The sequence below is a fragment of the Sphingomonas sp. 2SG genome, assembly GCF_005503285.1.
Classification (GTDB): Bacteria; Pseudomonadota; Alphaproteobacteria; order Sphingomonadales; family Sphingomonadaceae; genus Sphingomonas; species Sphingomonas taxi.
The window spans coordinates 1-51078 of the sequence record NZ_SCMZ01000029.1 but is presented as its reverse complement, the minus strand read 5'-3'; the positions used below and the strand labels follow the sequence as shown (position 1 = coordinate 51078).

Genomic DNA, 51078 nt, shown 5'->3' with positions numbered 1-51078 from the left:
GCCGACGCCCCCCTCGCCGACCGGCTGCGCCCGCGGACGCTCGCCGACGTCGTCGGGCAGGAGCATCTCACCGGCCCCGACGGCGCGATCGGCCGGATGGTCGCGGCGGGGCGCCTGTCCTCGATGATCCTGTGGGGCCCGCCCGGCACCGGCAAGACGACGATCGCCCGGCTGCTCGCCGCCGCGGTCGACCTGCGCTTCGTCGCCATCTCGGCGGTCTTCTCGGGCGTCGCCGATCTCAAGAAAGCCTTCGCCGAGGCCCGCGAGCACGCCCGCATCGGCAAGCGCACCTTGCTGTTCGTCGACGAGATCCACCGCTTCAACCGCGCCCAGCAGGACGGCTTCCTGCCCTTCGTCGAGGACGGCACCGTCATCCTCGTCGGCGCGACCACCGAAAACCCGTCGTTCGAGCTTAACGCCGCGGTGCTCAGCCGCGCGCAGGTCCTCATCCTCCACCGCCTCGGCGCCACCGCGCTCGCCAAGCTGCTCGACCGCGCCGAGGCCGCCGGGGGTCGCCCGCTGCCCCTCACCCCGCCGGCGCGCGACGCCTTGCTCGCCAGCGCCGACGGCGACGGCCGCTTCCTGCTCAACCAGGCCGAGACCTTGTTCTCGGTCGCGATCGACGCGCCGCTCGACCCCGCCGGCCTGTCGAGCTTCCTCCAGCGCCGCGTCGCGGTCTACGACAAGGATCGCGAGGGCCATTACAACCTCATCAGCGCGCTCCACAAAAGCATCCGCGGCTCGGACCCGCAGGCGGCGCTTTATTATCTCGCGCGGATGCTCACCGCCGGCGAAGAGCCGCTCTACCTGCTCCGCCGCCTGACCCGCGCCGCGGTCGAGGACATCGGCCTCGCCGATCCGCAGGCTTTGGTCCAGTGTATCGCCGCCAAGGACACCTACGACTTCCTCGGCTCGCCCGAGGGCGAATTGGCGATCGCGCAGGCCTGCCTCTATCTCGCCACCGCCCCCAAATCGAACGCCGCCTATATGGCGCAGAAGAAGGCGTGGCGCAGCGCGAAGGAAACCGGCTCGCTGATGCCGCCCGCCAACATCCTCAACGCGCCGACCAAGTTGATGAAGCAGATCGGCTATGGCGCCGATTACGCCTACGACCACGACACCGACGACGCCTTTTCGGGCGCCAATTACTGGCCCGACGAGCTGCCGCCGCAGACCTATTACGAACCGAGCGGCCGCGGCTTCGAGGCGCGGCTGCAGGAACGGCTGGCGCATTGGGACGCGCTGCGCCGGCAACGGCAAAGCCCTCTGGACTAGCCGCATCGCTTGATCCATGGAGTGCGCCGATTGCCGGTTTAGCTCAGCTGGTAGAGCAGCGGTTTTGTAAACCGAAGGTCGCGGGTTCGATTCCTGCAACCGGCACCATCGTCATCCCCGCAGGATTTGCCGTCCGATGCGGCTCGGTACGTCGCGTCGCACGCCGAGGCGGCGATCCCGACGCGCGGGATCGCCATCCCAACGTTATTTCTCCGCGGGCGCCGGTGCCGCCGGGGAGACCTTGATCGGCGCCACCACCGCGGCCGGAGCCGCTGGTGCGACGACCATCGCCGCTGGCGCGCCACCGGCAAAGGCGACCGGCACGTCCTCATCGATGAACCCGGTCACCGGCGCGCCGAGCGGAATGTTGGCGCTCGTACCGGTGACGAAAAAGCCTGCGACCGGAATGACGGCGATCGCGCCGACCACACCCACCGTCCCGGTCGTGCCCTTGTCGTCCAACTGGCCCGACATGCGGATCTGGCGACCGTTCGCCCGTACGAACAGCACGCGGGCGTTGATCCGGCCGGACTTGCCCCACATGCCCTTGTTGCGAACCTCGGTGACCTCGCCGGTCACCGGGCTGCCCGCCGGGATGACGGTCATGCCGTTGATCGCGACCGGCTCGGCGGTCTGCAACTGAAAGCGCTGCCCGACTTTGAGCTTCTTGCCGTTGGTGGTCAACGCTTCCGCCATCTTCAGCGGCACGCTGGTTCCCGCGCGCAGAACCGCCGCGTCCGGTGCGCCGGCGATGATCGGCATCGCCGTCTGCGCCGTCGCAGGCGCGCAAACGAGAAGCGCGCCCGACAGCGCGCACATCAACATCTTCATGATCACTCCCCTCGATTCGACTTTCCCCAGTCGATCAACAAATTAGAGGATGGATGCAGCACGCCGTCAAGTCGGCCGTTATCGGTATGCGAACTATATGCGTGCCATTTGCAGACGGATCATCGTCTGTAGGACGCGCCATTAACTTGTGATCAATCAACCAAATTGGTTGCATATGCTTCGATGGCGCGCTCGACTGCGGCTCGGCGGAGAGCCATCGGCGAACAGGGATGTCGCTGCGATACGGGATCGTCGCCGGAAGATCCGATTGCCGCTTGCGTCCCGCCTCGCCCCGCGCCTAAGGGGGCCACGCGTCGGGGAGTGGCGCAGTCCGGTAGCGCGCCTGCTTTGGGAGCAGGATGTCGCAGGTTCGAATCCTGTCTCCCCGACCATTATCATAAAGTCGCGGAAAACCGTTGGTCTAGCGAGACGTGATGTAGCAGGCTCTGGTGCATGCGTTGTAGCAAATTCTGCTGCTTGTATGCCCCTTCCCGTTGTCACCTCAGAGCCAAAAGTGGATCGGTCGTCAGTGCAGCGGCCAAATCACCATCGTCATTTGCCTGACAACCAAAGCGTTCGCCGCCGCGCTGATCGGTTTTGTGCAGACGGGTCCGCCCCAACGTCACAGCGTTGCTCGGTGCCGCCCGGCAGGCGTATCCAGACGATCACGGGCCCATCTGGTGCTGCCCTGTTCCGCCGCGCCTCGGTAGTCTAGATTACCGTCGCGGTTCGACGGTGCTGGCGGCGGCTTGCTCGGCGCTCCGCGCGGCTGTTTGGTGGCGTCTGAACCGCAGGGAGCAGGCATGAAGGCGATTAGGCAGCTGCTCGGCTGGTTGGGGCGTAAGGCGGTGCTGTACATTGCGCTGGTGGTGGCGATCGGCTTGGCTACAACGGCCGCGCTGTGGGTCAGGCAGGTCGCAGCCGGGACGACACCGACCCAGGTTCGCGCGCAGGTGCTTGAAAACGCGAACGGCAGCTTCGCGGCCGTGAGGACCCATTTCCGGTCATCCACCGACATTTTGATCAACTCCGAAAGCAGACGCTTGTTCAGCGCAGTCTTCGACGCGGACGGTGCACGCTCCGGCACCTACATCGACGCTTGCTCGTCGAGTCTGGGGCATAGCAAACGCAGCAGTTCACAATGCATCACTCTGTGGTGCCGGTCCTCGTACGCCCTCCGTGAGAGCTTCAACCTAGGAGCGTCGAAGGAGGGCGCTCGACATGGATAGCGGATGGCGGACCCACACCGTCCGCTCGGTCAGCACCGGCGGTGAAGCACCGCGCTCCTCCAGCGAAAAGGAGTCGGCCTGGCTCCGTACTCGTCCGCTAGCAAGAGCAATGTCTTGCAAGCAATCTAGCTCGTGATGAACGGCGCCCGCCGGCAATGAGCTTGTGGCGAAAAGGCCTAGACGGCATAAGGTTAGGAAATGACGCGTGACGGGCGCGATACGGACACGTGCGGTAGGGCACCCACCCGAGACCATCGCACCATTTGAGGCCAGACCCGGGACGAATAGGGGGCGATGTCGACGGCAATTCGATCAATCGGCGTACCGATCAACGCAGACGTTAGTGGACTTGAATGGACGGTCACCGACCTAGACGCCCTAGCGGCATTGATTGCGCTGATAACACTCGGTCAAGTTGAGCATGCAGCTGAGATCATAGCAACGCTGGCTTTGAGCGTACCTGTCCCGACAGAGGCAGAGCTGTTTGCCGATGCTCGGTCGCAGATGCGCATCCGCGGGGACACAATCCCACGTCGAACCGCATCGCGGATCCAGCGGGACGGCTATCTGTTCGAGTGCATGTCGTGGATCGTAGCAAGGCAGAGCGGTGGCTCTAGAACCTTTCTCAAAGATCCGCACCTTGATGCTACCATGCATGGGCTCGACGGACTGATTCTTGAACTTGCGCCCACCGGAGCCTCAATCACACAGGCGACCATCTGCGAGGATAAGTGCACTAAAAACCCTCGCAAAAAATTTCGCGATGACGTGATGAAGACATTCGGAGAGCATCATCAGAATAAACGCGCCCGCGACTTGATCGCCAACGCCGCCGAGCTGATCAGGGACAGCGGCGTACGTGGAACAGCTGCCGTACAAGCTGCCGCCCTTGTCACTGATAAGAAACTCAGGACCTACCGAGCTGCGCTCACGACGGGGCCCCTCGACCAAGACGATCGTACGGCCCTGTTTGCAGGGTATGATGGTCTAGGTGATATCGTTCAAAGCCAGCGCATCGGCGCCGTCCTACCGCTCGACGAGCCGGTGCGGGACTGGTTCGATAGCCTGGCTCAGAAGGTCATCGATGCCTTGAATGGCTTCGAGGACTCAATGGAGAAAGCCGACAATGTTTGACGCGCGGACGGCCGCCCTCCTTCGGCAGGCGCCGAGTGTCCCCGGCCTTAGCGCAGAGGACCTCCCGCAGACACTGACGCGCCACTACGCGAGCCTCGTCTCGCGCCGGCTACGGGGCGATGACACCAATATCGTTGGAGCCGATCCATGGCCCGTCGATCGTATCGCAGACGTTTACGAAATCGTCGCCTCGCGCGAGGAAAATGCAGAGCTACGACGCGCATCCGCTTTCGTTGCGGGAACGGCACAGCAAATCATCGCCCGCCGACTGCAATCGGCTGACACCTTAGTCCGACAACCAGTCGACCGCGACGGTGTTGATGCCTCAGTCGCTGCGGCGCTCTTGTTCTTGGCGGCAGAGCAATATGCCGACGCAAACGAAGCCGGCTTGAAGATCGCTATTCCTCGTGAAGGCCTTCTGGAGGCTCGAGAGATCGGACGACATGTTCGGGATCTTGCCCTTGGGAACCTCAGTGCAATCCTAGACCGGGGAGCGAATCGCACCGGCGATGCTACGGCCGAGCGCCGTCGAGGCCACTTGCAGACTGTAGCTTTGAGGGTGCTGCTCGATACCCTTGCCCGAGGCATCGAGCAGCTCGCGGCTTTCCTACTCTCACCTGCCGATGCCTCCGATAGCGATCTCGAAGGTGCACGATCAACCTTCCGTCGAGTTATTGAGATCTCGTCGCAAACCAGTGTTCGCGAATCCGGCATAGCGGATGACAGGCGGACCTTCACGACGCGATATGCGGGACCGGCGCATCTGGCTTCGCTTCTGCTGTCCGCCGCAAACGGTATGACCGAAGCACCGTTAACCCGCATCCCGCCGCCAGACGGGGCCGATGCAAGCTTCTGGAATCGATGGCTGTCGTTTCGAGCGAATGCGGCGCCCTATGTCTGGAGGAATCACCGTGCAGCCATCGCGCGCGGCTTTCACCAGACTGGCAGCTCAGCCGTGCTAGTACTGCCAACGGGTGCTGGCAAAACCACCGTCAGTGTCCTCAAGATCGCTGGTACACTCGCCCGGGGTAAGAAGGTCGTATTCCTCGCACCGACACATGCGCTCGTCGATCAGCTTACCGACGACCTGCAGGCTCTATTCCCGCAGGATCAGTTCGCGCTCCAGGTCTCCGGTGATTTCGACTCCCTCCTGCTAGCCGACAATCAGCTCAACGATATCGAGGTTATGACACCGGAGCGATGTCTGGCGATGCTGTCCTTTGCTGCAGAGGCTTTCGAGAACGTCGGGCTGCTTGTATTTGACGAGTGTCACCTATTAAGCCCGTCGCCGCGCAAGATTGGCCGGGCGCTGGACAGCATGTTCTGTCTGCTTGCCTTCCAAGCCGCCGCTCCAGACGCTGATCTGCTGCTGCTATCAGCGATGCTCCAGAACGGCCGGGACCTGGCCGCGTGGCTCGAGGAGATCACGGGCCGGCCGGCGCAAGCGACCGAGCTCCTCTGGAAACCAAGCCGTCAGGCGCGGGGCGTTGTCGTTTATGATCAATCCGTCATCGCGGAGGCGGAAAACGCTGCCCGCGCCGAACAACGGCGCATCAACGTGGTCAAGGGCAAGCGCGCTAAATCTCTCCGCAAAGGCGCCGAGGCGAAGCTCGTCGCGCGACCTTGGGTGCTATGGGGTCTCCAACACAATTGGAAGGATGAGGATCGATCGCATGGCTTCAGCCGGGTGACGGACACCGACCTGCCCCTCGCCGGCGGGTACGAAGACGGCGAGATCTGGGCGACTCCAAACGCCAACAAGGTCGCCGCGGCGATCGCCAAGAATGCAAGCGGCACCGGTCTCAAATCGATCGTCTTTGTGAACACGAAAGCCGATGCGGTTCGAACCGCAGCCGACATAGCGGCATCCTTGGACCCGGTGCCGCTCGCCCCGGCCGAAGAGAAGCTACTCGAAGCCATCACGGTAGAACTCGGCGACCACCGGCATGCGATCTTCTCCGAAGGGGGCTTCGCTGCTGTCCCTCACAATTCAGCCATGCTTCGCCTGGAGCGTAAGTTATCGGAAAGTCTCTTCCGGCGTGCAGGCGGCGCACAGGTCATTGTGGCGACACCCACCCTCGCCCAAGGGCTTAACCTGCCCGCTGAATTGGCGATCCTGGCTGGCGACCGGCGAAGTGGCGATAACGGCAAGCGGGAGAATCTGGAATCCCACGAGTTGCTAAATGCAGCCGCTCGCGCGGGTCGCGCCGGACATCTCGCCAACGGGGTTGTGATCCTCATCCCCGAGCCCATCATCAAATTTTCAACGAAGAAGAAGCTGACGAAAGCGCTCCAGAAGGCGCTAGCATCGGTGTTGCCGGAAGATGATCGATGCATCACCGTGTCGGATCCGTTGGAGGTGGTTCTCGACCGCGTCATGCGGGGCGAACTCGACGACCGGGACGTGCGCTACACCATTAACCGGCTAGCCTCGCTCTCCGCGGCAGATGGCGCTTCCCTTAAACCCGGTAATTTGCTGCTCCGATCGCTCGCTGCGTTCAAAGCGCGGCAAGAGAAGGATGAGCCAGACTACCGGCGGAAGGTGAGCGCTCTGTGGATCGAGGCGTTACGTGTCGTGGATGGCGGTCCGAACGAGGCGGTCGTCCTACTCGCCTCGCAAAGTGGGCTGGGGCTTGCTCTCCTTGAGCGGCTTCGCAACCGCCTCCTCGGGAGAGCAGAGCCCCTCCCAACCTCCGTTTCAGCTTGGTTCGAGTGGATGCTCGACTGGTTGAAGGAAGACGCTGGCGCGCGCGCTGACCTGTTGGTCGATAGCTCCCGCTCTATCAACGCGGCGCTTGGCCGATCGGCCAAAACGCCGATCGATGCATCGAGCATCGAAGGACTTCGATCCGCTGGTTTGGCGTGGCTCGAAGGCAAGCCGTTGAATATAATCGAGACGCGGTTAGGAGGCGACCTCAGCAGTACGGTCCCAGCGCACATTCTGCTGCCTCGCGCCCGCGAATTTACCGGAATGGTGATCCCTCGAGCACTGTCATTTATCATCGGCGTGATCGCGCGCTTGGTGGAAGAACTCGATTTGACGAGCAAACAGCCAAACATATCACCGCAGCTGATTCAAAGCCTTGCCGCCTGTACGAGGCGCGGTTTTGACAGGCCAGCGAAGCTCGAGTTAGCTAATGCTAATCGCGAATTGGCGAGCAGGGTCGAAGTGCATCGAGCTTTTTTGGCGATGTGGACGCTCATTGCCGACGACGATGGCGAAGCGTCGGTCTAACGACCCACTTCCGGTCATTCAGAGCCATTCTTGCGGTTCCCTAAACCCGCCATTTGTTCATCTCGGCAGATTCAATCCAGAGTCAATCCATTAGCGCGCCGAAAGGCCAGAAGGCGATGGTCCGCGGCCGCATCCACTACATCCGCTGGACCGACCAGAAGGACATCGAGCGCTTGGCGTCGAGATCATCGCCGACGAGGTGACGTTCCTCTCCTACGGCAAGTCCCGCCAGCAGCAGCAGGGTCCGACGCAGGACAACGAGAACGACGACATCCCCTTTTGACGCTGGACAGGCAGCCCAGGAGCTTCGGCTCCCGGGCCTCTTTCGCGAGCGACAGGGGAAGGCGACCGCGGCACGTGAAAGCTCCCGTTACGTGCCGGAGAACCTCATTCGGCGGGCGCGAAACTCCTCCGAGCGAAGTCGGATCTCGTCTCTTGATCCTGCGAAGAAGACCCTTGGGATTGCCTATGATCGCTCGACCGCCCCAGGCGCACGCCGCCGGTCGCCGCTACGACGTGCACGGGACCACCCTGCAAGGAAACCCGCAGATCACGCAGCTTGGCATCGATCCGACGCTTCCGTGCGGACAGGACGTTCTCCGCCTCCGCGCTCCGCCCCTGCTTCAGAGCCTGCCTCAGCTTGGCAGTCCTGACAGGATTTTTGCTCCCAGTCCGCTTAACCCGAACGGCCATTTGTAAATGCCTCCTCCGGCAAGAACGCTTCTAACACGGATTCGATCTCATCGACCAGTGTCTCCAGGACCTCGTCCTGTCCAGCCACCCCGAGCAGCTCGCTCGCGTCGACGGCAAGCACGAGACTGTCGCCACTGGCAGCGTGGGTGAAGGGAACACATAGTGACCATTGCGCCCGGGACCAGCTCAGCTTTCGCGCCCAACGATCCTGCGGTCGCTGGAGATACGCGCCCCAGTTGGGGTCGTTGCGATCGCTGTAGAGCGGCTCGTCAACCTGCCAAGTTTGCCCAGCGAGCGACGACGCGATCGGAAGACGCAGTCCTTCATCGCTATGGTCCCGGTAGCCGGCGCTATAGCCCTGGATCAGACCTGTCTCCGTCTCGCCATCCGCGAACAGCATCGCCGCCCGCAACAGCCCTCGAAAATGGGGAAGGCGTTCGAGCTGGCGCTGCTCGTCGACGACGGTCCTGCAGGTTCTCACGATCTGCTCGCAGATCTCCGTCATCTGCCGCGGCAGCTGGTCGATCGCGACGACCAACTCCGCCTCGCAGGCCTGACGGGCCTTTTCGACAACCTTGCTCGCCGTGGCGCGGTCCACGTCGAACTGAGTGACGCCGAGCGTCACCTGCAGGGTCACGGATCGGAGCCGCTCGACGTTCCGCTTGTTGAGGATGCCGGCACCGAACAAGCCGGTTTCCACCAGCGCTTTGATAACGTCGAAGCCATATGGCCCGGGATGCCGTCGGAACCTGCGGATCAGACGTCGCCAGCGGTCTGCCAGGCCGCGCCAGGGACCGGCGAGCGCCGCGCGCAAATGCGGTCGGAGCAGCGGTGCGAGCCAGGCCAACGGATTGGCTGGCGACGCCTCCTCCACCACCTCGATCACCGCCGTCCAAGCGTCCCGATCGATCGCGCGCTCCGCGTCGAATGCCCAGGCCGGTAGATTGGAGACCAGCCCGCCATCATAGTGGCGGCTGCCATTCACCCGCCACGGAGCGAAGATGCCGGGCAGGCAAACCGACGCTGCCACCGCATCCGCGACGGTGATGTCGGGCGTCGTCGCATAGGAGAAGGTGGCGAGACGCCGCGCCGTGAGGTCGGTCGCGACAATCTTCAGCGGCCTACATCCGGCGTCGTGCAGATGCCGGAAGGTGACCGGGGCCGGCGCGCGATCGTTCCGCAGCTTGAGCGAGAGCGCCTGGTTCATGGCGTCGCGGAACGACGTCAGGCGCGCCGCTCCCCGGATCAGCAGCCACGGCACGCCGAGCAGCACACCGCAATAGCCCGCGCTGAGTACCAGCGCGGCCGCGAAGCCGCCGATCCCGGACGCACGGACGGCAACGATCGACGCGACTACGCCTCCGGCGATCAGCCAGCGAGCCCATCTGCCGGTCCAGCGCGCCACCCTGATCGCAAACCAGCCGCGGTGCCCGAACAGCCGCTCGGGCCGCACCATCGGATCAAACGCCTCGAAGCCGTAGCTGTGACTGCGATCGCGATCGATGCGGTCGAGGATCGATCCATCGTCAGAGAACAGGTCCGACGATCGATAGCCCGCCGCTGCCAGCGACGCGATGATCGCGCCTGCCGACGTGCCGGCAAATCCGATCAGGTCGAACTCTGCCCCCTCAAGAGCTGCCAACGCCCCGATATGCGCGATCCCTTTTGCACCACCACCCTCGAAGATGCAGTAACAACGCTCCGTCTCCGACACTTGCTCTCCATCAATCCCCTGACGATGCCCTGCCAGGTCGACGCTCCCGCCGGAGCAATCCTGTCGTGCTACGGTTTGCCCCTAATGTCGCTTCATGCCAATCGCTGGCGTCCCTTCTGAGGACGCCAGTCTTCGCCGACGAATGCGCCGAAGCCGCGCAGCACCGATCGCGCACCGAACGAGATGTCCTGAAGACCGGCATCGGCGCTGAGCACACCGTTGAAGAAGGTTGCCATCGCTGCGACCTGCATGTCGACCACGTCGTTGACCCGGCGGGCAGATGGCCTCGACGTTCTACCCTCCCTGACCCAGATCATGTAGTAGAGCAGGCAGCAGAGCGAATAGCGGAACGCGAACAGACCCATTATGTCGTCAGCGCTGCGCGGAACCATAGACCTGGGCGCGACGATCGAAGGCTTCGCGTGATCCCTCCAAGATTGCGCACGCCAGCTCGCAGGTCGGCGGATGATCGATCGACCCGCGGCTGACCACCAAGGCCTTGTCGTTCGTCGCCTTGAGCGCCAATATGAGCTCGGCATCGCCAAGCACTGCGATATTGGCATTGTGCGTGACCACGATCACCTGCCGCCGCTCCTTGGCGGCCCGGATCACCGGGACGAGCGTCTTGTAGATGAACTCGCTGTCGAGATTGTCTTCGGGCTGGTCGACGATTAGTGGCGCCCGGCTCTCGCTCGTGAGCATGAGGGCGAGCAGCACTGATTGTTGCTGTCCGAGGGACAGTCGCTTAAAATCGCGCGGGACATAAAGTGGGGCCCGTCCGGCGACTTCGAGGCGCTTGGTCACGCTTAAGCGGGGCAGATCGTGGACTGCTACAGCCTCGAGTTGCGAGAGCAGTTCAGGCTCGGCGATCCGCTCGAAGAGGACATCGATCTCGCCCTTGGTAAAGATGGCCATGTTCGCGTCGTTGCGAAGCGCGAGTAGCGCCTTGGCGTCCTTTCGCCGGGCCTGATCGAGCAGGGCCGGCAGCGTCACCGTTTTAATAAGTGCGCGGGCTTTCAGTTGCTGGAGCGTTCGCCACCCCATAGCGTCGATCAGGAGACGCTCCGCCTCGGGCGCCAGCGCGTTGCTTTCGAACTTCAGCGAGACGAACAGGTCGGACAGGGTCGCCTTGAGCGCGGCGGATGACCGCGCCGCGAACGCGGTACGTATCTTCGACACCTCAGCCCGAGCCGCCCAGCGCTGTTGCAACAGGCCGACATAATCTCTGCGCAGCCCTTCCAACGCTGGAGTCCAGGTCTTGAGCATCCGCACATTTTCCCTTGCGCGCGCTTCGTCCGACACAAGCTTCTGAATGAAGGGCATGTCGAGCCGAATGCCATGTTTGAGAAGCTCCTGCTTCTTCGTCTCGATCTGCGCGGCGGTCTGCGCCTCCTTGCCCTTCCAGGCTGCGACCTGTGCGCGGACGCCCGCGACATATTCGGTGGTAAGCTTACGGAGCGCCTCGGTCGAACCAGACACCGACCCCTCATAGGTCGTCGTCGCCGTCGCAATCGCATTGGCCTCGGGCGCCCCCACCTCGATGACCTCCTCGATGATCGAGGTTTTGATCTCCGCTGTAATCTCGGTGATGCTTGTACTGCTCACCGCGCCGGTCAGCTTCGCCAGTGAGCGCTAGATTGCGAGGCGGGCGCGTTTTTCCCCCTCGAGCTGCTGCTGCAGCTTGATGATCTCTTCGCCCTTGTCGTCCTTCAGCCGCTTCAGCTGCGCGGTTTTCAACGTCAGTTCACGCTCGCGCTCGGGAATGCGCGCGACCCGAGCCGCCGCGTCGGCGACTTTGGGATGAAGCTCAACGAGCTGCTGGCGAACATCGTCCTCGCGCTCGATCGCTGCTTCGATCGTCATCAGCCGATCGAGAAACGTCAAAAGCGCGAGCGGGTCGTCCTGGACGCGCTTGCTGATCTCGTTGGTGGCGCCCTGCCGATAGCTTTCGATCGGGAAGCTCGTGGAGCCTGTGGCGGGGTCATCGAGGTTCTCGACAAAGCTGTCCTTACTCCGCGCGAGGGTGTGGGTCTGGCCTGTCTCATCCCGATAGAAGAGCGACAGCAGATCCGGCCACACGTCGCTGTCGATGACCGTCACGTCCTCCGCCGATCCGCCCCCGATCAGGCAGAGGCTCTCGAAGACAGTCGACTTGCCGCTCCCTCGCCCGCCAATGATGCAGGTCAGGTTCGGGCTGAACCGGATCGACGCGCCGTCGAGAAACGCACCCTGAAATTCGACCCCCTCGACGGTCGGTACGATGGCGGGCAGCTCTTCCTCTATCCGCACGCGCGTGTCAGCGGTGCGCATCGCCAGCCGCAGTCCATCGAAGCTCGGCGCCTCCATCTTGTATCGCGTGACCCGCTGATCGCGATTGGCGTTTCGCCCTACGGCGTTCAGCGTATGAATCGCTGTTGAGAACGCGAGCAAGGTGTTGGGACGAACCTAGGCCGAGCCGTTTGATCCTCTGCTCGGCCGCGGCGCGGCGATCGGCATCGCCGTCCTGATCGGTATACAGGATCGGGCAGTCGGCCCGCGTGACCTCAATCCCCTCGAGCGCTGGATGGCACAGGATGTCGAGCTTCGCTGGAGTGAAACGCGGCATGTTGCTCTCGAACGCGCCTGCGAGCTCGAGATGGGCGATTACCGCGAAGCCACCCTCACTTGCCAGCAGGTTCAGGCACTGATGCATCCCGTTTTGGCAACGGCATGTGTCGGTGCGGCGATCCGCAATGTCGAGCCGATTGAAAAAGCGCTCCATAGCATCATAGGTCGGCGCGTAGCAGAGTAGGTGACCCTCAGGGGTCGAGAGCTCGACGCCTGGAACGACGAAGACACCATGCTCGGCGCCAGCCGCCTGGGCGGCCGGAATATTCGCCACCTCGTTATGGTCAGCAAGGGAAATAATGGCGATGCCTTCATCGGCCGCAGCCTTGACAATCTTGGCGGGCGTGGCCGCGCTATCCTTGACGTCGTGAGACGCACCGTAGCTATGAATGTGCAGATCAGCGCGGAAGAAGCGTGCGCCGTTGCTTAAGATCGAAAAGGGTTCGTCTGCCAATGTTCATCTTCCCCGAGCATATCTGACTACGTTGGATGATAACCGACGAGCCGAGCCTCGTTCATGTCTAACAAATCAGTCGACTCTACCAAGAATATGGTCAGACACAGGCTTTATACGAAAATCGGACAGTAGAGCCGTCCAATCGGTTGACCCAAAAGCATTTGGTGGCGAAGTCGGCGGTACGCACGCTGAAATTCTTGATGCCTGCCCCGATCTTATCGTCGGCCTCCGGATGCAGCGCGAGCGCGGCGGTCAGGACGACGCCGTCGGCGGCACTGACCCGGTCGCCCGGGTCGTAGCGGTTGAGCATAGCTTTGAGGTGAGCTCGCGCGGCGGTCTGCGTCTCGAAGTGCAGATCGCCGTAGCTTACGGACTTCTTCACACCCATGCGGTCATACCTTTCATGTCGTTGTCTGATTGGAGGGTTCCACGCCGTCATCGAGGATCAGCCTTTCCCGAAGCTCCCGCACGATCACCACAGGCAGGTCCATGCCGTCGAGACCATCCGAGCGATCGGCCATCCACTTAAGCGCCTGCATCTGATCGAGGTCGTCGCGGGCGATCTTCTCGTAGAGCGCGACCGCGGTCATGCGCGACAGGCCCAACTCCATCAGCGAGATCAGCGTACGTGACGACACGCCGAACTCGAGCTGGGTGCCGATGTCCATGTCGTGGTCGATTAGGTCCTCGCGACCGATCTCGAGGTAGTGGAGATGGAGCACGTCCACGTATGCCGACAGGTACTTTGGCGCGCGGAAACGGGCGACCTGCTCGACCAGCGCCATCGTGTCCCGGATGAGGGCCGACAGCTGGTAGTCCTTACCGACATCCTCGTGCCACGCGATGTTGCGGCGGATAATCCTCGCGAGAGACTTGCCCCCCAGCCACTGCAGCACGATGATTGCATAAAGCGGCACCCTCTTGTCCGGGGTAAAAGCCGGAAACAGGCTCGCGTTGATCCTGCGCATGATCGTGATGAAGCGGTCCATGCAGTCGTCGCTGGCAACGTCCACCGGCGCGAGGTTCTCTGGTTCGCCCGGATAGCGTCTGAAGGTCTCCAGCAGGCGCTGCATGCCTATCGGGCTCACGCCCGAGTGCCTCGACGCGAGCGCTGGTTCGATCTCAATGGCGGTGGCGATTGTCTCGAGCACCCCGTCCAGCTTCGCTATGAACGCGGGATCGTGACGCTTGGCGAAGTCAGCCTGCGCGATTGATCCCAGCCGCATGAACGTCGTCAGCAGATACGCTCCCACTTGCTCGAATTCCTCCACGCCGTCGAGCTCGCCGGGACTGCCTTCCAGGCGCGCGGTAAGATAGTTGATGAGGCCATGTCCTGTGTCGAGGACGGCATCGCTCTCGCGGCGGATCGGGTAGCGGGCGCGCAGCGGCACACGCTCGGCCATGCCGTTACGTTCTCCGGATCGAGACAGACGATGTTGCCCTGGAACTCGTCGCCCCACCGCCCAGCCCTACCGGCCAGGTTCCAGAAGTCGTGGAGCTCCATCGGGTTGCCCTTGCCCTTCCGGGGACCGCGTACCACGATCGTCCTGCACGATAGGTTCACGCCTTCGACGAGTGTGGATGTGCACACTAGGAAGCGGATCCTGCCGGACCTGAAGAGGCGTTCGATCTCGAGCCGCAGCAGCGAGGGCATGTTCCCGAAATGGAAGGCCACGCCCTGCTCGACCAGCGGAGCCAGACGGAACTGCGGGTGGAGCCCCTTCCGCGCGAGGTCGGCCAGCGCGGCGAGCTCCGGATGGACGTCCCCGGGATCCGCCTCGGGCTGCAGCTGGCTGATGAAGTCGGCGATGTCCTCGGCCTCGGCGGCGCCGTTGGCGTAGACGAGGGTTCCGCCCCGCGCACCCGTTGCCGCGGCGGCGACAAACGCCAATCGTTTCGAGAAAGTCGCGGGGGTGCTCGGAAGCTGGAGAACGCCGACCTCGACCTCCGCGTCGCCACGCCTGACGGCGAGTGCGTAGCGCCGCGGCTTCCCCTTCTCTTGCCTGGCGAGGATCAGGTTCTGCAGAACCGTCGGCGCGTCGCTGTCGACGGCGACGGTCTGGACGTTGGGCGGCGCGTCCGCGAGCAGTTCGCCGGGGTTCTGCGTCGCTGGACTTATGAAGATCAGCTTCAGGCGCGGATTGAGCCGCGTGGCGCGCTCCACGGCGTCCGGAGGATGACGCCCCGCCCGTCGTCGCCGATCTTGTGGGCTTCGTCGACAATCATCAGATCGACCGAGAAGTCGCCGCCGAGGACGTTCGCGAGCAGGTGCATGCGCTCCTGCGTGAGCACCAGGATGAGGCGCGAGCCTCCAGAGCGGGCGGCGTCAAACTTCGTCCTGAGCGGCAGTGACGACACCACGATGCCGGGGCGGCCCTTGAGCATGGTTTCGAGGTTCGACTCGATCTCCGAGACGAGCGCTCGGGTCGGCGCGAGGTAGACGGCGATCGTTGAACCGCCTGTCCCCATCTGGTCGACGAGCCACTGCAGGACGAGGAAGGTCTTGCCCGACGCCGTGGGGGCGGAGGCGGAGAGCCATGCCGAAGTCGATGCTCCGGTCCAGAAACGCTGCTGGAACTCGTTTACCTCGATCCATCGTCCGGTGGTCTCTACCAGCACCGACCGGTCCATCTCCCGGCGCTGCGCCTCGATGCGCAACGACACGCCGAGACGTTCGTCCAACCTCCCGGCGACGAGCCCGCGATCGACCGCGAGGTCGACCGATCGGAAGTTCGAGAGTTTGCCGAGAAGCACGGCGCCTCCGTCCCGGACCTGCGCGTCCTCGACCATGGAGACGGCGGACACGGCGATCCGGAGGGCAGCCTCCTGATCGCCCCGCCGTTCCGACCTTGCGAGGATGCTGCCGGCGAGTATCAACCTCTGCCAGTCGAAGTCTTCGGGACCGGGACCGTCGTCTACGGCGAGGCCGCTGAATTCGGATCGCACCGTCATCCGGGTCAGTGCCGCGATCTCGTCTCCGACCCCTTCATCGAGCAGCCAGGCCTGCAGATCGGCCAGGCTCACTTGGAAAGGCCCATCACTTCGAGGAAGATTTCTCGAAAGCCTTGGGACGATGGCAGCGGCACGCAGAAGAACTCGATCTCCAAGGTCTCGAGCTTGTTCTTGACCACCCCTTCACCGACCTTGCTGACCCATTCGACGAGCGCCGTCTTCGCCGCCTCAGCGATCTCGTCGGCCAGCGCGGACGCCCCCTCCGCCGGATAGAACGGCACGCCAAATCCGACTTGCGCGACGCCGCAGTACCGCACTCGGTTGGACATCGGCGATGAGCGGTCGAAGTACTTCCTGAGCGCACTGGTCAGGCGCTCGTCGGTGAGATCGGCCTTGTCGCTGAGGAGCAGGAGGTCGCGTTCGCGTTCCGACCCTTCGTGGTCGGGTTCGATGAGGTACGGCGCCAGGGAGTCGAGGCACGAAGAGATCGCCGCCGCCGCGGTCGCGTAGACCTTCGACTCCCCCCAGTAGAGCTTGAGCACGCCTTCCGACGTGATTCCGGCGTACACGCCGTCGGCACCGTGGTAGTGCACGCGACTATCGGTCTTGAGGTCCATCTTGCAGAGGATTTGCGGGAGCTTGAGGAAGCGCTCTGCGAGGAGATACAGGAGCATCTCTCCGCCCTCACCGGTCGTGGCGAGGTCCGTGAACGACCGCTTCGCCCGCTCCACCAGCTCGGCGACTGCCTCGGTGCTGTTGAACCGCGCATCGCGTGCTTTTGCCTCTGCAATCTTGGAGCGCGGCAGGGCGTAGATGGCCGCAGCATTCCGCATAAATTCGGCCAGCCGTCTCAGCTGGACCCGCCCGTTTCCGTCGATCGCCAGACAATGGCAGTGCACCTTCACCGACTGTCCGGTCACGATCACATCCCGCTCGATCAAAGTAAGATGGACGTCGAGCGCCTCCGGATCTCCCGTCAACGCCGCTTCGAGATCGGTCGCAGTGATCGTCGACAGATCGCTTCCCCCAGATGTACAACCCTGTTTAAGGATGACCAACTCGTTGTCTCTACACGATTAGCATAGCTAGTAGGCTAAGCAAGGTGACGAGCTTCCGTCGCGGGTGCAAGCCAAGACGTCGACATGGGCAGTTAGGCTGTTGACGTAGGATGCTGGTGGGCCGAATTAGGTGATCAGCAGGATGCTCTTGTACGGTGAAACGCCCCAGTCATTCCGGCTCTGTCGCATCGATAGTTGCGCGGCACTCGCTTCCGGCCGGCCGAGCCTGCCTATGACGCCTTCCTCGGTGATACTGCCGCCTCATAATGCACTTCGATGCAGTCGTAAGGCGTCCACTCCATTTCTAGCAACGGCGGTCAGGCTGACGCAACTCGGCCTGAACGAACGTCGGCTTAGCAGTCTCGCCGGCCAAAAACGGACAGGCCGGTTTCCACCAATTCGCGACGTTTAGGCGCGAATAGTGCGCCAGCTTTTCCCCCAAAGCCGACTTGCGGCTTCGGGCCGCTAAGCGGACAGACGGCTTCCGCCCACTTGCGGACGTCCCCACGCTCAGGAGGTAATCGGATGATTTCCGCGCTTCGTATATCGCTCGCGATTACCTTTGTGCCGATCAGTATGCTTGCGGCCTTCTTCGTCTGCTATGCAGCGCTCAATCCGTCATACTGGGTCGCAAATGTCCCTCCAGCAGGGAAGTCGTTCCAAGTGGGAGCCATGATCATCGCAACCGCGACAGGCTTTTTGATTTGGCGAAGAACGCGCTTGGAGCGCCATCCATGGTTCGCCGCCTCGCTGCTGGCTTTCGGCTTGATAGTCATCGCCTACGCAGTGACCGCGATCTTTGAAGGATTGGGACGCTTCTAAGGGCCAGCGCAAAGCCGCGAGCCGTCGTTCCGCTAACCACCACAATCGGATAGAGAAGCGACGGATACACCCTCCGGCGAGTCGACGGAAATTGCTCGATTCGTTGATGACGATACCCGACTTTTGTACCGGCGATACCCGCGCCCGTTACCTGGCGATCGCGAAAGCGAATGGGTCGCCGTAACAAAACGTAGACCTTAGAAAAGGCGCGAGCGTAAGGGCGAACCCTCCCGTCTGGCCCGATCGAAATTGAAACGAATATTTATTTTAGCGCCGAATTGGGGAACACCGTTGATTAAAGGAGGCACAATTCGAAATCTGGGGGCAGCGAGAATTAATCCCTGTCCATATTTTGTGCCCGGCGTGTTGTAATACTCTTCGCAATTTACAACACGATCAGGTTTAGCCGTCTCACAAATTATTACCGCGGAACCCGGCTTCTGAGAATCGATATGTGCTTTCCTCATAGCGTGATGCGCCGGCCCCTCAGCCGGCAATCGTTTCCATTTTGCTTGCACTACAACGTCGCTACTTTGCACGATGACAGGCGTCGGACTGGAGATCTCTTGAGAACCCGCAGCCAGTCCGACGAGCTCAGCGCAAAGCACGCCTAGCCAAACGTAATACACCTGCCGCCTCTCCCACGCGATCAAGCCTCCGCTGAGATAACATCAAATCTTTGTGAGCGGCCAGACTGTGCTCACGCCGCGAGCGGATAACAAACGGCGGAGGAGCCCTCCGCCGCGGCCGGGCCAATCTGCCTGGCCCGCCGCTGCCGATACCCAGCTCCCGCGGTGACGGTATTCGCGTCCGCTATCGAGCCAGAAGCGGTCATTCCGCTTTCGCCCAGAAGCGGCCTTTCCGCTTCCGCCCATTAGCAAACATTAACCCCAAAGCCGCCCGCATAGAAATATGGCAAGCCCCCTTGCATGCTGTCCCCAGTGGAAGTGATGAAGCCGAAAAGCGAAGTGAGCGTCATCAATGCTCACATGCTCTGCAAACCAAAGCACTTCGCGCATAGAGTGCGTAAGGTCGGCTAAATCATCGATGGCGTCCGCCGTCATGAGCGCGGCATCGAGTGATTTGGTCGGGTCCGCTACGGGATAATACCCGTATGCCGGGAAGCGTTCGGCCACTTCCTTGTAGAGCGAGGGGCAGTCCTGCCGCGGCGCATCAATCTCGGCGTCTGTTACATCGCCGTGTGGAGTCTCATGGTAGGCGGCGACTAGTCGATCCAACGCGCTGAGCAATGCTTCATCTTTCGGAGGTTTGTCAGCCCAGACAGTCGCCAGAAAATACTCGGCGGCAGCGATAGTTTGCGAACGGTCCATCCGAGCAACGTCGCACGTAGACGCAGTCTTCTCAACGTCCGCTTCCACTATAGCGGCCGTTCCGCTTACGCTCATTAGCGGACCTTCAGGCGCTCACCGTCCAACTCAAGCAGCGCTTCAACGTCGTTATGCCGCATGTGGTGCAAGGCCATTCTTCGACAACGCATATCCGTGTTGATCTGCTGATCTACCCACCGCCGCCATCGTGGGTCGGCGAGCGCGATCCGCTCGGCCGCGAGGATTGAAATGTTATGCTCGGCACGCAGCTCTTTGATGAGCAGTATCCATCGGTTCCGGTCCATTGAAACAGCTTAGAGGCGGATACCCAGTTGCCAACAGGATCAGACAATTCGCTCCGCCCAAATGCAGACATCAAGCGGCGGAGGAGCCCTCCGCCGCGGCCGGGCCAATCTGCCTGGCCCGCCGCTGCCGATACCCAGTTCCCGCGGTGACAGTACCCGCGTCCGCTATCGACCCAGGAGCGGTCATTCCGCTTTCGCCTAATAGCGGACATTGCCCCCTCGCCTGCTAGGCTGGGGCCGGTTTGCTCGAGGGGGCGCGGAGCGAGTGAATGGAACACGCCGTAAACGTACATTCCTGAAGGCTCGCGTCTGAGGGCGGAGCATCCGCTAATGCCCCAATTGCAGACATTCAACATGTCGGTCACATTGCGCGAATGACGGTCGCCCGAGCCTTTCTGGTCGAAGCCCTTGAACGGATCGCTGATGGCGGGGATGTCGCCGAATCTGAACTCGACACCGCGGTGCCTGATCCATTCGCGCTCGATCCAGCGGAGAAGACCGCATGGGAAGAATTGAGCCATTGGGCCGATGACGAGGACATACGTGAACGGGATGAACGCTACGCCGCTTCCAAGCGCGAGCGCATGCGCGATCACGTCGCCGCTCTCCGATCGCATGGCCGCTGACGCCCACGAACGAACGGACCGCTTACGTCTACGGCGTCCGGATAAGCTCAATCGATCAGAGGCTCTGCCACCCCAGCCAGATCAACAGCCCGCGGGCTAGGGGTAGAACGACCGAATATATCAGCAGCGTTGCAACGAGCGCGAGGACGCATGTTGCGGCGATTTCACGGTTGCTCATCGCGCCAGTATGACAGCGAGCGGGCGATCAGCAATGCAGGCTTCTAATCAGAAGCGGAAATTCCGCTTACGCCCAATAGCAGACGTATCCCGGCGATTGAGAGGAGCACCGTGAAAGGCTAGCTGCGTGCACGATGAAGCGAAGCGCTCTTTTATGGCTTATTGCGATGCTGGCGTTCTGGGGGTGGATGTTCGCCTCGAACTTTCGCTAAACCACTGTGGCGCTTCTTTTCTCGATTATCGTCGGTGTCGTTGTCACAATCGGGCTGCTTGGCTTCGGCATCGTCCGAGCGATGCTAGGTCGGTAGACCAGTGCTCCATTAATCGCTTCGAGGCGACGTCGAACGAGCGTCCGCTTTCCACCAATTTTGGCCATTCCGCTTCCGCCCATTCCTAGACATCCAGTATTCACTACTGCTTGCCTGATAGCCGACATTCGTTCAGCCTGAGCTGATGGACCCCCAGGGCAATATGCTTCGGAATATTTACCTAACCATGTCGTTGGTATGGCTGATGTTCGCAGCATTAGTGTGGCTCGGAAACGGTTTCGGCGGGCTGGAAGCGGTTACAAAACCCGATAATTTCTTAGCGAGGTTGTTCGTCGGCGGATTGGTAGATTTACCGATCCTCGTCCTGCTCCTTTGGATTGCTGATACGGTAAGGCGAAGAACACGGCGTTGATGCAGGTGTACTAAACGCCATCTGCCTCCCTTAAGCGGACAGGCCACTCTCCACCAGATCGGGTCGTTCGTGAGCGGCAGAGTGGTCTCAAAAATTATACGAGCCGCAGAGCCTTCAGTGCGGCACGCCCAAAAGACCGGAGTTGGTGCTCGCCTAACCGGGATCAAAATAGCGGTTGCCGTCGATAAGGTCGCCGGGCAGACCATAGATTAAGCTATTCGCATCAGTTGCGATGGATAGGCGGTGAGCATGGTCAACGCCTCCTCGACCGGTGCGGTCAGCCAGCGTTCCTGATCCTCGGCGAGCAGGATCACCGGCATCGCCTTGGGGTGTTTCGGCGCGACGAGCGGATTGGGCTCGGTGGTGCAGAAGGCATAGACGCGGTCGTGGTCGGCATCGACTTTCCACAAGCCGGCGAAGCACGGCACCGGCTGGTCCTCGACGGTGAACCACCAATTGGTGTCGCCCGGCCCCTGCCGGTCGGAGACAGCCTTGGGTTCGGCGAAGCGGGTGAAGGGCACGAGGCAGCGATGCTCGGTCCGCAGCAGCCAGGGCTTCCACAAATTGTTGTGCAGATTGCGGGCGTTGGTCCACCAGTCGTAGAGGAACGGCAGTTCCCCCTCGCGCGCGGCACGCTTGCGGGGTTTCCGCGTCGGGAAGCCCCAGCGCATCGTGCTCAGCACCCGCCGGCCCTCTTCGTAGCGCACGACATAGCCGGGCTTGCCGGGGGCGGCATAGTCCTTCTCTATCCCGAGCACGTTGGCCGCGTCGTCGACCGCGGCAAGCGCATCGAAATAGCCGCGCGGATCGACCTTCAAGTTATAGAGATTGCACATCTTCGTCTTCGATCACGAGCGATGGCGCGAGACAAGCTTCTTCCACGTCGCCTCGTCCGGATACGGCAGCGGCGCGCCGGTCGGCGATTCGCGGCCGACCGTGACGCGCGGTCGCGCCGTTGCTTTCTGCGCACGGCAGCAGGCGCAGCACAGGCGGGCTGCCACGGCGGGCAGGCCATCGTCCCAGCCACGGCGGTTGAACATCCACCACAGGCATACCGCATCCAGCACCCGGACATGACCGCAGCGCGGGCAGGTCAGGCGCAACGTCCGCTTGTACAGCGCGCATTGCTCGAGCGTGCGCAGGCGGCGGCCGACATGGTCGTAGTCCGCGCGCGCTGCCGCCGTCTGAGCTGCGGACCCGGCAGCATCGATCCCGTTTCGGTTCAGCGAATCTCTCCCGTAACGCCTTGACCCTTCGTCAACAATTCTGGAACATATAGCGAACAGATGAGTCGCAACAGCCATGTTAGCTAACCCCCAACCCGATGAGGCCCTGGCCCGCTTACGCGAGGAGCTGGGTGCCGTGCGTGGGCCGAAGCTGGCGGTTTTGCCCTTCGACATCGATGCGATCGACAGGCGACTCGTCGAGGGCGGACTCGTGCTGGGCGGCCTGCACGAGGTGTCGCCGGCGACGCCGACGCTCACCGACGATGCCGCGGCGACGCTGTTTTCGGTCGGCATCGCCGCACGCGCTGCGGCGCGGTCCGGCAAGCGCGTGCTCTGGGCGCTGACCCGCTTCGACCTCTATGCCCCCGGTCTGGAGCAGGCCGGGCTCGACCCGGCGACGCTGCTGTTCGTCGAGGCACGTGACGACAAACACGTGCTCGCCGTCATGGAGGATGGCCTGCGCCACGGCGGCCTCGCCGCGGTCGTCGGCGAGGTGAAGCGGGCCGACATGGTCGCGACACGGCGGCTGCAGCTTGCTGCGATGAGCGGCCACGCCCCGGCGCTGCTCGCGCGCCGCTGGCGCAAGGCGGGCGTCGAGCCCCTGTCCGACCTGTCCGCGGCGATGACGCGCTGGCGGATCGCCTGCGCGCCCTCCGAGCGGCTGCCGGCACCCGGCGTCGGCCGGGCGCGCTGGACCGTCGACCTCGCGCGCCAGCGCGGCGGTCCTCCCTTCACCCTGCAACTGGAGGCATGCGATGACACGGGTCGCCTCGCTCTACCTGCCGCACCTCGCCATCGAGCGACTGCGCCGGCTCGAGCGACCGCGCGCGCTGCCTGAACCGCAGCCTGCGCCATTGCTGCCGATCGACGACGACCCTGGTGCCTGTTCGGTGCCGCGGGGCGGCGGCTGGCGCCCGGGCGCACGCTGGGCGCGCGACGACGGCGCACGTGCAGCGATCGAAGATCAGACTGCGGCGCTGCCGCGCCACCAGCAGCCGACGATGCGCGAACTCGGTCGGCGCTCCGAGGCGGCGGATCATCCGTTCAAGCGACCGGTGCCGGCAGGCGGCACGCGCAGCCCCTTGCCGGTGGCCGTGCCGGTCGCGCACGCGGTGCCGCTGGTCCTCGCGGAGCAGGCCGGTCAACGCCACGTCATCACCGCCGCCTGTCCCGTCGCGCTTTCACTCGGCCTGATACCCGGCATGGCGGTAACGCAGGCGCGCGCGCTGGTGGCAGAGCTCGACGTGCGTGCTGCCGATCCGGCCGCCGATCGCGCGGTGCTCGACAGCCTTGCGCTGCACGCGGTGCGGCATTGGACGCCCACCGCCGCGGCGAGTGGCGCGGACGGGCTGTGGATCGAGCTGACCGGTACGGCGCACCTTCATGGCGGCGAGGCGCGCTTCTGCCGGCGGCTGGTCCGCTTCTGCCGGCGCTTCGGCTATACTGCACGCGTTGCGGTGGCGGGAACGCCGGGCGCCGCGCACGCGCTCGCACGGTTCGGGCGTGACGCGATCAGTGCCATCCCGAACGGCGGCGAGGCGCAGGCACTCGCCGGCCTGCCGCCCGCCGCACTGCGGCTGACGCCCGAGGCGCTGACCGCCGCGGCGCGTTTCGGACTCGACCGGATCGCCGATCTGCTGCCGCTGCCGCGCGGCCCCCTCGCGCGCCGGCTGGGGCTCGCCAGCGTGCGCCGTCTCGACGAGGCGCTCGGCCGGGTGGCGGAACCGATCGTGCCGGTCGTCCCGGAGGAGACGCCGCTGGCCCGCCGCCGCCTGCTCGAGCCGATCGGCACCGCCGAGGCGATCGAACACGTCATCCGCGATCTTCTCGCCGATATGATCGGGCTGCTGCAGGAGCGCGGCGCCGGCGCCCGCACGTTGCTGCTCGTCATCGAGCGGATCGACGGCAGCGAGCAGCGGCTCGTTATCGGTACGTCGCGACCGACGCGCGACGCGGGCCATCTCGCCCGTCTCTTCCACCTCAGAATCGAGACAATCGATCCGGGTGACGGGATCGAGACGATGCGGCTCGCCGCCACCCGTACCGATCCGCTCGGCGCGACCGCGCTCGCCGCCAGCCTCGCCGGCGACGATGCGCCGCCGGATGTCGCGACGCTTGTCGATCAGATCGCCGGCCGCGTGGGGGATGCGGCTCTGTTTACCGCAGCGCCGGTAGAGAGCGACGTGCCCGAGCGCGCCGTCCGTCGCACCGCGCCGCTCGCCGCCCCGACCGGCTGGCCCGCGTGGCGGCGGCCGGTGCGGCTCCTCAACCGGCCCGAACCCCTGGTCGGCGTGCTGGCGCTGCTGCCCGACGCACCGCCCCGGCGCTTCACATGGCGTGGCCAAGTCCATGCCGTCGTCGCCGGCGACGGCCCCGAGCGCATCCACGGCGAATGGTGGCGGCGCGACGGCGAGCTATGGGCGGTGCGCGACTATTTCCGCGTCGAGGACGATACCGGCGCACGCTTCTGGCTGTTCCGCCGCGGCGACGGTGTCGATGGCGCGACCGGCGACCTCAGCTGGTATCTGCACGGGCTGTTCGGCTGATGGCGACGCAGACGACCTATGTCGAACTCCAGGTTACCAGCCATTTCTCGTTCCTGCGTGGTGCCTCCAGCCCGGACGAACTATTCGCGGCCGCGGCGCTGCTCGGTCATGCCGCGCTCGGACTGACCGATCTCGGCAGCGTCGCCGGGCTGGTCCGTGGCTGGGAGGCGCAGAAAGCGACCGGCGTGCGGATGATCGCGGGCGCGCGGGTGCGGCTCGACGACGGGCGCATGCTGCTGCTCTACCCGACCGACAAGCCCGCCTGGTCGCGCCTCACCCGTCTGCTCACGCTCGGCAAGTCGCGCGCCGGCAAGGGCGGCTGCGCGCTGGCGTGGGAGGATGTCGTCACCTGGAACGCGGGGCTGATCGCCATCCTGCTTCCCGATCTGCCCGGTGACGCCACCCGCAGCGATCTCGGCGATCTGCACGAGGTGTTCGGGGACCGCGGCTATTGTGCGCTCACCTTCCGGCGACGGCCCGACGATGCGATGCGCCTCCACGACCTCGCCCGGCAGGCGGCCGACGCACGGGTCGCAACCGTCGCGGTCGGCGACATCCTCTATCATGCGCCCGACGCGCGGCTGCTGCAGGACGTCGTCACTGCGATCCGCGAGAAATGCACCGTCGACACGCTGGGTTACCGCCGCGAACGCCACGCCGACCGGCACCTCAAATCCCCGGAAGAGATGGAGCGTCGCTTCGTAGCCTTCCCCGACGCCATCCGCGCCACCGCCGAGATCGCGCGCCGCTGCACGTTCGACCTCGGCGAGCTGAGCTACCAATATCCCGACGAGCGCGTCGTCGACGGGCTGACCGCGCAAGAGGCGCTCGAACAGCTCACCGAGGCCGCCGTCGAGCGCCGGTTCCCCGACGGCGTGCCCGCCCAATACCGGACACAGATCGATCACGAACTGCGGCTGATCGCCGAACTCGCCTATGCGCCCTACTTCCTGACCGTGAACAGCATCGTCGCGGAGAGTCGGCGCCGCGGCATCCTGTGCCAGGGCCGCGGCTCCGCGGCAAACAGCTGCGTCTGCTTCATGCTCGGCATCACCTCGATCGACCCGATCAAGCACGAGCTGTTGTTCGAACGCTTCATCTCGGGCGAACGCCGCGAGCCGCCCGACATCGACGTCGACTTCGAGCATGAGCGCCGCGAGGAGATCATCCAGTGGATCTATGAGACCTATGGCCGCACCCATGCCGCACTGACCGCGGTCGTCACCCGTTATCGTGCCCGCGGCGCGGTGCGCGAGGTCGGCAAGGCGCTGGGCCTGCCCGAGGATCTCACCAAGGCGCTCGCCGGGCTGGTGTGGGGCTGGAGCCAGGAAGGCGTCGGCGAGAAACAGGTCCAGCAGCTCAACCTCAACATGGAGGATCGCCGGCTCAGGCTGGCGCTCGATCTCGCCCGCAAGCTGATCGGCACGCCGCGCCATTTGTCGCAGCATCCCGGCGGTTTCGTGCTGACGCACGACCGGCTCGACGATCTCGTGCCCATCGAACCCGCCGCGATGGTCGACCGGCAGGTTATCGAATGGGACAAGGACGACATCGACGCGCTGAAGTTCATGAAGGTCGACGTGCTCGGCCTCGGCATGCTCGGCTGCATGAACCGCGCCTTCGTTATGCTGGAGGAAGCCAAGGGCATCCGCGTCGGCATGGCCGACCTGCAGGACGACGATCCCGACGTCTATGCGATGATCCAGAAGGCCGACACGCTCGGCACCTTCCAGATCGAGTCCCGCGCGCAGATGAGCATGTTGCCGCGGATGAAGCCGGCGCGTTTCTACGATCTCGTCATCGAGGTGGCGATCGTCCGGCCGGGGCCGATCCAGGGCGACATGGTCCACCCCTATTTGCGTCGCCGCGAAGGGCGCGAGAAGCCGGACTATCCGCGGCCCGAGCTGCGTGCAGTGCTCGAGAAGACGCTCGGCGTACCGCTATTCCAGGAACAGGCGATGAAGGTCGCGATCGTCGGGGCGGGCTTCACCCCGGCCGAGGCGGATCAGCTCCGCCGTGCGATGGCGACGTTCAAGTTCACCGGCGGGGTCAGCCACTTCTTCGACAAGCTGGTCGGCGGGATGGTCGAGCGCGGTTACCCCCGCGACTTTGCCGAACGCACGTTCAAGCAGATCGAGGGGTTCGGCAGCTATGGCTTCCCCGAGAGCCACGCCGCCAGCTTCGCCAAGATCGCCTATGCGAGCTGCTGGATGAAGCACCATCATCCAGACGTGTTCTGCGCCGCGCTGCTCAATGCGCAGCCGATGGGGTTCTATGCGCCGGCACAGGTTGTCCGCGATGCCCGCGAGCACGGCGTCGAGGTTCTGCCGGCCTGCATCAACGCCAGCCGTTGGGACTGCACGTTGGAGCCGGGCCGTGGCCGCTATCTCGCCGTGCGCCTTGGGCTACGGCAGGTCCGCGGCCTCGCCAACGCACATGGCGCGGCGATCGTCACCGCACGTGGGCAGATGCCGTTCGGCTCGGTCGAGGAGGTCTGGCGCCGTGCCGGCGTTCCGCGTACCGCCATCGAGCGGCTGGCCGAGGCGGACGCCTTTCATGCGCTGGGCGAAAACCGGCGGCAGGGCCTGTGGAAGGTGAAGGGACTTGGGGACGCGCCCTTGCCCCTGTTCGCCGCCGCAGACGCGCGAGAGTCGCTGTTCAGCCCGGAAGGGCTTGAGCCGGACGTCAGCCTGCGGCCCCTGTCCGATGGCCGCGAGGTCGTCGAGGATTACCGCGCGCTTCAGTTGTCGCTGCGCGCGCACCCGCTGGCGTTCCTGCGGCAGGATCTGACCCGGCGTGGCATCACGCGCTGCGCCGATCTTGCGAACATCAAGGATGGCCGACACGTCGAGGTGGCCGGGATCATCCTCGTCCGCCAGAAGCCGGGATCGGCCAAGGGCGTGCTGTTCATCACCATCGAGGATGAGACGGGAATCGCCAACGGCATCCTGTGGCCCGATCGGTTCGAGGCGCAGCGCCGCACCGTGATGTCGGCGGCGATGATCGGGATGAAGGGGCGCGTGCAGAAGGAGGGACAGGTGATCCACGTCATCTGCGACCGGATCATCGACCATGGACCGCTGCTCGCACAGGTGGGACAGATGGATTTCCCGCATGCGACCGGGCGTGGTGACGGCGCGCGGCATGCGGGCTCGCCGGACCGCGGCGATGCCGGCTGGAAGCCCGGCCCACGCGACAGCTATTGGCCGCCGCATAGCACGGGCATGGATCCGGAGGACGTGGTGCGGGTGAAGTCGCGCGACTTCCACTGATCGGTGTCGCGCCATCAGCGGATCATCATCGACCTGTCGCTTCATATCCTCCGCGCCGCTGCCGCGCGGTCGGACAAAGGGAAAGTCGACACGATCGAGGTGCGGCTCGCGCTGCGCTGCCTCGTCACGCATTGCCCGGAACGCTGGCCACTCGACATGTTCTGGAATTCGGCCGGAACGGATCACGATATCGGCAGAGCACAAGGGTGTACGGCGGCGCTCAACGGCATCGTGCGGCAGATCGAAGGCGCGGCTCACACGAATTGACCCACAACCAGACATTGACGCCCCTACTCGCCCCAGCCACGAACATCGCGATTTCCAAATACCATGCGCCGGATGGCGAGCGACGCCAGCCCGGCGCTGAAGCCGGGCGGAGGAGCGCTTACCTCATCCAAGCGGGCCATCCGTTCGTGGTCGAGCGTCAGCGAGGCAGCGGCCAAGTTGCCGGTCAGTTGCTCGACGGTCCGCGCGCCGATCAGTGGCGCGGTGACGCCCGGCTTCGCCATTGTCCAGGCAAGCGCCACCTGCGCGGGGGTGCAGCCGACCTCCACCGCGATCGTCTTCACGACGTCGAGCACGTCCCAGTTGCGATCGGCGAACTTGCTGTCGCCGAACGGATTGGCACCGCTGAGCCTGCCCGTGCCGGCGGTGTCGCCGCGGCGGTACTTGCCCGACAGGAAACCGCCGGCGAGCGGGCTCCACGGCTGCACGCCCATGCCTGCATCCCGCGCTGCCGGAACGTGCTCGGCCTCGACATCGCGTGCGACCAGCGAATATTCGACCTGCATCGCGATCGGGCCGGGGATGCCGCGCGCCGCGGCGATCGTCGCCGCCTTCATCGCCAGCCAGGCCGGCATGTCCGAAAAGGCGTAGTAGCGGATCTTGCCGGCACGCACGAGCGCGCCGAGCGTCTCGACCAGTTCCTCGGCCGGCGTCACGCCGTCCCAGATGTGCATCCAGTAAAGATCGATATAGTCGGTACCGAGCCGCCGCAGCGACGCGTCGAGCGCACGGTGGATGTTCTTGGCACCCGCGCCGCCCGCATTGGGATTGCCGCCGCCGGCCTGCGTCGCCGTCAAAGGGCTGGCCGCGCCGTTGAAGCCGAACTTCGTCGCCAGTACCAGTTCGTCGCGTGCGCCGGTCTCCTTGATGAAGCGGCCGACCAGCGCTTCGCTCCCCCCGCCCGAGTAGATGTCGGCGGTGTCGATGAAATTGCCGCCGGCGTCGCGATAGGCGTCGAAGACGGCACGCGCGGTGGCGTCGTCCGCGTTCCACGCGCCAGGGCCGAAGGTCATCGTGCCGAGGGCCAGCGGACTGACGACGAGGCCGGAGCGGCCAAGCGTGCGATAATGGGTCAGGCTCAAGATGATGCTCCTTGCTTGAGCACCGCAAATGGCACCTCGATGCCACCCGGATTAGGCGTTGCCGCCGGCAAGGGCTTGTGAGCATGATGCAGCAATGCGACGCGGCGACCTCGATGATCTGGCAGCGTTCGCGACCGTCGCGCGCACGCGCAGCTTCACGCGCGCAGGCGCCGAGCTCGGGCTCTCGCCGTCAGCGCTGAGCCATGCGATGAAGGCATTGGAACTGCGGCTCGGCGTGCGCCTGCTGGCCCGGACGACACGCTCGGTCGCGCCGACGTCAGCCGGCGAGCAACTGCTCCGCTCGCTTGATCCCGCGCTGACCGAGGTTGCCCGCGGGCTTTCACGGCTGGCCGACTGGCGCGACACGCCGGCGGGCGCGGTCCGGCTGGCGACGTTCGGATGGGCCGCGCGCACGATCCTGGCGCCGCGCCTGCCCGCCTTCCTGCTCGACCATCCCGATATATCGGTCGAGGTGATCGTCGAGGATCGCCTGATCGACCTCGTCGCGGGCGGCTTCGACGCCGGGATCCGCCTCGCGCAGGCCGTGGAGGGCGACATGATCGCCGTGCCCGTCGGCCCCGACCTGCGCACGGTCGTGGTCGGCACGCCAGGCTATTTCGCGCGGCACGATCCGCCCGCGACCCCCGCCGCTCTCGAGCGCCACATCTGCGTCAACTACAGGCAGCTCGGCGGCGGCGGGCTTCTCCCGTGGGAGTTCGAGAAGGACGGACGCGACATCAAGGTCCGCGTTGCCGGGCAATTGATCGTCAACGACGAAGCGCTTTCTGCGGCAGCGGTGCGGGCGGGAGCGGGATTGGGCTACATGATGGAGGAGGACGTGGCGGACGAGATCCGGGACGGGCGTCTGGTCCAAGTCCTCGGCCCATGGTGTCCGGCCTATCCCGGCTGCAGGCTCTACTACCCGGATCGTCGGGTCAGTCCGGCGATGCGAGCGCTGGTCGATGCGCTTCGTTGGCAACCGAACTGAACCTTCGCTGGAGTTCAGGGTCGATTGTTGGACAAAGGTAAGACCCATTTCCGACCGTGTTCAGTATCTTGCTCTACGACCAAACTGACGTAAGCTCCGGCCTCTCGCGTTACCGTTGCCGCTCATAGGCCGTATGCCGAACGGCTTGACGATAGAGACAAAGGAAATCGAATGCGCGCCGGTGCCTGCCTGATTACCCTGCTTCTGACCACCACGGCCTACGCTCAGACGCTCAGCGGCAGTACCTATCACCGCGCACCCGATGCGATCGCGAAGGTATTGGAGACGCCGCCTACCCCCGGCGTCGCCGTCAGCCCCGATCACCGCACGCTGGCGATTTTTGGGCGGGAGAATTTGCCGTCGATCGCCAATCTGTCGAAACCGATTTTGCGGCTCGGCGGCTACCGCATCGACCCCGCCACTAACGGCCAAGCCGAGGTCCGCGTGCAATGGCTGAACGCGCTGAGCTTCAAGGACATCGGCTCGGGGCGGACCGTCCCGGTCAAACTGCCCGCGGGCTTGCGCTTCGCCGCCCCCGATTGGTCGCCCGACGGCACCCGCCTCGCCTTCTATGCGCAAGAGGCTGACCGACTGTCGCTATGGATCGCCGAGCGCAATGGCAGCGCTCGCATTGTCGCCCGGGGGCTGAACGGCACGTTCGGCACGCCCTTCGCCTGGATGCCGGACAGCAAGGCGCTCGTCGCCCTTACCGTGCCCGCCGGTCGGGGCGCAGCACCCGTTTCGAGCAGCACGCCCACCGGCCCGGTGGTCCAGGAAAGCGCCGGTCGCACCTCGGCAGCGCGGACCTATGAGGATCTGCTCGGCGATGCGCATGACGAGGCGCTGTTCGACCATTATTTCACCGGTCAATTGGTCCGGATCGACCTTGCTGGCACCGCGCAGCCGATCGGAACGCCGAGTCTGATCACCGAGTTCAACGTCTCCCCGGACGGTCGCTACCTGCTGACCGAGCGGCTCAAGCGGCCATATTCTTATCTGCTTCCTGCCAGATTCTTCCCGACCGAAATCGCCGTCTCGACGATTGATGGCCAACCGGTGAAGACACTGGCCGATCGCCCGCTCGCCGACGATCTCCCGGTCGATTTCGACGCCACCGTGAAGGGCCCGCGTGAGGCTGTCTGGCGGTCTGATGCGCCTGCGACGCTGGTCTGGGCCGAAGCGCTGGACGGCGGCAATCCGCGCGCCAAGATCGCGTTCCACGACAAGGTGATGATGCAGGCTGCACCGTTCGCTGCGGGACCGGTGGAACTGGCACAGACCCAAGCCCGCTATGCCACCACGATATGGGGGGACGATGGCTTCGCGATGGTCATCGACCGCGAATGGCGTACGCGGACCGAGCATCGCCAAGCCGTTTCACCATCGCGACCGGGCCTGACGCGGACGATAGCGACGCTCAACTATCAAGATCAATATGGTGATCCCGGCGAGCCGATGGTGGAGGAGAATGCCGCCGGGAAGCCGGTAATGCACTTCACGACTTCGCATGACGGCGTGTACGTCACCGGCGACGGCGCAACGAAAGCGGGGGCGTTCCCCTTCCTCGCCACGATGCCGCTGACCGGGGGTGAACAGACGCGGCTGTGGACCGCCAAAGCGCCCTATTACGAAACGGTGGTCGCACTGCTCGACGAGCGTGGCCAGCGCATCCTGACGCGGCGCGAGAGCGCGAAGCTTGCGCCCAACTACATGATCCGCGGCGTGAAGGGCGGCAGCGCGAAGGCCATTACCGCGTTCGCCGATCCCGCCCCGGTCTTTGCCGGTGTCACACACCGCACGATCACCTATCCGCGTGCCGACGGACTCCAGCTGTCAGGATCGCTGTATCTGCCCGCCGGTTACGACTCAAAACGCGACGGGCCGCTGCCGACGTTGCTCTGGGCGTATCCGGCGGAGTTCACCGACGCGAAGGTCGCAGGCCAGACGGTCGATCAGGGCAACCGGTTCGTCCGCCCGCGCGGCATCAGCCACCTGTTCCTGCTGACGCAGGGCTATGCGATCCTCGACAATCCATCGATGCCGATCATCGGCGAAGGCGCCGCCGAGGCCAACGACACCTACGTCAAGCAGCTGCAGCAGGACGCGCAGGCCGCAGTCGATGCGGTGGTCAAATCTGGCGTCGGCGACCGTGCCCGCATGGCCGTCGGCGGGCACAGCTATGGCGCGTTCATGACCGCTAACCTGCTTGCGCATACTGATCTGTTCCGCGCCGGCATCGCGCGGTCGGGCGCCTATAACCGCACGCTGACCCCGTTCGGCTTTCAGGCCGAACAGCGCACCTACTGGCAGGCGACACCGACCTATACCGAGATGAGCCCGTTCACCTACGCAGACCGCATCAAGGCGCCGATCCTGCTGATCCATGGCGGCGCGGACGACAATAGCGGCACCTTCCCGATCCAGTCCGAGCGCATGTACGCGGCGCTAAAGGGCAACGGGGCGACGGTACGCTATGTCGTCTTGCCGAACGAGCCACACGGCTATCGAGCGCTGGAATCGACCGAGGAAACGCTGTGGCAGATGACCGACTGGCTGGACCGCTACGTCAAGCCGAAGCAGACCGGATCGACGGTGGCGGCAATAGCCAGGTAAAAGTGATCTATGTACCGGTGACGGTCATGAACTAGGCGAAAGCGGATTTTCCCCTCCTGTGGGAATAGCGGACGCTCCCGCTTACGTCTCGCACCGGACTGCCGTATGTCCTCGATTTCCTTCGATGCGCATGGCGATTGCAAGTGCCCAGCGTGACAAGCCGCCGTCGACGTTCCTGCTCGATCTATTCTTAAAGCCGGACGAGGCAAAAGACGCCGCCGCCAATCTCAAGCATTACTATCCGGTGTGGGTGGCGAAGCACGGCGCGCACCGGGCCTCGCGCATCTTCCGTTTCCAGGCGGGTCGCATTATCGTCGGCTATTGGTGGGGCCGGATCATGACGCAGGCCGAGCGTGTCGTAACGACGGTCGGCGTTTTCATCCGGCCGGGCGGAAACTGACGAACGGACAGCAACCGGCAGGTACGGCATTGCCTTACTTGTCCCCTTGCCGTCTATACGGCATTGCCGTATAGATGCGACATGCAGGTGGTCATCGAACCACTGCCTACCTCCGCGCCGCGAAGCTGGCCGGGATCGATGCTGACGAACAAGCCGCGATCGGCGCGCTGATCGCGGCCAACCCCGGAAGCGGGCGAAATCATGCCTGGATGTGGCGGTGCGCGGAAGCTGCGCGTTGCCCGCCCCGGTGGCGGCAAGTCGGGCGGATACCGGGTCGTCACCTACTACGCTGGCGAGGCGTTCCCGGTGTTCCTGCTCACCGTCTTCCCAAAGAACGTGAAGACCAACCTGACCAAGGCGGAGCAGAATGCGTTTGCCGCCGCCTGCAAACAGCTGACCGATGGACTTGGAGGAGATAATGGCCCGCACGGCGTTTGACATGATGATGGAGGGCATCGGCGATGCCATCGCCTACGCGGAAGGCGACACGACGCGAGCACGGGTCATCGCGCCCGTCGACGCAAAAGCTGTCCGCGCTTGCACCAAGAAATCCCAGGCGGAGTTCGCCAAGACCTATCATCTCCCCCTCGGCACGGTTCGGGATTGGGAGCAAAAGAGGCGCACCCCGGATGCCCCCGCGCGCGTTCTACTCGCCATGATCGCCGCTGAACCGGAAACGGTTGAGCGGCTGGTCGCCAAGATCGAGGGCTAAGTCTCGAAGGATCTCGCCGTGACGCACTACTTGGCCGCCGACGTATTGAGCCAATGCAAACTCGGCACCCTCGGGTCGGGCGTGGTGGCCTACAGTCCGGACGAAGGGGGTCTGGCTGCCCACAGTCGCCACCGCCGACGAATAGCGATCAGGTGAGGATGATGGCATTCACGTCGGCCCAGGCTTGGGGCGCAGGTCGTGCGTTTGACGACCTGTTTCGCGAGCTTCCACGAGATACAGACAAATAGACGCCGTATTTCGAGCGACATTTTCAAGATGGCTTAGCACCCATGACATTGCGGGGTCGCCGGGGTCGATAGCGCAAGCCGGCGCTAACCAATACTACTGCGGTCGCCACACGGACTCTTCATGAACAGAAGTGACAATTTGCGACACCCCACTGAGATCGCTCGTTTGCAGCACGTGAACGCAACTAGTGCTCGACAAACGTTATAATATCGAACGACAACCGGCTCCGGTAAGCAGCGCACAACTAACAAATGCTTGCGACTTGGCTAAGCCTCTGGGCAGCCGCCGACGTGAGGACCCAATGTCGGTCATTGAAGCCTGCTGAACTTGCTCCAGAAGCGGACGCTCATTAATGCGAAGGCATGCAGCCCCGGCCGCTACGCCTTGTCCTGCGCTGAAGAGCCCATGACGACGCCCCGCATCGCTTGGAGCGTCGCATCGCTGACATGGTGCTCCATTCCCTCAGAGTCGATCGCGGCGATTTCCGGATCGATCCCCAGCGCGACCAGGAAGTCGACCACCACCTGATGCCGCTCCCGCGAGCGGGTGGCGAGGGCCTTGCCGGCGTCCGTGAGAAACAACGCGCGGTAGCGGCGGTTCTGCACCAGCCCGAGGCTCTTCAGCCGCTGGATGATCTTCGCGACCGTCGGCTGGGTCACCCCCATGTGCTGCGCTAGATCGATCACCCGAGCTTCGCCGCGCTCCTCGATCAGATCGCCGATCAGCTCGACATAATCCTCCGCCATCTCGCTGGCATGGGCCTCGCGGGTGGCGCGAAACGCCGCGGCACGGCGGACGGCGGTATCATCGGCCATTGGCGCACCTCCTGCTCCTGTTTGCGCTTCTGGCAGCAGAAGTGCTCGCTGACCAGCCAGCTTGACATATTAGCCCCGGCTAAGACATATAGGACTAGCTGTTTAGGGGTGACATCATGTCATGTGCACTCGTCTGTTCGTTGCTCCTTTTCGGCGCGAACACGCTGCCGATCGGTGAAGGCCGCTCATCCGATCCAGACCGGCATAAGGCAGCAACGCAGTCTACCGACGATCCGTCAAAAGACATCGTGGTGATCGGTCGCGGCGAGCGGCGGGTCGGGAGCGACCGCGCCGCCAGCGCCGGCGCAATATCGGGTGAGGACATCCGCACCCGTCCGCTGCTGCGCGCCAACGAACTGGCCGAGGCGGTGCCGGGACTGCTCGCCGTCCAGCACTCAGGCGGGGGCAAGGCGGCGCAATATTACATCCGCGGCTACAATCTCGACCACGGCACCGATTTCAGCATCTCACTCGACGGCGTGCCGATGAACCTGCCGAGCCACGCGCACGGCCAGGGCTACCTCGATCTCAACGGTCTTATCCCCGAGACGATCGACAGGGTCGAATACCGCAAGGGACCCTATTACGCGCAGGATGGCGACTTCTCGCTCGTCGCGGCGGCGTCGATGCGCACTCTCGATCGCGTCGAACGGCCGATGGTGGCGATACAGGGCGGCAGCTACGGCTATGGTCGCTTGGTCGCGGTCGGCTCAGAGCAGTTGGGGGGCGGTGACCTGCTGCTCGCGGGCGAGCTGACGATCAACAATGGCGTGTGGGCATTGCCCGAGCGGCTGCGCCACGCGTCAGCCTTCGCCAAATACACGATCGACACCGCGCTCGGCACCGTCCGCGCGAGCCTATTCGACTACAACGCGACCTGGCAGCCGACCGAGCAGATTCCGGTGCGCGCGATCGGCACACTGGTGCCCGACCGGTTCGGCACGCTCGATCCATACCTGCGCGGCGAGACGCAGCGGCAGATCTTGACGATCGGCCTCACGAGCGAGCGGACCGATGTGACGCTCTACGCGCAGCGCTACCTCTTCGACCTCGTCTCTAACTTCACCTTCTTCCTTGCCGACCCAGTTCGCGGCGACGAACTCGAGCAGGCGGAGCGCCGCTGGACCTTTGGTGGTCGGGTGCAGCACCGCATACCGCTCGGTACGGCGTGGCAGATCACCGTCGGCGCCGATGCTCGCGCCGACCGGATCGATGACCTGGGTCTCTACCATACCGAACGTGGCCACCGGATCGGCACCACCAGCCTTGCCGACGTCAGCGAAACTGCGTTCGCCGGCTATGCAGATTTGCGGTGGCGACCGATCGAGCGGCTGACGCTGTCCGGCGGAGGTCGGATCGATCGCTACCGCTTCCGCTCGCGTGCGCTTGCGGGAGCGGCGACCACCGGCGCACGGAGTGAAACAGTCGTCACGCCCAAGACCAGCGCGGCGCTGACGCTGGCGCGGGGCGTCGCAATCTATGCCAATTACGGCCAAGGCTTTCACTCGAACGACGCGCGCGGGGTGCTCGCCGCGACTGATCCGGTGCCGGGTCTCGTGCGCGGCACGGGGTATGAGATCGGCACCCGTATCGAGCGTGGGCCGGTGGTGCTCACCGTCGATCGCTGGTGGACCCGCTCGGCGGGCGAATTGGTCTACTCGGGCGACGACGGCACGGTAGAGCCGTCAGGTGCGAGCCGCCGCCGCGGCTGGGAGACGACGCTGTTCGTGCGGCCGTTCCGATGGCTGTCGCTCGACGCGGTCTACGCGACCAACCACGCCCGGTTCATCGGGGTAACGGACGCCGACCGCATTCCCAACTCGTTGGAGGCCGCGGGATCGCTGGGCGTAACCGCTGATGCGCATGGCTGGCTCGGCGCGTTGCGCCTCCGCTACATCGGCGTTCGTCCGCTGATCGAGGATGACAGCGTACGCGGGCCTGCGACGACGATCGTCAACCTGAGGCTCGCCAAGACGATCGGCCACGTCGAGATCGCGGCCGATTTTCTCAACTTGTTCGATACGCAACGCGCCGACGCCGACTACTTTTACGCCTCGCGACTTCCTGGCGAACCGCTAGACGGTGTCGAGGGCATTCACAGCCGAGCCGCGGAACCCCGGCAAGTGCGCGTTGGAGTCAAGATAACGCTCTGAATCAGATGCGGTCACTCGAACCTCGTTTCCTCGTTTCCTTGCTCCGTCTTACCACCCTCACCCCCTGCACTATTCCGCGGTCATCAGACTTGCGGATCGTGCTGCCGCGACCTCGCGCTCGGCTTGGGTGAAGCCATAGGCAGGAACGACCTCTCCGACACGATCGGTGATCTCCGGCCAATGCGCCAGGATTTGCTCGCCCGCGTCCTCGGCAGGACCGACGTAATGCCCCTGCGTCAACGTCACGTTCGCCGTGGCGACATGGCCCGCACCTGCGCAGACGATCGTCCTCGTCGGTGCGTCATCCCCGAGCAGCGGGAGCAGCGCGGGCGAGACGCGGTCCGGTGCCAGCATCGTCAGGCTCTCCGCATCGAGGACGCCCTCGGTCATCTGGGTCGCGGCGGTCGGGGCGAGGCAGTTGACCCGGATGCCGTATTTCTCTCCTTCGATCGCGAGCGTCTGCATCAGCCCGACCAGCGCCATCTTGGCTGCGCCGTAATTCGCCTGCCCGAAATTGCCGTACAATCCGGACGACGAGGTCGTCATGACGATCCGGCCGAATGTCTGGGCGCGCATCGGCTCCCAAACCGCCTTGCTGCAGATCGCCGCGCCGATCAGGTGAACGTCGACGACCGTGCGGAAATCGGCGATCGTCATCTTCGCGAAGCTCTTGTCGCGGAGGATGCCCGCATTGTTGACGAGGATGTCGATCCGGCCCCATGCGGAGCACGCTGCATCGACCATCGCGGCGACCGCGGCCTCGTCGGTCACAGACGCCGCGATCGGCATGGCGGTGCCGCCCGCCGTGCTGATCTCGTGCGCGACCCGTTCGGCGGCATCGACCGAGACATCGTTGACCACGACCTTGACGCCCCTGCCCGCCAGATGAAGCGCATGCGCACGTCCGAGCCCGCCGCCGGCGCCGGTGATGATCGCTGTCCTGCCTGCCAAAGCCATTCCATCTCTCCTTTAGTTCGTTCACGTAATAGTGAATGAAATGTAGGGCGCAATGGCGCCCCCTCTTTTCCGCAAAATACGTACGTTCATTCATACGTGAGTGTCCATTGACACACTGCGCCGGGTGCCGCATCGTCTGGGCACAAGCCACGATACAGTGGGAGAGGTGATGACTGTTCCGATCAGCGCGCTCGCGCCCGATCCGCTTATCGACGGCCGTCATCGAGGGCGCGCCGCACGGCACCCCGGAATCGTGTTGGCGATGCTGACCTTCGTCTACGTCCTCAACTTCCTCGACCGCCAATTGCTCGGCATCCTCGCCAAGCCGATCCAGGACACGCTGCACATCACCGACGGCCAGCTCGGGCTGATCGGCGGGCTATATTTCGCGATGTTCTATTGCTTCATCGCGATCCCGGTCAGCTGGCTGGCCGACCGGACCAGCCGGGTCGGCGTGCTGACGCTCGCCTGTGCGGTGTGGAGTGCCGCGACCATCGCCTGCGGCATGGCGCGGACCTATCCGCAACTCGTCGCGGCGCGGATGGTGGTCGGCTTCGGCGAAGCCGGCGGCGTGCCGCCGTCCTATGCCCTGATCACCGACACGTTCGCACCGGGGCGGCGCGGCGTGGCCTTCGGCATTTACAATCTCGGGCCGCCGATCGGTGCGGCGCTGGGGATCGCACTGGGGGCGACGATCGCGACGCTGTTCGACTGGCGCGATGCGTTCGTGGCGATCGGTCTGGTAGGCCTCGTAGCCGCCGCCGCGCTGCCGTTCGTCGTGCCGGAACCCGCGCGCGGCGCCGCCGATCCCGGCGCGACCGGCATCCTCGACAAGGCGCCGTTCTGGGCGACGCTGCGCGCCTTCTTCGCCAATCCGGTGATGACGCTGGCGGCTTTCGGCAGCGGCGCGACACAATTCGTCACTTATGGCCTCGGCAATTTCGCGGTGCTGTTCCTGATCCGCGAGAAGGGCATGACGCTGCCGGAGATCGCGCTGTTCTACGCGCTGGCGATCGTCTTCGGCATGGGCGGCGGGATGGTCGCGTCGGGCCGGATCATCGATCGCTTCAGCCGGGGCTCGCGGCGGGTCTTCGCCATCGCGCCGGCGGTGTCGCTGGCCGTCGCTTTGCCCTTCTACCTCGGCTTCGTCTGGGCGCCGACCTGGCCGCTTGCCTTGGCGCTGCTGACCGTCGTGATGTTTTTCAACTACTTTTATCTGTCCTGCTCGGTGACGCTGGTGCAGGAAGAAGCGGCTCCCAACCAGCGCGTGCTGGCCGGCGCGCTTCTGCTGCTGGTGATGAACTTCATCGGCCTCGGCCTCGGCCCGACCTGGGTCGGCGCCGCCAGCGACCATTTCGCCGCGCGCGGCGCGACCAATCCGCTGCAACTGGCGCTCTACACGCTTGCCCCCTTCTACGTCGTCGCGATCGGCCTGTTCCTCCGGCTCACGCGCACGCTCGATCGTCAGGAGTCCAGGATATGAAGATCGTCATCGCCGCTCTGGCGTTCGCCTCGGCCGTCCCGGCGCTCGCCGCAGACCCGATCGTCGATGCGCCCGCCGGCAAGGTCAGCGGCACGAGCGAAGCCGGGCTGCGGGTCTTCAAGGGCATTCCCTATGCCATGCCGCCGGTCGGCGCGAAGCGCTGGACGGCACCGGTGGCGCAGCCGCGCTGGACCGGCACGCATAGGGCGACGGACTTCGGCCCGGCCTGCGTCCAGCCGCAGGCGCCCAATGCGACGGTCTATTCGGGCGTGCCGATGCCGGTCAGCGAGGATTGTCTGACGCTCAACATCTGGACTCCGGCCAAGGCGAAGAACGCGCCGGTCATGGTGTGGATACACGGGGGCGCGCTGGTCACCGGATCGAGCCGCGAGCCGATGTACGACGGACGCAAGCTTGCCGCGCGCGGCATCGTCGTCGTGTCAATCAACTATCGGCTGGGCGTGCTGGGCTGGCTCGCCCATCCGTGGCTCAGCGGCGAGACGCCGCGGCGCGTGTCGGGCAATTACGGGCTGCTCGATCAGATCGCCGCCCTTCGGTGGGTGCGCGACAATATCGCGGCATTCGGGGGAAATGCCGGCAACGTCACGATCGCCGGCGAGTCGGCGGGCGGGCTGAGCACGCTGTACCTGATGACCGCGCCCGCGGCGCATGGCCTGTTCGCCCAGGTCATCGCCCAGAGCGCCTATATGATCTCGATGCCCGAGTTGCGGAAGGCCGCGTTCGGCATGCCGGCGTGGGAGAGCGGCGGCGCCTTGCTGACCACGGCGCTGAAGACGCCGGACCTCGCCGGCCTGCGCGCGATGGACGCGCAGACGCTGACCGACACCGCGGCGAAATTGGGCTTTGCGCCGTTTGGCGTGGTCGATGGCGCGGTGCTGCCGCAGCAGATGGTCGATGCGTTCGATCAGCGGCGGCAGGCGCCGGTGCCGGTGCTCGCCGGCTTCAACCAGGGCGAGATCCGGTCGTTGCGCATGCTCTCGCCCAAGCCGCCGGCGGATGCCGCGACCTATGCAACGGAGATCCGCGCCCGGTACCGCGACCTCGCCGATCCGTTCCTGCAGCAATATCCGGCCGCGACCTATCGGGAGAGCATCCTCGCCACGACGCGCGACGCGCTCTACAGCTGGACGGCCGAGCGGCTTGTCCGCAACCAGGTCGAACTGGGCAAGCCCGCCTATTTCTATATGTTCGATCATGGCTATCCGGCGATGGATGAGGCCGATTTGCACGCCTTCCATGCCAGCGAACTGCCTTACGTATTCGGTACGTTGGCGGCGACGCCGCCGCGCTGGCCGACGATCCCCGATACGGCGGCGGAGCGTACGCTATCCGCTGCGATGCTGGACTATTGGACGAGCTTCGTCCGCGACGGCCGGCCGGTCGCGACTGGTTCCGCAGCCTGGCCGGCCTATGAAACGAAGCGGAGCTACATGCATTTCGCCGCGGTGCCCGAAGCGGGCCGCGATCTGTTGCCGGGCATGTTCGCACTCAACGAGCAGGTGATGTGCCGACGCCGGGCGACCGGGACGATCGGCTGGAACTGGAACGTCGGGCTCGCCGCACCGGTGATGCCGCCGGCGGTGGCGGCGTGCGAATGATCGCACGGCAAGTAAACCACGCCCGCTGAGGATTCGTATGCGTCCGCCGTGTTCCGTTCCACCCCGTCACCCCGGACTCGTTCCGGGGTCTAAGCCTGCGGCGGGGAGAAAGACTTGAGCCGACACCCTTCCCTTGCCGCCCGGTGAACTCCGGGCCGAGTCCGGGGTGACGAACTGGTAAGGCACCGGGCGACGGCGTCGGCGCATCGTCGCCCGGACACGCGACAACCCGAACGGCGACCCGACCGATGGCGATCGGTCCTAACGCCCCCGCGCCTCGCACGTCGCGAGGAAGCCCGCCGCCATGAACCGTGCCATCCGCGCCTTGATCGCCGCGAAATCCTCCGACCGGCATAGGCCGCCCGACAGTTTGTCGATCCGCCCGGTCCGGCCCAGCGACAGCATCAGCGCCCCGGTGACGAAATGATAGCCCCAGAACAGATCCTCCTCGGCACAGCCGGGCAGAGCCTGTTTGAGGATCTCGATCAGGCGCAGCACGACCGCGTCGAAATGTGTGTCCATGAGGTCCGCGCCCCATTCGGCGGTGTTGCTCATCTGCGCCCCGAGCATGCCGAAATTTCGCCACCCGATGTCGCCATTGCCGTAGAGGTCGAGGTCGGCATCGAGATAGGCGTGGAGCGCGCCCTCGACGGTCGGCTTGCCCGCGGCGTCGCGTTCATAGGCGTCCAGCGTCGCCAGCCGGCGCTCGATCGTCACCGCCGCACGCCGGGCGATGACCGCATCGAAAAGGTCCTTCTTGTCCTTGAAATAATAATGCAACAGCGACTGGTGGACGCCGACTTGTAGCGCCACCTCCTTCAGCGTGACGCCGTACAGGCCACGCTGGGCGAATAGGGCCTCGGCGGCATCGAAGATCTGCTCCATCGTCGCCGCGCGCTGGTCGGCCTTTTTCGTCGGGCGGCGTTTGGGGCCAGTGGCTGGATCGGTCATGATGCCCACACCCATGGCCTCAGCCATGCTCTTCCCGCAAGCGCATCTTGTCGATCTTGCCGGTCAATGCCAGTGGCATGGCGGCGACGCGTACGATCGCATCGGGCAGCCACCAGCTCGCGATCCGCCCGCGCAGCGCGTCGAGCAGGGCATCGTCACTCAGCATCGCGCCCTTCCGTTCCTCGACGACCAGCACGGGGCGCTCACCCCAGCGCGGATGCGCGCGACCGACGACGGCGACCAGCGCGACGCCGGGCAAGGCACCGACGATCGCTTCAATCTCGCCGGGGTTGATCCATTCGCCCCCCGATTTGATCAGATCCTTGGCGCGTCCGGTGATGCTGAGGTTGCCGGCCGCATCGATTTGCGCGAGATCGCCGGTATCGAACCAGCCATCGGCGTCGGTCGCAGCCTCCTCCCTGCCGAAATAGCGTTCCACGACGCTCGCCCCCCTGACCCACAGGCGCCCTTCCCCGTCGCGCTGGTCGGGCAGCGGCACGCCGGCCTCGTCCGTAAGACGCAGGTCGACGCCCATCGGCGGACGGCCCGACTTGGCCGATGCGCGGATGGTGGCGTTGGATGGCGTCACAGTCCCGACCGGTGACAGTTCGGTCATCCCCCAACTGGTCTGGATGGTGACGTCCAGCCGCGCTTCGAGTCGATCCATCAGCGCCTGCGGCACCGAGGAGCCGCCGAGCAGGATACGCCGGAGCGACGGCACCTCGCCGCCGGTCTTCTCGAGATGATCGACTAGTCCGAGCCAAACCGTGGCGACCCCCGCGGCGATGGTCACCCGCTCGTCGTTGATCAGCCGGGCGAGGCTCGCGCCGTCCTGGTTGCGGCCGGGCAGCACCAGTTTCGCGCCCGCGGCGGGTCCGGCGAAGGCGAAACCCCATCCGTTGGCATGGAACATCGGCACCGCGACCAGCACGGCATCGCGCGCGGTGACGCCGACGACGTCGGCGGCGAGCAGATGCATGGTATGAAGATAGTTCGACCGGTGGGTATAGGTGACGCCCTTGGGCGCACCCGTGGTGCCGGAGGTGAAGCAAAGGCCGGCCGGCGCATGCTCGTCGAAGCCGCCCCACGGCATGGCCGCGCCATGTTCGGCGAGCAGCTCGTCCATCCGCCAGATACGCGCACGGTCCGAGGCCGGTGCGGCCATGGTCGAACCGGGCTCGTCGAACAGGATGACATGGGCGATCCCCGGACAGCGTTGCAGCAGGTCCTCGACCAACGGCGCGAGCCCCGGACTCACCGCCAGGACGCGGTCCGACGCCTGATCGATCATCGCGGCAAGATGTGCGGGCGCGAGGCGGGGGTTGAGCGTGTGGCAGACGATCCCCGTCCCCATCGCCGCGTACCAGCATTCGACATGCGCCTGGCTGTTCCACGCCAGCGTTGCCAGATTGTCGCCGGCCTTCAGGCCCAAGGCGGCGAACGCACCCGACAGCAGGCTGGCACGCGTGCGCAGCGCGGCATAGCCGATGCGCGCGCTGCCGCCGTCGCCGCCGGTCACCACCTCGGTCGACGCATGCCATTTGGCCGCATGGTCGAGAAATTTGTCGAGCGTCAGCGCATAAGGCTGCATCGATCCGGGGGTCATGACGAGGCCTTCAAAGAGGAGCGGCTGGCAAAGAGGAGCGGCTGGCGCGCCGCGGCGTGGAAAAATCCGATCGTCGCCGGACGCCAGGATCCTTGCACAAGCGCATCGCGGGAAATCAGAATTTGGTGCTGACGCGCACGCCATATTGGCGCGGCGCCGCCGCCAGTCGGCGGATACCGTTGAGCGAACCGATGTAATGCTGGTCGGTGAGGTTGGTGCTGAACCCGGCGATCGACCACGTGCCGTTGTCGAGCGTCAGCTGCGCGTTCACGATATTGCGCGCCTTCAGATAGTCCCCCAGTTGCGCCGTCTGGAACAGCGTTCCCCATACCGCGCCGATATGCGCATAATCGACCCGCGGCGTCAGCGAGACGCCGTCGGCCACCGTGATCGCATATTGCGCACCGGCGCTGAGCGTGAACGTCGGCGCATAGGGCTGCCGCCGCCCGCCGAGATTGATGCAGCCCGACGCCGAGGCTGGCCCCGTCACGGGATCGCAGGTTCCCGTCGTTCCCTTGCGCGGGTCGCGCGCGAAGAACTCGCCGAGTTCCGATTTGGAGATCGACGTCGAAGCATCGAACAGAAGGTTGCCGAACGATCCCTGCGCCGACGCCTCGAAGCCGTACAATTTGGTGGCGTTCGGCACGTTGAAGATCGACGTGAAATTGGGGGTGGCCGGATCGACGATCAGCACCTGGAACTTGCGGTAGCTGTTATAATAGCCCCCGATCTGCGTGCGCAGATGCCCGTCGAGCAGCGTCCCCTTCCAGCCGATTTCATAATCGGTGACCTTCTCCGGCACGAAGCCGCGCGGCGTCGTACCGAACAGGTTGGCGCCGTTGAGGCCGCCCGCCTTCGTCCCCGTCGCGACGAACGCGTAGAGGAAATTGTTGGAATCGACCGTCCAGTTGAGTGCCAGCTTGCCGTCGACATTCTTGTTGGCGTTGAAGTCGTGCTGCACCAGCACCGTCTTGAACGTTGGCAAGGCACCGAGAAACAGCTCGATCGGATAATTGACGTCGTTGCGCGACGTCGTCCGCGACCAGCGGCCGCCCAGCGTGACCTGAAGGCCGTCGGTCAGCTGGTAGCCGATCTGGCCGAATGCGGCGGTGGCGGTGTGCGGGTTGGTCCCCTCGATCCGCAGCGAGCGCACGACACCGGCCGGGGCGAGCGCGACATAGCCGTTGCCGACCGGAAATTCGTATTTGTCGAATTGGTAGAAGCCGCCGATCAGCCAGGTGAAGCGCCCGGTATCGGGGGAGACGATGTTCAGCTCCTGCGACCAGACGTGTTCGTTGACGAAATCCTGGAACGTATTGTTCTGCGCGGCGGTGCCGTCGGCATCGATCGTCTCCTGCAGCGTGCCCTTCTGGAAGCCGCTGATCGACCGGATCATCAGACCGCTGTCGAACGTGTAGCTGAGATTGGCGGAGATGCGGCCGAACTCGTCCTGACCCGACAGATAGGTATTGCTGGAGACCGTAAAGGGGTCGCTGGTATTGAGGACCGGCGCGGCGGCGCTGCCGAAATAGGCCGGGCTGTTGGGAAAGCCGCCGGTGTTGATCCGGTTGTAGTCGCCCTTGACCAGCAGGCGCAGATGACTGTCGGGTTGCCACAACAGGCTGGCGCGACCGCTGATCGCGTTGAGATCGCCGGGATTGCCGGTCCATGGCCCCGTCACGGTGAAGAAGCTGTCGCGCTTCTCGAGATTGGCGGCAAGGCGGATCGCGAGCGTGTCGCTCAGCGGCAGGTTGATCGCGCCCTGTGCCTTCACCTGATTGTAATTGCCGTATTGCGCGGTGGCGAAGCCCTTGACCTTGTCGAGCGTCGGGTTGGTCTCGGTGATGAACACCGCGCCGCCTGTCGCATTGCCACCCGCGAACGTCCCCTGCGGTCCGCGCAGCACCTCGACCGACTGGATGTCGTAATAAGGCTCGCTCTGGAAATAGCCGGGGAAAGTCGGCACGCCGTCGCGATAGGTGACGACCCCAACGCCGACCGAGCTGGAGATTTCTGACTTGCCGATACCGCGGATATTGAAGCTGTTCGCCTGACCGGAGGTGTTGACGGTCAGCGACGGGGTCGAGAATTGCAGCTGCTCGACGGTGTTGACGCTCTTGCGGACGAGGTCCTCGCCGGTCAGCACTGACGCCGCGACGCCGGTGCGCTGCAGGCTGGTCGAGCGGCGCTCGGCGGTGATGACGATGTCGTCGCCGGTATCACCCGGCATGGCGGCCGGGTCCGTCGCATCAACTGGGTTCTGCGATGACTGCGGCGTTTTCTGAATCGGGGCGGCAGGGGCCTCGGCCGGACCAACCTGGGCGTTCGCAATGGTCGAGCTCATCACGGCAATCACAGACGCCGACAACAGGAACGTGCGCATCAATCATCCTCTCTGCATGTCGCGTTCTGTGACGCGTCATGAGCAGAATGGCATCGCGAAGCTTAGATTGGCAATGTTCATTAAATAGCGAGTTAACGACGGTTGCATATGTGTTCCGGTGGGCGTCGATCCGAGCGGGACCGCCTGCTCCGGATGATAGCGCCTGTGCACGATTGCGCCGGCTGTTCGACGGGAAGATCAACCACACGGTCTACATCTGGCTTTCGTCCGCCCATGGTTTGAGCAATGTCACCTATGCCCACAAGTGGACATTCAGCCCACCCTTCCCGCTCCCACAACTTCGGACGATTGTTCGTCGTCGCGAACGACCAGCTTGCTACCCCGGCCATCCACCGACGGATGTCGTGATCCGGAGGTTCGCAGCCTGACCGCTTCCGACGCGGGGCACACACCAGCGGGCACGCCTAAGCCAGCTACGCCACGTTGGATACGGTTCCACAACGCGCCGTGGAGCTAACCTCCTCTGCCAGCGAAAAGGCTGGACGGTTATCGCGGCCGTTGTTCTTCCGTGATCCTTGGGTCGAATTGCGGAACGTCATTCCTCAATTCAGGCTGGAGACGGACTGATCGATCGGACGTTTGGAAACGTCTCGCCAGTTCGCGAGAGACCTAGCCGAACGTAATGCACCCTTGGTCGGACCAAATCGGTATCTACAGGTGCGATGTAATCCAATGCCAAACGTGGCGTTTGACGGAAGACTTGATCTTATTCCAGCCCTTCATCACCGCCCAACCAAGCGACCTAAAGATCAGCCAGCCGATACCGAGCAAGACCCACTCCATCACCCAGTCATAAGCTCGTGCAAAAGGCCCGATAGACCGCCGATGTCCATTTCCCTTACCCCAAGCTCTGATAAGATAGCGTTTCGAAGGCTCTTCTTCGGGAACAAAAAGCCCATAGACCCGGTATCGAAAACGAACAAAGCGCACTAACCAAGGATAGATGTCACCCTCGACAGCTTCTGAATAGATTCTCGCTTCAGCCTCGGATATGGTTTTGGGAGCAGACTCTGCCGCCTTTAGTCTCTTTGCCTCCTTCGCGGCTTCAGTCTTGTTTTTGAGGTGTATTAACCACGGCAAGAAGCCCAATGCCGCAAGGAAAACTAGCATCACCAGGACCGTGGTCCCTCGCCCCTCCGCCGGTGCATCGGGCGTCACAGGCGCGGTAGCGAAGACAAAGGCTATTAAAAGCCATGCGACGACCAGCAGTCCGATCCAGACTTTGTAGAGGAGGCGGAGTCTCCGCTCCTTGACGGTCATCGTTCTGAAAGGCCGGGGATATTGTCCGTCGAGATTGAAGTATCTCACTATGCGGTGCGGCCAGTAAAGGGAGGCGAATGCAATCGTGAGTGCGAGCGCTGCCGATTTCATGGGCAGCGTGTGCCAGTTGATGCCTGACGAAAATGCTGTGATCAGCCCGACCCCAAGCACCAGCACGCTTAGAGGCCAGATTATCGCAGCGGCGTGGCCATATGGCGCCAAGCGTGGATTGACCGCGCCGAGAAGCGCCTGCCAATCTTCACGGAAGGTCGTCTTCTTGTTAACGGCGTTGTAGTCGTCCTGCCACTCTGAGACCCGATCGAGCCCCGCATCTCCCAATTGCGCCGCGTCCGCCGTTGTCGATTGAGCCATGACAGTCCCCCACCAAGAGACTGCCAAATAATCGAATGTAGATCAACAATTTGGGCGAGACTTTAGAATGCGCCGATGTTCAGATTGAGAATGGGCCATCCACGCGTCCACACCCACGGCCCGCCCGTCGCCTCCTACTTAATTCTCTCGCCCGCTGGTCGCGAAGTCCATTGGTTCAAGTCAAAAACAATAGCTAATTTACGAATCTATGCGATTTGATCAGCTCAACGAGTTCGGCGTTTAATGCGATAAGCAAATGGCAAAAGCCGATAGCCGCAAGGCCTACGCTGAACATCCGATTGTGGGCAAAAACAGACGACAAGCTGAACAAAGTTCGTGCTTTTGAGTATCACATCTCCGAAACGCGCCGTGGCTTCCACAACCCAAGCGCAGCCATTCGGACCTGCTTTCCCCCTTCCCAACTATTGCCATTCGTTAATAATCGTAGCGCATGTCAGCGATTTTATAAGCGCCAGTAGCTATTTACAACAGTTTGCTAAGTAGCAGGGCTTGTTCGGTTACCGCGGCCCATGATACAAACTTCCTTAGAACGTCCTGGCTTTTAATGAGAATTAGCCTAAATAACAAACTGCAGATCGTGTTCCGGCCATGTCGCGCTATCTGCGTCGAGCCCGACTCAAGATCATGCCTGCGAACCTAAGGCACTGGCACGGGTTGCTCCCTGCTTCAACGGATTCCTTACAATCTACTACTCCGCCGTCGCCCCCGCTGCCAGCGTCATTCGCGCTTTATGATCATTGCGTCTTGACCTTCGATTGAGGATCCGGAAGTTCTCTTGAATAGCGGTTCATGAATCGCGTGATCGTCGCGATCGACAGTTGGTTGGTAATGCTGTTGAAGGTCGTGTTGAAATTGTGCCCCGAATAAGGGAGCATGAGCAGATCCACGGCATTGCCTGCCGCCATCGACCGGCGTGCAAAATCCTCAACGCTGGCTGCCGGCAGCAGCGGATCGTTCTTCCCCGCCAGGATCAACGTCGGCGGATTGCCGCGTGTGCTCAGCCGCCGCAGGTCCAGCGCGGCGTAACGTTCGGGATAGCGCTCGGGTGGACCACCGATGTAGCGGCTCATGTACAAGCGCTGCTGCCCCTGCAATTCGCCCTCGCGTTGCCAGGAGGCGAGCGGCGAGATCAGCGGCGCCTTGACGATGACCGCGGCGATCGATGGCGTGCGCGACCCGCAGCGCGCGTCGTCCGCACCATCGTCGTTGGTATAAGCGGCCGCCATCGCCAGATTGCCGCCGGCCGAGACGCCGAACAGCGTAACCCGGTCCGCATCGGCATGGAGCCCGCGCGCATGCGCCGCGACCCAACGCAGGGCGCACCGGACGTCGCGCGTGGCGAGGTTCCAGGTCGGTCGGTCCGGCCTTGCCAGTCGATAGTCGATGCTCACCACGATCCAGCCGCTATCGGCGTAGCGGCGCATGTTGGCGGCGCCGACCCGGCGGCTGCCCTCGATGAAACCACCGCCATGAACGACGACCAGGACGGGGCGACGCGGGCCGGCCTGCACGTCGGCCGGCTGATAGACGTCGAGCCACAGCGCCTCGCGCGGCCGTCGCGCATAGACGAGGCTACGATCCGGGCTGGCGGCCTCGCTGAATTGACGCACCGACAGGGTACTGAGCAGGTCTACCCTCGCGCCATTCGCCCAGGCCACTTGCAGCAAATGGAGCATGACGATCGCGGCCGCCAGAGCCGTTACGGCCGCGGCTGCGATCAGCGCGAGTGTGACCCGCGTCGCTCGCGCCCGATGCGCCAGCACGCCCAGCGCGCCGATGATCAGCGCCCCCAACAGAAACCAGGACACCCAATTGGGCACGAGATCGCTCGCGAAGATGCGTAGCCACGGCACGATCGGCACCATCGCACCGAGCAGCATGGCGAGGATCGGCAGCACCGCGAGCCAGGCCAAGGTCAACATTCCGGTGCGTGCTAGTACCTTTGCCGATGTCATGCGTTGCGCTCCCGCAACGGAATCGGCTCGAAAGCCATGGCCTCGACCGGAGGCCGGTGCCTGCGGCGAGTAATGCCGAAGACGCGGGATGCGGCGTCGCTGCGCGCGAGCAAGGCGCAGCCCGCGAACAAGGTGGCGATCGAGAGCAGCAGCATCGACATGCCGATCACGCCCGAACTCGACCAGAGCGCAAAGACCATGGGATGCCATAGGTAGAAGAACAGGCTCTGCCGCCCGATGCCGCCGATCAGGGGAAGGACCAGCGACGCACTGCGGATGCCGGGCAGCAGGCAGATCAGCGACAAAGAGGTTATGAGGCTTGCCGCCACTTCGCCGGGGATCGAGGGGTGGACGTACAGCGTGCACCACCACAGCAGGCCGATCGGCGCCAACGCCAGCGCCGCATACAGCTTCGTGCGATCCAGCCGGCGCTGGGCGACCCACAGGCCGTAGAAGAAATAGATGGGATAGATGAAGAATCGGCGATCGGGCAGCCAGGCTGCATAGCCCTGCTGGATGACGTGCTGGACACCGAGCATGTACATGGCGGCGATACTGATCGGGATCGCGACGCCGAGCATGGCGAGCGGCGAGCGCCGGCTCAGCGCGGCGATGAGGATGAAGGTCATCATCACCGGCACGAACCAGAAGTGGAAGGGCGGCCGCAACGGCACGGTCAGCAGCGACAGCGGCGTGAGCTGCGTTGCGCTCGTCAGATACACCGCGCACGCGACTGCCCAGGGGATGATCAGCCGCTGCCCGTATTTGCGCAGCGTGCTCGTCAGCGGCCGGGTGCGGGCACTCTTGAGATTGAACAGATAGCCGGCAAGACCGATGAACAGCGGCATCCGGACGCCGGCGCCGAGCCATGCCAGGAAACCATGCCGGTCGCTCAGCTCGTAATAATGGCCGGCGATGACGGCCAGTACGAGCAACCCACGCAGACTGTCGATTGCCTGGTTCCGCCGGCCGGTTTCCCCTTCCC

38 protein-coding genes, 2 tRNA genes and 2 pseudogenes are annotated in these 51078 nt (G+C 64.2%); 21 read left to right on the top strand and 21 right to left on the bottom strand.

Annotation, left to right across the window (positions count from 1 at the left end; genetic code table 11):
• Together FFS23_RS12865 and FFS23_RS12860 are read left to right on the top strand one after the other, a co-directional pair.
• The coding region (locus FFS23_RS12865) for a replication-associated recombination protein A (RefSeq protein WP_137898913.1) at window positions 1-1275 on the top strand (1275 nt) is incomplete at its 5' end.
• Window positions 1276-1307: 32 nt separating this feature from the next.
• Window positions 1308-1383, top strand: a tRNA-Thr gene (locus FFS23_RS12860).
• 96 nt (window positions 1384-1479) lie between these two features.
• Here the strand turns inward: FFS23_RS12860 and FFS23_RS12855 are convergent.
• Complete coding sequence (locus FFS23_RS12855; protein WP_137898912.1) at window positions 1480-2106, bottom strand: hypothetical protein; 627 nt, start codon at window positions 2104-2106, stop codon at window positions 1480-1482.
• Between the two features lie 315 nt (window positions 2107-2421).
• On the opposite strand from FFS23_RS12855, the gene FFS23_RS12850 reads away from it, so the two are divergent.
• The 5 genes and pseudogenes from FFS23_RS12850 to FFS23_RS20500 all read left to right on the top strand — a co-directional run.
• Window positions 2422-2498, top strand: a tRNA-Pro gene (locus FFS23_RS12850).
• A gap of 411 nt (window positions 2499-2909) precedes the next feature.
• The gene (locus tag FFS23_RS12845) at window positions 2910-3335 is read left to right on the top strand and encodes a hypothetical protein (RefSeq protein WP_137898911.1); all 426 of its coding nucleotides are present in this window, start codon (window positions 2910-2912) and stop codon (window positions 3333-3335) included.
• Window positions 3336-3629: 294 nt separating this feature from the next.
• Window positions 3630-4469 carry a hypothetical protein gene (locus FFS23_RS12840; protein ID WP_137898910.1) on the top strand — a complete coding sequence of 280 codons (840 nt, stop codon included), beginning with the start codon at window positions 3630-3632 and terminating at the stop codon, window positions 4467-4469.
• On the top strand, window positions 4462-7704 hold the full coding sequence (locus FFS23_RS12835; protein ID WP_171009479.1) for a DEAD/DEAH box helicase: 3243 nt from the start codon (window positions 4462-4464) through the stop codon (window positions 7702-7704). Before FFS23_RS12840 ends, FFS23_RS12835 begins: the two co-directional genes overlap by 8 nt.
• 101 nt (window positions 7705-7805) lie before the next feature.
• A pseudogene (locus FFS23_RS20500) lies at window positions 7806-7987 on the top strand (single-stranded DNA-binding protein); the annotation flags it as partial.
• Window positions 7988-8380: 393 nt separating this feature from the next.
• Here the strand turns inward: FFS23_RS20500 and FFS23_RS12825 are convergent.
• The 7 genes and pseudogenes from FFS23_RS12825 to FFS23_RS12800 form a co-directional block, all read right to left on the bottom strand.
• Window positions 8381-10111 carry a patatin-like phospholipase family protein gene (locus FFS23_RS12825; RefSeq protein ID WP_171009478.1) on the bottom strand — a complete coding sequence of 577 codons (1731 nt, stop codon included), beginning with the start codon at window positions 10109-10111 and terminating at the stop codon, window positions 8381-8383.
• A 92-nt stretch (window positions 10112-10203) separates the two neighbouring features.
• The gene (locus tag FFS23_RS12820; protein WP_137898907.1) at window positions 10204-10476 is read right to left on the bottom strand and encodes a hypothetical protein; all 273 of its coding nucleotides are present in this window, start codon (window positions 10474-10476) and stop codon (window positions 10204-10206) included.
• Between the two features lie 7 nt (window positions 10477-10483).
• A pseudogene (locus tag FFS23_RS20660) lies at window positions 10484-13172 on the bottom strand (TrlF family AAA-like ATPase).
• Between the two features lie 100 nt (window positions 13173-13272).
• Window positions 13273-13563 (bottom strand): DCL family protein, encoded by a 291-nt coding sequence (locus FFS23_RS12810; protein ID WP_137898906.1) that lies wholly within the window; start codon window positions 13561-13563, stop codon window positions 13273-13275.
• An 846-nt stretch (window positions 13564-14409) separates the two neighbouring features.
• Window positions 14410-15339, bottom strand: coding sequence for a helicase-related protein (locus FFS23_RS20310; protein ID WP_212742970.1), 930 nt, complete (start codon window positions 15337-15339; stop codon window positions 14410-14412).
• Window positions 15306-16199, bottom strand: a complete 894-nt coding sequence (locus FFS23_RS20305) for a DEAD/DEAH box helicase (RefSeq protein ID WP_212742969.1) — start codon at window positions 16197-16199, stop codon at window positions 15306-15308. Before FFS23_RS20305 ends, FFS23_RS20310 begins: the two co-directional genes overlap by 34 nt.
• Complete coding sequence (locus FFS23_RS12800) at window positions 16196-17185, bottom strand: HamA C-terminal domain-containing protein (RefSeq protein ID WP_212742968.1); 990 nt, start codon at window positions 17183-17185, stop codon at window positions 16196-16198. The genes FFS23_RS20305 and FFS23_RS12800 overlap by 4 nt, the downstream gene beginning before the upstream one ends.
• 525 nt (window positions 17186-17710) lie before the next feature.
• Between FFS23_RS12800 and FFS23_RS12795 the strand changes: the two genes are divergently transcribed.
• Window positions 17711-18007 carry a hypothetical protein gene (locus FFS23_RS12795; RefSeq protein WP_137898905.1) on the top strand — a complete coding sequence of 99 codons (297 nt, stop codon included), beginning with the start codon at window positions 17711-17713 and terminating at the stop codon, window positions 18005-18007.
• Between the two features lie 884 nt (window positions 18008-18891).
• Here FFS23_RS12795 and FFS23_RS12790 read toward each other — a convergent pair.
• On the bottom strand, window positions 18892-19338 hold the full coding sequence (locus tag FFS23_RS12790; RefSeq protein WP_137898904.1) for a hypothetical protein: 447 nt from the start codon (window positions 19336-19338) through the stop codon (window positions 18892-18894).
• Between the two features lie 74 nt (window positions 19339-19412).
• A complete protein-coding gene (locus tag FFS23_RS12785) occupies window positions 19413-19640 on the bottom strand; it encodes a hypothetical protein (protein ID WP_137898903.1) in 228 nt (75 codons plus the stop codon).
• Between the two features lie 374 nt (window positions 19641-20014).
• On the opposite strand from FFS23_RS12785, the gene FFS23_RS12780 reads away from it, so the two are divergent.
• Window positions 20015-20266: a hypothetical protein gene (locus FFS23_RS12780; protein WP_137898902.1), complete on the top strand. Its 252-nt coding sequence runs from the start codon at window positions 20015-20017 to the stop codon at window positions 20264-20266.
• Between the two features lie 1067 nt (window positions 20267-21333).
• On the opposite strand, the gene FFS23_RS12775 is transcribed toward FFS23_RS12780, so the two are convergent.
• On the bottom strand, window positions 21334-21960 hold the full coding sequence (locus tag FFS23_RS12775) for an SOS response-associated peptidase family protein (protein WP_137898901.1): 627 nt from the start codon (window positions 21958-21960) through the stop codon (window positions 21334-21336).
• A gap of 12 nt (window positions 21961-21972) precedes the next feature.
• The gene (locus tag FFS23_RS12770; RefSeq protein ID WP_137898900.1) at window positions 21973-22428 is read right to left on the bottom strand and encodes a hypothetical protein; all 456 of its coding nucleotides are present in this window, start codon (window positions 22426-22428) and stop codon (window positions 21973-21975) included.
• Window positions 22429-22486: 58 nt separating this feature from the next.
• Here FFS23_RS12770 and FFS23_RS12765 point away from each other — a divergent pair, with 58 nt between their 5' ends.
• The 4 genes from FFS23_RS12765 to FFS23_RS12750 are packed head-to-tail and all read left to right on the top strand — an operon-like array spanning window position 22487 to window position 28435.
• Entirely contained in the window at window positions 22487-23188 is a 702-nt protein-coding gene (locus tag FFS23_RS12765; protein ID WP_249340671.1) for an ImuA family protein, read from the top strand.
• A complete protein-coding gene (locus tag FFS23_RS12760; protein WP_137898899.1) occupies window positions 23106-24896 on the top strand; it encodes a Y-family DNA polymerase in 1791 nt (596 codons plus the stop codon). Before FFS23_RS12765 ends, FFS23_RS12760 begins: the two co-directional genes overlap by 83 nt.
• Window positions 24896-28168 carry an error-prone DNA polymerase gene (locus tag FFS23_RS12755; protein WP_137898898.1) on the top strand — a complete coding sequence of 1091 codons (3273 nt, stop codon included), beginning with the start codon at window positions 24896-24898 and terminating at the stop codon, window positions 28166-28168. The genes FFS23_RS12760 and FFS23_RS12755 overlap by 1 nt, the downstream gene beginning before the upstream one ends.
• Before the next feature lie 3 nt (window positions 28169-28171).
• Window positions 28172-28435, top strand: a complete 264-nt coding sequence (locus FFS23_RS12750) for a hypothetical protein (RefSeq protein ID WP_137898897.1) — start codon at window positions 28172-28174, stop codon at window positions 28433-28435.
• A 23-nt stretch (window positions 28436-28458) separates the two neighbouring features.
• On the opposite strand, the gene FFS23_RS12745 is transcribed toward FFS23_RS12750, so the two are convergent.
• The gene (locus FFS23_RS12745) at window positions 28459-29535 is read right to left on the bottom strand and encodes an aldo/keto reductase (protein WP_137898896.1); all 1077 of its coding nucleotides are present in this window, start codon (window positions 29533-29535) and stop codon (window positions 28459-28461) included.
• 94 nt (window positions 29536-29629) lie between these two features.
• On the opposite strand from FFS23_RS12745, the gene FFS23_RS12740 reads away from it, so the two are divergent.
• From FFS23_RS12740 to FFS23_RS12720, 5 genes are all read left to right on the top strand, one after another.
• Window positions 29630-30523, top strand: a complete 894-nt coding sequence (locus FFS23_RS12740) for a LysR family transcriptional regulator (RefSeq protein WP_137898895.1) — start codon at window positions 29630-29632, stop codon at window positions 30521-30523.
• Window positions 30524-30694: 171 nt separating this feature from the next.
• Window positions 30695-33136, top strand: a complete 2442-nt coding sequence (locus FFS23_RS12735) for an alpha/beta hydrolase family protein (protein ID WP_137898894.1) — start codon at window positions 30695-30697, stop codon at window positions 33134-33136.
• 124 nt (window positions 33137-33260) lie between these two features.
• A complete protein-coding gene (locus tag FFS23_RS12730; protein ID WP_137898893.1) occupies window positions 33261-33536 on the top strand; it encodes a hypothetical protein in 276 nt (91 codons plus the stop codon).
• Window positions 33537-33737: 201 nt separating this feature from the next.
• Complete coding sequence (locus tag FFS23_RS12725) at window positions 33738-33974, top strand: type II toxin-antitoxin system RelE/ParE family toxin (RefSeq protein ID WP_212742967.1); 237 nt, start codon at window positions 33738-33740, stop codon at window positions 33972-33974.
• The gene (locus tag FFS23_RS12720) at window positions 33955-34248 is read left to right on the top strand and encodes a helix-turn-helix domain-containing protein (protein WP_137898892.1); all 294 of its coding nucleotides are present in this window, start codon (window positions 33955-33957) and stop codon (window positions 34246-34248) included. The genes FFS23_RS12725 and FFS23_RS12720 overlap by 20 nt, the downstream gene beginning before the upstream one ends.
• Window positions 34249-34874: 626 nt before the next feature.
• Here the strand turns inward: FFS23_RS12720 and mntR are convergent.
• Window positions 34875-35312: a manganese-binding transcriptional regulator MntR gene (gene mntR, locus FFS23_RS12715; protein ID WP_052075466.1), complete on the bottom strand. Its 438-nt coding sequence runs from the start codon at window positions 35310-35312 to the stop codon at window positions 34875-34877.
• Between the two features lie 248 nt (window positions 35313-35560).
• Here mntR and FFS23_RS12710 point away from each other — a divergent pair, with 248 nt between their 5' ends.
• Complete coding sequence (locus tag FFS23_RS12710; RefSeq protein ID WP_171009476.1) at window positions 35561-37465, top strand: TonB-dependent receptor; 1905 nt, start codon at window positions 35561-35563, stop codon at window positions 37463-37465.
• A gap of 69 nt (window positions 37466-37534) precedes the next feature.
• On the opposite strand, the gene FFS23_RS12705 is transcribed toward FFS23_RS12710, so the two are convergent.
• A complete protein-coding gene (locus tag FFS23_RS12705) occupies window positions 37535-38422 on the bottom strand; it encodes an SDR family NAD(P)-dependent oxidoreductase (protein ID WP_137898890.1) in 888 nt (295 codons plus the stop codon).
• 169 nt (window positions 38423-38591) lie between these two features.
• Between FFS23_RS12705 and FFS23_RS12700 the strand changes: the two genes are divergently transcribed.
• Both FFS23_RS12700 and FFS23_RS12695 read left to right on the top strand, forming a co-directional pair.
• Entirely contained in the window at window positions 38592-39905 is a 1314-nt protein-coding gene (locus FFS23_RS12700; protein ID WP_137898889.1) for a spinster family MFS transporter, read from the top strand.
• Window positions 39902-41524: a carboxylesterase/lipase family protein gene (locus FFS23_RS12695; RefSeq protein WP_137898888.1), complete on the top strand. Its 1623-nt coding sequence runs from the start codon at window positions 39902-39904 to the stop codon at window positions 41522-41524. Before FFS23_RS12700 ends, FFS23_RS12695 begins: the two co-directional genes overlap by 4 nt.
• 261 nt (window positions 41525-41785) lie before the next feature.
• On the opposite strand, the gene FFS23_RS12690 is transcribed toward FFS23_RS12695, so the two are convergent.
• The 6 genes from FFS23_RS12690 to FFS23_RS12665 all read right to left on the bottom strand — a co-directional run.
• Window positions 41786-42475 (bottom strand): TetR/AcrR family transcriptional regulator, encoded by a 690-nt coding sequence (locus FFS23_RS12690; protein ID WP_038666192.1) that lies wholly within the window; start codon window positions 42473-42475, stop codon window positions 41786-41788.
• 19 nt (window positions 42476-42494) lie between these two features.
• Entirely contained in the window at window positions 42495-44081 is a 1587-nt protein-coding gene (locus FFS23_RS12685; protein ID WP_137898887.1) for an AMP-binding protein, read from the bottom strand.
• A 115-nt stretch (window positions 44082-44196) separates the two neighbouring features.
• Complete coding sequence (locus tag FFS23_RS12680) at window positions 44197-46311, bottom strand: TonB-dependent receptor (protein ID WP_171009475.1); 2115 nt, start codon at window positions 46309-46311, stop codon at window positions 44197-44199.
• 825 nt (window positions 46312-47136) lie between these two features.
• A complete protein-coding gene (locus FFS23_RS12675) occupies window positions 47137-48117 on the bottom strand; it encodes a hypothetical protein (protein ID WP_137898885.1) in 981 nt (326 codons plus the stop codon).
• A gap of 755 nt (window positions 48118-48872) precedes the next feature.
• The gene (locus FFS23_RS12670) at window positions 48873-50093 is read right to left on the bottom strand and encodes an alpha/beta hydrolase (RefSeq protein ID WP_171009474.1); all 1221 of its coding nucleotides are present in this window, start codon (window positions 50091-50093) and stop codon (window positions 48873-48875) included.
• Window positions 50090-51078, bottom strand: a 989-nt coding sequence (locus tag FFS23_RS12665) for an acyltransferase family protein (protein WP_137898883.1), incomplete at its 5' end; no start/stop codon positions are given. The genes FFS23_RS12670 and FFS23_RS12665, both read right to left, overlap by 4 nt.

Coding starts and splice junctions, on each gene's coding strand:
- FFS23_RS12725 (WP_212742967.1), top strand. CDS start 33,738: ATGCCTGGATGTGGCGGTGCGCGGAAGCTGCGCGTTGCCCGCCCCGGT.
- FFS23_RS12760 (WP_137898899.1), top strand. CDS start 23,106: ATGACACGGGTCGCCTCGCTCTACCTGCCGCACCTCGCCATCGAGCGA.
- FFS23_RS12795 (WP_137898905.1), top strand. CDS start 17,711: ATGATTTCCGCGCTTCGTATATCGCTCGCGATTACCTTTGTGCCGATC.
- FFS23_RS12735 (WP_137898894.1), top strand. CDS start 30,695: ATGCGCGCCGGTGCCTGCCTGATTACCCTGCTTCTGACCACCACGGCC.
- FFS23_RS12785 (WP_137898903.1), bottom strand. CDS start 19,640: ATGGACCGGAACCGATGGATACTGCTCATCAAAGAGCTGCGTGCCGAG.
- FFS23_RS12700 (WP_137898889.1), top strand. CDS start 38,592: ATGACTGTTCCGATCAGCGCGCTCGCGCCCGATCCGCTTATCGACGGC.
- FFS23_RS12720 (WP_137898892.1), top strand. CDS start 33,955: ATGGCCCGCACGGCGTTTGACATGATGATGGAGGGCATCGGCGATGCC.
- FFS23_RS12780 (WP_137898902.1), top strand. CDS start 20,015: ATGACGGTCGCCCGAGCCTTTCTGGTCGAAGCCCTTGAACGGATCGCT.
- FFS23_RS12855 (WP_137898912.1), bottom strand. CDS start 2,106: ATGAAGATGTTGATGTGCGCGCTGTCGGGCGCGCTTCTCGTTTGCGCG.
- FFS23_RS12835 (WP_171009479.1), top strand. CDS start 4,462: ATGTTTGACGCGCGGACGGCCGCCCTCCTTCGGCAGGCGCCGAGTGTC.
- FFS23_RS12810 (WP_137898906.1), bottom strand. CDS start 13,563: ATGGGTGTGAAGAAGTCCGTAAGCTACGGCGATCTGCACTTCGAGACG.
- FFS23_RS12840 (WP_137898910.1), top strand. CDS start 3,630: ATGTCGACGGCAATTCGATCAATCGGCGTACCGATCAACGCAGACGTT.
- mntR (WP_052075466.1), bottom strand. CDS start 35,312: ATGGCCGATGATACCGCCGTCCGCCGTGCCGCGGCGTTTCGCGCCACC.
- FFS23_RS12790 (WP_137898904.1), bottom strand. CDS start 19,338: ATGGACCGTTCGCAAACTATCGCTGCCGCCGAGTATTTTCTGGCGACT.
- FFS23_RS12770 (WP_137898900.1), bottom strand. CDS start 22,428: ATGGCTGTTGCGACTCATCTGTTCGCTATATGTTCCAGAATTGTTGAC.
- FFS23_RS12680 (WP_171009475.1), bottom strand. CDS start 46,311: ATGCCGGGTGATACCGGCGACGACATCGTCATCACCGCCGAGCGCCGC.
- FFS23_RS12775 (WP_137898901.1), bottom strand. CDS start 21,960: ATGTGCAATCTCTATAACTTGAAGGTCGATCCGCGCGGCTATTTCGAT.
- FFS23_RS12690 (WP_038666192.1), bottom strand. CDS start 42,475: ATGACCGATCCAGCCACTGGCCCCAAACGCCGCCCGACGAAAAAGGCC.
- FFS23_RS12675 (WP_137898885.1), bottom strand. CDS start 48,117: ATGGCTCAATCGACAACGGCGGACGCGGCGCAATTGGGAGATGCGGGG.
- FFS23_RS12845 (WP_137898911.1), top strand. CDS start 2,910: ATGAAGGCGATTAGGCAGCTGCTCGGCTGGTTGGGGCGTAAGGCGGTG.
- FFS23_RS12705 (WP_137898890.1), bottom strand. CDS start 38,422: ATGGCTTTGGCAGGCAGGACAGCGATCATCACCGGCGCCGGCGGCGGG.
- FFS23_RS12685 (WP_137898887.1), bottom strand. CDS start 44,081: ATGACCCCCGGATCGATGCAGCCTTATGCGCTGACGCTCGACAAATTT.
- FFS23_RS12755 (WP_137898898.1), top strand. CDS start 24,896: ATGGCGACGCAGACGACCTATGTCGAACTCCAGGTTACCAGCCATTTC.
- FFS23_RS12740 (WP_137898895.1), top strand. CDS start 29,630: ATGCGACGCGGCGACCTCGATGATCTGGCAGCGTTCGCGACCGTCGCG.
- FFS23_RS12670 (WP_171009474.1), bottom strand. CDS start 50,093: ATGACATCGGCAAAGGTACTAGCACGCACCGGAATGTTGACCTTGGCC.
- FFS23_RS12730 (WP_137898893.1), top strand. CDS start 33,261: ATGCGCATGGCGATTGCAAGTGCCCAGCGTGACAAGCCGCCGTCGACG.
- FFS23_RS12695 (WP_137898888.1), top strand. CDS start 39,902: ATGAAGATCGTCATCGCCGCTCTGGCGTTCGCCTCGGCCGTCCCGGCG.
- FFS23_RS12820 (WP_137898907.1), bottom strand. CDS start 10,476: ATGGGTCTGTTCGCGTTCCGCTATTCGCTCTGCTGCCTGCTCTACTAC.